Source organism: Pseudomonas sp. CFBP13508 (genome assembly GCF_005233515.1).
In the GTDB taxonomy this organism is placed as follows: Bacteria; Pseudomonadota; Gammaproteobacteria; order Pseudomonadales; family Pseudomonadaceae; genus Aquipseudomonas; species Aquipseudomonas mercuritolerans.
Genome location: NZ_QFZZ01000006.1, coordinates 337599 through 394626, shown reverse-complemented (window position 1 = coordinate 394626; position 57028 = coordinate 337599). Strand labels below are relative to the sequence as shown.

Genomic DNA, 57028 nt, shown 5'->3' with positions numbered 1-57028 from the left:
TCGGCACCGTCGTCGGCCTGTTGCCGGGGCTTGGTCCGATCAACGGCGTGGCGTTGCTGATTCCGATCGCGTTCGCCCTCGGTCTGCCGCCGGAGTCGGCGCTGATCCTGCTCGCAGCGGTGTATCTGGGCTGCGAATACGGCGGCCGGATCAGCTCGATCCTGCTGAACATTCCGGGCGAAGCCTCGACTGTAATGACCACCCTCGACGGCTACCCGATGGCCCGTAAAGGTATGGCCGGTGTCGCCCTGTCGCTGTCGGCGTGGAGTTCGTTCATCGGCGCGTTCATCGCCACCTGCGGCATGGTGCTGTTTGCGCCGCTGCTGGCGAAATGGGCGATTGCCTTCGGACCTGCGGAATACTTCGTGCTGATGGTGTTCGCAATTGTCTGTCTCGGCGGCATGGCCGGTGATCGACCGTTGAAGACCTTTATCGCGGCGCTGATCGGTCTGTTCCTTTCGACCGTCGGCATCGATGCCAACAGTGGCGTTTACCGTTTTACCGGCGACAACATTCACCTGACCGACGGCATCCAGTTCGTGGTGTTGGTGTTGGGTCTGTTCTCGATCAGCGAAATCCTTCTGCTGCTGGAAAAAACCCACCACGGCCAGGAAGCGGTGAAAGCCACCGGCCGGATGATGTTCAACTTCAAGGAAGCGGCGTCGGTGTTCGTCGTCAACGTGCGCTGCGGCGTGCTCGGTTTCATCATGGGCGTGCTGCCCGGTGCCGGCGCAACGCTCGCCAGTGCCGTGGCCTACATGACCGAGAAGCGCATCGCCGGCACCAGCGGCAAGTTCGGTGAAGGCGACCCCCGTGGTCTGGCCGCGCCGGAAACCGCTATCGGCGGCGCGGCGTGCGGCGCTCTCGTTCCGATGCTGACCCTCGGCGTTCCGGGTTCGGGCACCACCGCGGTGATGATCGGCGCGCTGTCGCTGTACAACATCACTCCAGGCCCGCTGCTGTTCCAACAGCAACCGGACATCGTCTGGGGCCTGATCGCTTCGTTGTTCATCGCCAACGTCATGCTGGTGATCCTCAACATTCCGATGATCCGCGTGTTCACCCGAATCCTCGCCGTGCCGAACTGGGCGCTGGTGCCGATCATCGCGATCATCACCGGGATCGGCGTTTACGCTGTGCACGCCACCACCTTCGATCTGTTCCTGATGATCGGTATCGGCATCTTCGGTTACATCCTGCGCAAGCTGGATTTCCCGCTGTCGCCGCTGCTGCTGGGCTTCATCCTCGGTGGCCTGATGGAGCAGAACCTGCGTCGCGCCCTGTCGATCTCCAATGGCGCGCTGGAGATTCTCTGGTCGAGTCCGATCACCTTCGGTTGCTGGATCCTCACCGCAATCATGCTGCTGATGCCGCTGATTCGCATCTGGCGTAAACGTTCGGCGGCACGGCGCGTCATTGCCGATGTTTGATCGCTTGTCCCTGAAAGCCTGGTGGGGCACCCCGCTGGTCGGTCTGCTTGGCGGTTTCATCGCCAGCCAGATCGGCTGGCCGCTGCCGTGGATGGTCGGCTCGTTGCTGGCGATCATCCTGGTGCGCTGCCTGACGCCGTGGCAACTGGCGGAAATTCCTGGCGGGCGCAAGTGCGGCCAGTGGATCGTCGGCATCGGTATCGGCCTGCACTTCACCCCGCTGGTGATGGAACAGGTGCTCAGTCATTTCGGTTTGATCTTCTTCGGTGCGCTGGTCACGAGCCTGTCGGCGGTGGTCGGCGTATGGCTGATGCGCCGCACCGGCGAGGATCGCGCCACGGCGTTTTTCTCAAGCATGCCCGGTGGTTCCGGGGAGATGGTCAACCTCGGCGCCCGTAACGGTGCACTGCTCAGCCATGTCGCGGCCGGGCAGAGTCTGCGGGTGTTGGTGGTGGTGTTGTGCGTGCCGGCGGCGTTCAAGTATCTGCTCGGTGACGGTACGCCGATTTCTCACGCCGGCAGCGTCGATTGGCGCTGGCTGGCGATTCTGTTTCCGGCGGGCGCCCTGCTCGCCTGGTTCTGGCAGCGTCTGCGCCAACCCAATCCATGGCTGTTCGGGCCGTTGCTGGTCAGTGCGGCGGTGAGCATTACGTGGGATTTGCACATCGGTTTGCCCAATGGCGGCAGTCAGATCGGCCAATGGCTGATTGGCAGCGGTCTGGGCTGTCACTTCAATCGGCAGTTCTTCCGCCGCGCGCCGTCGTTCATGGGCCGGACGTTGATCGGCACCGCGCTGACCATGTTGATCGCGTCGCTGGCGGCGTTGGGCTTGAGTGCGTTGACCCATCTGGATCTGCGTTCGCTGACCCTGGGCATGATGCCCGGCGGGATTGCCGAAATGAGCCTGACCGCGGAAACCCTGCAATTGTCGGTGCCGCTGGTGACGGCGATGCAGGTGATGCGGCTGTTGTTCGTGCTGTTTCTGGCGGAGCCGTTGTTCAGGTATTGGAACCGTCATCCCGCGTAAGACTGAAAACCGAGTTGCCCTTTTCGCGAGCAGGCTCGCTCCCACGGGGTTTTGTGGCTTGCACACAATTGCTGTGGGAGCGAGCCTGCTCGCGAAGGGGCCAACCCGATCGAGACATCAAATCGGTGGCAAGCGCCAGTCGATCGGCGTTTCGCCATTCTGTTCGAGAAACTTGTTGGTCCGGCTGAAATGCCCACAGCCCAAAAACCCGCGATATGCCGACAACGGCGACGGATGCACCGAGGTCAGCACCAGGTGCTTGGTCGCGTCGATCAGCTTCTGCTTGCTCTGCGCATGGGCGCCCCAAAGCATGAACACCAGATGCGGCTGCCGTTCGCTGACCACCTCAATAATGCGGTCGGTGAAGTGCTGCCAGCCCTTGTCCTTGTGCGCGTTGGCATTGGCGCGCTCAACCGTCATGGTGGTGTTGAGCAGCAGCACGCCCTGTTCGGCCCAGCTTTGCAGGTAGCCGTGGTTGGGAATGTCGATATTGAGGTCGCGCTTCAGCTCTTTATAGATGTTGACCAGCGACGGCGGCGCCGGCACGCCCGGTTGCACCGAGAAGCACAGACCGTGGGCCTGGCCCGGGCCGTGGTAAGGGTCCTGGCCGAGGATCACCACTTTCACCTTGTCCAGCGGCGTTGAGTTCAGCGCATTGAAAATCATCGGTCCCGGCGGATAGATCTCCTTGCCGGCCGCCCGCTCCTGCTGCAGAAAGCTGCGCAACTCTGCCATGTAAGGCTGGTCGAACTCAGCACGCAGTGCCTCCTTCCAGCTCGGTTCGAGTTTGATACGGTCGTCAGCAGTCATGGTCATTTCCGGCAAAAACAATGGGGCGAACCCTAGGAAAGCCGACCACGCTTGTCAATTGATCTGACGCAGATCCGGCACTTTCTCCCATAGCGATCATACTGTTCGCTCAAATTCCCGATCGAGGTCACGATGAATCTGCACTTCGAAGAACTTACCGGCACCGACGGCGCCCGCATCGGCATCGCCAGCCTGGATGCCGAAAAATCGTTGAACGCGCTGTCCCTGCCGATGATCAACGCGCTCAGCGACAAATTGAACGCCTGGGCCAATGACCCGCAAATCGTCTGCGTACTGCTGCGCGGTAACGGCGCCAAAGCCTTCTGCGCCGGTGGCGAAGTGCGCAGCCTGGTCGAAGCCTGCCGCGCTCACCCCGGCGAAGTCCCGCCGCTGGCCGCGCAGTTTTTCAGCGCGGAATATCGCCTCGATTACAACCTGCACACCTATCCGAAACCGCTGATCTGCTGGGGCCACGGTTACGTGCTTGGCGGCGGCATGGGCCTGTTGCAGGGCGCGAGCACGCGGATCGTCACGCCGAGCAGCCGTCTGGCGATGCCGGAAATCACCATTGGTCTGTATCCGGACGTTGGCGCCAGCTGGTTTCTTGCGCGGTTGCCGGGCAAGCTCGGCTTGTTTCTCGGCCTGACCGGCGCGCATATCAACGGCCGTGATGCGCTGGATCTGGTTCTGGCCGACCGCTTCCTGCTCGACGAACAGCAACCGCAATTGATCGAAGGCTTGCTGCAATTGAACTGGCAGGAACAGACCGCCATGCAGCTCAACAGCCTGCTCAAGGCTCTGCAGCAGGAGGCACTTGAGCAAATGCCCGAAGCGCAGTGGCTGCCGCGTCGTCAGCAGATCGACGAACTGCTCGATGTCAGCGACGTTGCCTGTGCGTGGAAAGCCATCAGCCTGCACCGCGACAGCAGCGATCTGTTGATTGCCCGCGCGGCGAAAACCATGACCGAGGGCTCGCCGCTGACCGCGCATCTGGTCTGGGAACAGATCAGCCGCGCGCGGCACATGTCGCTGGCCGAAGTATTCCAGATGGAATACACCCTGAGCCTCAATTGCTGCCGCCATCCGGAATTCAGCGAAGGCGTGCGCGCGCGGCTGATCGACAAGGATCAGAAACCGCACTGGCACTGGCCGGATATCAATAACGTGCCGGATGCGGTGGTCGAGGCGCACTTTCACAAGGTTTGGGAGGGGCGGCATCCGTTAGCGGATCTGACCCAGTATTGAGGTGACGCGAGGCCCGCGGTGGCGACTGGATTGCCATCGCGGGCCGGCTCAATCGGTCATCTTGTCAGACATTCAGCTCGTAGAACTCAATGATTTCCTTCATGGCCCGCTGCGCTTCATCGTCGCCCTTTATCAAAATATCCTCGACATCCCTTAATGGCGGGAGAGGATGCAGACGCTCGGCAATCTGCGTCGCGCTGTAGTCTTTCGCTGTTCCTTCGCTGACTCTTATGAAGCCAATAGCGCTTTCACCTACGGCAAAATGACTGGAAACCCGGATTTTCGGCGCCATGCCGTAATCCACCACGATCACCAGATCATCGCGCTCACGATGAAACTTGAGGTTGTCGATCGTCAGCCTGCGCTCGGAAAAATCGATCCCGTCCAGGCCGCCTCCGTTGTTGATGATCACGTCTCTGCCGAGGCCATCGTATCGGTAGATATCATTTCCAGCGCCGCCGGCCAGCGTGTCATTGCCCGGCCCACCCACCAGCAGATCATCACCGGGACTGCCCGTGAGCACGTCATCCCCGTGCATGCCTCGGATCTCTCCCGCGCCGCTTATGGTGTCGTTGCCGCGACCGCCCACGAGTGGCAGCGCTCGTCCGTCTCGCAGGGAGGTTGAACGGCTGGGATTGTTGACGATGACACCCGTATGAAAAGTCTCGGGCGCAGGTCCCAGCTGACTTGATTGCAGCAGTTGCTTCAAACTTGCGACCGCCCCATCGGCAAACTTTACTAGCTCAATACCGGCCCCCTCAAGTTCACCGTTGTGGGGCAAGACGATGCGGACTTTTTGCGTCCCGCCCCATTGGATATCGAGTGTCGGATGAAGCATTTTCGCTCTCGGCGGGTTGCGGTAAGCCGCGCGATCCGGGTTGGGCTCCAACTCGACATGGGTGGTCTCTATCAGCGCAGCACCCCAGCTCAATTGCAGTGCATCGCGCTGCGCGCCTGCTGGAAGAACGACCGTGTCCTGATCGATCAATCCGTACTCGTCTTTCCACCCCGCTACGCCAACTTCTGCTCGGTGGAAAACAGGGTTGAGCACGTCCGCAATTGTGGTGGTCGCTGCGGCGTGCGCTTGCACGATGTAGGTGTCGGCGCCGTCCTCGCCGTACAGCCAATCCTCCCCTGCACCGCTGAGCAGATAGTCGGCGCCTTCGGAACCGAGCAGGGTATCGTCACCTGCCCCGGCGGATAAAAACGCGCCCGGTGTTCTGTCGCCGACAGTGCCGTAGTCAAGTGGGGAGCCTGCATAAGCGACGATCAGATCGTCTCCCGCGCCGCCGTGGAAAACGTTTTCCACTTCGACGTTGATTCGCTCGCCGGCATCGTCGCCATGGACGACTTTGCGTTTGATCGTTTCAGTTGTGACATCCCAGCGAAACGCCTTGGGCACTGTTGCGCCCGAACTGAAGCTTGCTGCCGGATAGACGTACCAGCCTTCAAGCGCGCCGGACTCCTTTCGGTCTTCAACCAATACCTCGCCCGTATTGAATGAAAACCCGTTGGCCGAGCCGGATCGATAATAGCGAGGCGCCTGACTTGAGAAGGCTATTGCTCCCTCGGCTTTCACCGGTTTATGTTCGACACGGGTTGTGGTTTTCGACTGCCTTTCACTGACTACGGCTTGCCCGCCATCAGCCTTCATCCATGGCGGCGTTTCAGACAGTGTTCCTGCGTCGACGCTGTCCTCGCTCAGCTCGGTGTGAGTGGTGTAACCGGTGTCGCTGGTGGTGACATGACTGCGCACCCAAACGCCTTGCTCATTCAAGGTAAAACCTGTGGCGTGTTTGCGGGCGGAGCGTTTTGACTTGATTTGCGCGAGGAACTCATCGGTCCAGTTGACCGTTTGAACAGATGCCACCGGGCCTTGCGCCGCAGCGGTGACATCGTCTGGCTGAACCGGATCCTCAACTTTGCTTTCAGGGGTTGCCGGGGCGGTGACAGGTTCCGGTACGGGTGGCTCGGACATCTCTATCGGTGGCAGTGTTTTGCGCAGGACATCTGCGTAATCAAGTACCCCGCCGTCGCTGAAACTGAATGTGGAATCCTTCCACTTCTCGTGATTCTTGATGAGTATCGCGTCGCCCGTGCCATTGGCCAGTCGCAATACCGTGCCGACGGTAACTTCGATAATGTCGGCTTTCAGGCTCTGCGCGCAAAAGCCCGCGCCGAACCTGATGGTGTTGCGGCCGCCGGCATCGGTGACGATATCCAGGCCGTCACCAGCGCCGAAATAGTAGACGTCGGCGCCATCCATGCCATCCAGCACGTCAGCACCGGGACCGCCATCAAACACGTTGTCACCGGAATCGCCGCGAAGGTAGTCCGTCCCTTCCCCGCCCAGCAGGGTGTCGTTGCCACCGCCTCCGAGCAACGTGTCGTTACCTGGGCCACCGTGCAGATAATCGGCATTCTGCTCGGCCTCAGCGCTGTTCTCGTAATCGCCGGCAAGAATGTCGTCACCCGCACCGCCGTCCAGCGTGTCGGCACCGAAACCACCCTGTAACGTATCGTTTCCTTCGCCGCCCTGAAGCACGTCATTGTTGCTTCCGCCCGGCTGCAGGTCAGACACATCGCCATCGAGAAAATCCGCCCCTGCGCCACCCGTCAGCGTATCCGCGCCGCCCATGCCGCGCAGGGTGTCGTCCCCCGCACCGCCATCGAGAAAGTCGTTGTCGTGATAACGAACCGGATGCTCAGGACTATCGCCAATCAGATCATCATTGCCTTCGCCGCCGAAGAGCAAATCATCGCCACCGCCGCCCCAGAGCGTGTCATCGCCGGAGCCACCGTCCAGCAGATCATCGCCAAAAAAATGCGCGGCATCGCCTTCGACGCCGTCCAGTACGCCGTCATCACCCTGCAAAATGTCGTTGCCAGGGCCGCCATACAAAGCGTCGCTGCCACCGTTACCGCCGAGTGAATCATCACCACTGCCGCCGTCCAGCACATCGTTGCCATGGTGTCTGCTGGGCAGGCCACCGCCCCAATCGAGGTTGTCACCAAGCATCACGTCGTTGCCGCTGCCACCGGCCAGGGTGTCGTTACCTTGATCGCCCTTGAGAAAATCGTCGTCAGCTCCGCCGTCAAGCAGGTCCTCCCCCCAGCCGCCGTCGATAAAATCCCTGCCACCCTGCCCGTACAGCGCGTCGTCACCGCCCTCGGACGCACTGTTTATCGAGGCCTTTGAAAAGACCGTTCGGTGACTGGTGACACCACCAGCTATGGGGACGTCAGCGCGTTTGACCGCCCAACCTTGTTCCAGCGCACCGGTGGTTTCGTCTCCGGATAACACATCGTCGCCAGCACCGCCGATCAAAGTATCCCGGTCATTGCCACCGAGCAGAACGTCTCGGGATGCCGTACCGATAAGCAAATCGTCACCTTGCCCGCCGTCGAGCCAGTCTCCGCGGCTTGCCTTGCCCTTGGCGTCACCGTCGGCCATAGCTTTTTCGAGCGTCGTCTGCTTGTCGCCGAATAACCGATCGTCTCCAGCCTTGCCGAACAATCGATCAGAACCGCCCAGGCCGAGAATGACGTCGTCTGCCGCGGAACCGTAAAGTACGTCGGCCTTGTTGCGCTGTTTAACCTTGGGCAGCAGCACCACGTTGCCCAGCTCATCAAAGGACGGCTGATCGCCGGGGACAGTGGGATCGGCGTCTTTGGCTTTCCAGTCGCCCTGAAGCGTCAAATCCGCAGCAGTGAGCGGCTGCCCCTCATATTCAGGGAGGCGGATGCCAAGCATCCCGGGCTGAAAGTTCTTGATGACCACCAGATCGCTCTGGCCATATTTGATGTTGAGGGTGTGTTCAACAAGCGTCAGGGTGATGGACCGATCCTCGGTAGACCAGATATTGCTCAGAGGCGCGCAGCGTTTGAGTTGGGGAATCGGCGCGCCGTTGATCCACAGTTGCCCATCGGCGTTGGCATCAAGAATCTCGTCGATGCCATCGCCGCTGGCGAATTCATAACGGTCGTTGCCTTCGCCCCCGATCAAAGAATCGTTACCCTTTCCTCCGAGCAGAACATCGTCACCGGCCATCCCGTACAACTCATCATTGCCGTCACCTCCGGTTAGCGAGTCGTTACCGCGACCGCCTTCAATGACATCGTGACCGGCCATCCCATGGATCGAGTCATTGCCCACGCCGCCATACAGATGATCGGCATTTGCGCCACCAGCGAAAGATCGCCCACCGTCATCACCGAACAGGGCCAGCGGGTTCAGCACTCCGGTGGTCATCGGCGCCTGTTTGCTTGAGGCGAGATCGGAGTAGGAGAACTGCTGCAGCGAGTGTTCGCCAAACGAGCCCTGGGTTCGGGCAATCAAACGGGCGAGCATCTGCGCACGATCCGTCAGCCACTGCGCGGTGATAAAGCCTTCGCCAGTGTGCGGATCGTAAAGCTCGAGGTTGCGATCGGGATAACCGTCGGCTCGTTCTATGACGACTTCACTGAGTTGCTGCAAAGAGTTGCGCAACGCCAGACCGAGCGGCGTCGCCTCGCCTGCCAGTTTCGCCCATGCATTGGCATTGCCGAACTCGCTTATTGTCCGGGTGACGATGTTTTGCGACTGCTCCGGGGAGAATGCCGAGAAGAAGGCGTAAGCGTTGCTGGCGAAGGTGTCGTTGGTGGTGGCTGTGGCAGCAGAATCGCCGTCGTGAGTGCGCTTGAACATGTCGAGAAATTCGTTCTGGCCGTAGCGCAACATCAGCTCGACCACGGCGGCAACAGGCGTGCCTTTGACTACATGCTGAATCAGCGGATTCACACTGCCACTGGCCAGCGCGATATTGATTTGCTCCGGCACCACTGAAAGCAGACTTTGCAGTGGATTGATGCCGAAATTATTGATCGCCGCTCGCAGGCCGACGCTATAGGAATCGATGGCGAAGAGAATGTTTTTATAGTCGTCGAGCCGGTTGGGTTTTGCCTGAAGGGGTGGGCCGTCATCTTCCCCGTTCGAATCACCGGCGGAGATCAACCGCCAGGTTTCATAGGGAGGCTTACCGCCCAACAGGCTGAAACCGATCGTTCCAGACCAGCCGGCGTTACGCTTGACGGCGGTGTCGTCCTCCCCGCAAACCTCCTTGAACAGGGCCTCGCCAATCGCGCTGGCGTCGATTTCTGCGATCTGGCTGATTGACGGAACAGTCCAGGGTGCCAGTTGACCGGCAAGGGATCCGTTGATCAGGGTATTGATGAAGTTGACGGCAACCTGGTTGGATGAAAGCTGCATCAGGTCTTCACTGAAAATTGTATTCAGTCTCAGTTCACCTTGGCGGGAGGTGTAACCACGAATCAGGGCAGAGTAGGCACCGTTTCCACCGTTGGCATCAATGGCCACGGCAAGCCAGAGTCTGGCGCTTTTCAGCACGTCTCCAGCCTCTTTATCGGCAGCTGCAACGTCAGAAACTTTCTCACCAATAATATCGAACAGCTTTTGGTACAGGGGGGCGCAGCTTGTCCCTGCTAATTTCAGTGCATTGTACTGAAGTTGTTTTGAGCGCAGCCTCATTCCTTTGCAAATATTTGCCGCGTTGAAAATCTCGGATTTTTCCATATCGCTGAACACATAACTCATTGTTACTTCCTTGTAATAACAGAGCGTGAAAGATAGTCACTGAGATATTTGAGCATCTCAGGTGCTTCGCGTAATGACGCTAATCCGAGTCCTACGCTACCGTGCCCCCCGGCAAAGTCGAAGTTATCCAGATTGATATTGCAGAAGAAATTCAGTTTGCCGAAATCAAGATTTTCCAATTCAGTTCTGCTGAACCTTGCCAGTTTCTCGTCAGTCAGTTTTTCCTCCGCCGCCGGGCGTATCAAGCCGTCACAGTTGATCAACCGAGGGGTTCCATCTCGCCGCGGCCAGCCACTAATGACAAACGTTCTAACCGAGTCTTCATTCTTGAAATGCGGCGGAGGTGCATCCAGCCAAATCTCCAGCCCCGGATAATTCTTTAGTTTCACAATCAACTCATCCGGCCAGTTGACGTGCCGATAACCGCGCTCATGGGGTTCGGTGGTTTCTTTTCTGGTAAAAAGCCCGGCATTCAATTTATAAAGCCGCCAGCTTTCGGGGATCGGTTCCATGCGCTGATCCTGGTACCGGTGCAGCCCCGTCCCGGTCCACCAGAACAGCCCCTTCAGAGCAATCGCCAGACACGCTTTCTTGTTCACCATTTCAGGCATGCCAACGTAAAACTCAGGAATCAGCGTCTTATCTATATAGGCGCCGCCTAATATCGGCACTTGCTGCATGCTCGCCAGTTTGTTCTGGCAAGCTTTCTCGTTTGCCTGGTGAATAGCCGCCGACTCGGCCGATTGTTCTTTGCGAATATAAAATTCCGCTACGCAATAACAGACATAAAAGAACAATCCATACTTCAATAGCCTTTTAAACCACTTGATCGCCTGCTTACGCGACTTCCTGGACATTTCAAACCTCCCGCTCAAACCGCGGAACGGTTGGTATGTCGTTATGCCCGGATATCGCGCTTGCGAAAACCTCAAAATATTGGCTCACGCCTGATTTCACACTGAACCGACCTGCCGTCAACTTCGCAGCGCTGGCAAGACCATCGTACTCACCTGCCGACTTCAAAATCTTGCTTACACTTCTGGCAACTGCTTGATGGTCGAAGAAATCCACCAATATTCCATTAGCCCCATCGGCAATGACTTCCCTTACCGGAGCCGTATCCGACGCAACAACCACACAACCAGACGCCATCGCCTCCAGTAACGACCAGGACAAGACAAACGGATACGTCAAATAAACATGGACTTTGGAACATGCGAGAACCGCGCGGTAAGTCTGGTAAGGAAGTTTCCCTGTGAAATGCACTCTGGAGTGATCGAAACTGACCTCCGCCTCCATCCTGCTGCGCCAATCCGGGTACCCGACCGGCTTATTCCCATAACTGACACCATCACCGCCAACCACGATGATCTGCGCATCGGGGCACTCGGCCTGAACAAGCGGGATCGCTCGCATGAAACTGTGAAAGCCGCGATAAGGCTCAAGGTTTCTGGCGATATAGGTAACGATCGGCTGTCCGGCTTTGAGCTCGATTCCATTGGGCAATCTGACTGCCCCGACTTTCGCCAGGTCAGAACTTTGAACCACACCTTCATGGATGACCCGAATCGCCGACCGGTAAGCGGCCGGAAACAGGCTGCGCTGCCACTGGGTCGGCGCGATTGCGATATCACATTGTTGAAGATTCAACAGATGCAGCGAGTTGAGCACGCGCAGCCGTGACGACTCCCTTGCGGCTCGCCGGAATTCAGGGTCGAACCCGCAGTCGGCGCCCTGCGCTCGATAGTAATACTCGCAATAGTGAATCAGCGGCGTATCGGCATAGACGTCCTTGGCAAACAGCGTCTCTCCCCATCCGGGATGGGCAAGAATCACGTTTGGCTGATAGCCCGAACGTTTCAGCCTGCCCAGAATTTCAAAAACCTCCTGCCCGTCGATCACCGCTTGTTCGTAGCGGATCAGATACGGGTGAATATTGCCGGGCGCTCGGCTGGTCGCTCGATATCGATGGACTTGCACACCGGCGACGCCCGGTGCCGTGTCCCGACCTATCGCCACAACCTCATCACCGCGCTCCAGCGCTGCCAGCACCACATGACGGAACTGACCGGGAAAATTTTGATGAATAACCAGTAGCTTCATAGCGCTGAACGTCCATTTTTCGCCGCTATCGAGCTGAGGATTGCTCGCCTCGTTCGGCATCCACGAACGCTAACAAACACCACGAAATGAAACTGTAGGACGCTTCCGGGATTGCCTTGGGAGATGGCCCACGGACCCCTTTTTTGCCGGGCAAAAAAAAGCGGCGCTTGATGCGCCGCTTGTTCATTGCAGTGATTTACCAGCGGTTACCACGGCCGTTGTAGTCACGGCGACCGCTGTGACGATCATAGTTGCCGCGACCCCGGTGGTCATTGTCCCAACCGCCGCGACGGTGGCCGTCCCAGCGTCCGCGATCGTTGCCGTGCCAGCGACGGCTTTCGTAATAACGCGGGGCCGGTTGATAGTGCCTTGGCGCCTGGTAATAACGCGGTTGCTGGTAATATCGCGGCGCTGGCTGGTAGTAGCGCGGCTGGTTGTAATAGGTTCCGCCGCTGCGGTAATAGGAGCCGCCACCGCTGTAATAGGCCGGTGCGGGTGATGTGTAGACCTCTGACCTGTAGTAGCTGTCTCCGTATGAATAAGGGACGCATCCGCCAAGGGAAAAAAGCATCACGGCAAGCAATAGGATTCGGCGATACATGGCGGCCTCCTGGACCGCGGGTTGGCCACACCAGCGACGCTGGCAGGCGACCGTCAGCAATTGCGTGACTGTCGAAGAATCAGACAGCGATTTCGGAATCTGGTGCGTTCCTGCAACAAGTTGAAACAAGTGATTATGAAATCTTGTTTACCCGCAAAATCAGCGACCAATGAAGCGTAAACGCGCTGCATGACGGTGCAACCGCGCACCACCACGATGCGCTGTCGCTCGCCCCGCTCACTTCGACAATCCAGCAGATCCCCGCCGCAGAGGCCTCGGCGCGACTTGGCACGTCTCTCGCTTTAACAAACCCGTGCAGGAGTCATCACAGGTTCGCGGCACCACAATTTGCAATGGCTGACTAGGGTTCCGGCTCGCAAGCGCGAGTGGCTGGTCCGAGAGTTGGCGACCTCCAGTTGAGGTTACACGGCGGGACAAAAGCCCGGGAGACAAGCCACCGTTCGCGGTGCCGCGTTGCCTTCCTGTCCGCCCTCGATCAACTGGAGAATCCGCAATGATCCGACTACGTTTCCCCGCCCTGCTCGCCGCCGCTTTCGCCGCGCTCATCAGCACGCAGCCTTCCGCCGCCCAGAAAGACCACTTCAGCGTGTGCTGGACGATCTACGCCGGCTGGATGCCATGGGAATACGCCGGCAGCCAGGGCATCGTCGACAAATGGGCGAAGAAATACGGGATCAAGATCGACGTCGTGCAGCTCAACGACTACGTCGAATCAATCAACCAGTACACCGCCGGCCAGTTCGACGGCTGCACCATGACCAACATGGATGCACTGACCATTCCCGCTGCCGGTGGCGTCGACAGCACCGCGTTGATCGTCAGCGATTTCTCCAATGGCAACGACGGCATCGTGCTCAAAGGCGAAGGTAAAAAAGTCGCTGATCTGAAAGGCATGGACGTCAATCTGGTCGAGCTGTCGGTCTCGCATTACCTGCTGGCTCGCGCGCTGGACTCGGTGGACCTGACCGAGAAAGACCTGAAAGTGGTCAACACCTCCGACGCCGACATTGCCGCCGCGTTCAACACCGACGACGTCAACGCCGTGACCACCTGGAACCCGATGCTCTCGGATATCAAGGCCAAACCCGGCGTCACCGAAGTGTTCAATTCCAGCCAGATCCCCGGCGAGATCATGGACATGATGGTGGTCAACAGCGCCACCCTCAAAGACAACCCGGCACTGGGCAAAGCGCTGACCGGGGCGTGGTTCGAAGTGGTCGCTTTGATGAACGCGAAAAATGCCGCGAGCAAAGCTGCGCTGGAACACATGGCCAAGGCCTCGGGTACTGATCTCGCCGGCTTCCAGGCGCAACTGGACACCACAAAACTGTTCGCCACGCCGAGCGAAGCGCTGAATTTCGCCACCAGCAAACAACTGCCGGACACCATGCGCAAGGTCGCCGAATTCTCCTTCGAGCACGGCCTGCTCGGCGAAGGCGCGAAAGACCCGAGCGCGGTCGGCATGTCCTTCGCCAACGGCGTGACCAGCGGCGACACCGCCAATCTCAAGCTGCGTTTCGATCCGACCTACGTGCAGATGGCCGCCGACGCCAAGCTGTAAGCCACGGAGGATTTGGCCATGCGCCTGATCAATCGCCACCCTGATCGCCCGAGTCGCCTGTTGCTGGTGATCCTGCCGTTCGCGCTGGTGCTGTTCGCCTATTTCACAGGCTCGGCCGAGCGCCTGGCGGACAACCCCAACGACAAACTGCTGCCCAGCGCCGTGCAGATGAGCGACGCGGTAAAACGCCTGGCCTTCAACGCCGACAGCCGCACCGGTGAATACCTGCTGTGGCAAGACACTGCGTCCAGTCTGCGGCGTTTGGCCATCGGCCTCGGCATCGCGGCGCTGGCGGGTCTTTGCCTCGGTATTGCGGCGGGCACCCTGCCGCTGTTCGGCGCGCCGTTGTCGCCGTTGCTGACGGTGCTGTCGATGGTGCCGCCGCTGGCGATCCTGCCGATTCTGTTCATCGTCTTCGGGCTGGGCGAGTTGTCGAAAGTCATGCTGATCGTGATTGGCATCACCCCGGCGCTGGCACGGGATCTGGAACAGCGTGCCCGTGACATTCCGGTCGAACTGCTGATCAAGGCGCAGACCCTCGGCGCCTCGACCTGGACGCTGATGCTGCGCGTGGTCTTGCCGCAGCTGTTGCCGCGCTTGCTGATCTCGCTGCGCTTGATGCTCGGTTCGGCGTGGCTGTTCCTGATCGCCGCCGAAGCGATCGCCTCCACCGATGGCCTCGGCTACCGAATCTTTCTGGTGCGGCGCTACCTGGCGATGGATGTGATCCTGCCCTACGTGGTGTGGATCACCCTGCTCGCCTGGCTGATGGACTGGGGCCTGAAACAGCTGACCCAGCGCGCTTTCCCTTGGTACGAGGGAGCGGCGAAATGAGCTTCATCACAGTAAAAAACGTCTGGCAGCAATACGCCGATCAAGTGGTTCTGGAAGGCTTGAACCTGAGCGTCAACGAAGGCGAGTTCTGCACCTTGGTCGGCGCCTCCGGTTGCGGCAAATCGACCTTCCTGCGCCTGCTGCTCGGCCAGGAAAGCGCCAGTCGCGGGGAGATTCTGCTCGACGGCCAGCCCTTGGCCGGCGAACCGGATGCCAGCCGTGGCGTGGTGTTTCAACGCTACTCGGTGTTCCCGCATCTGTGCGTGCTCGACAACGTCGCCCTCGGTCTCGAATTGCCGCGTGCGCCCTTGCTTGGCCGGCTGTTCGGCAACGCCAAACGCGATGCTCGCGAGCAGGCTGCAGCCCTGCTGACAAAAGTCGGCCTCGGCCATGCGCTGGACAAGTACCCGGCACAGCTGTCCGGAGGCATGCAGCAACGATTGGCCATCGCCCAGGCGCTGATCATGAAGCCGCGTGTGTTGCTGCTCGACGAGCCCTTCGGCGCACTCGATCCGGGCATTCGCAAAGACATGCACGCGCTGCTGCTGGAGCTGTGGCGCGAGACGCAACTGACGGTGTTCATGGTCACCCACGACCTGTCCGAAGGCTTCAGCCTCGGCACGCGTCTGCTGGTGTTCGACAAGGTGCGCCTCGACCCGCACGCCCCCGGCGCCTATGGCGCTCGCATCACTTACGACATCCCGTTGAACAGCGACCGCCGCGCCCAGCGCGCCGCCGTCGAGGCCCTGCCGCTGCCGCTGGCGGGCACCCTTCGCACTGCTTGAGAGGACTGCTTTGATGACCACACCGATGACCGATTCAATCCAACTCTTCCCACCCTTCGCTGAAGAACTGCTGCCGGGCGGCGGCCACCGTTCGTTCGTGCTCAAGCGCGGCCAATTGCTGCGCCTGACCGACCTGCGCGGTGGCGCCAATGTCAGCCTGACCTTGCTCAATGCCCATGAAAAGACCGAGCGGCTGAACCTGCCCGACAGCCTCAAATGCCAACACACCGCCAAGCTCACCGCCGGCCACTGCCTGTACTCGGACATGGGCCGCGTGCTCGCCGCGATCACCGCCGACACCTGTGGCTGGAGCGACAGCCTCGGCGGCGTGCTCTGCGCGCAAGAAGTCGCCGAAAAATACGGCCAGGGCCGCTACCAGGAACTGCGCAACGGCTTCTTTCGCAACGGCACCGACAACCTGCTGGTGGAGCTCGGCAAGTGGGGCCTGGGCCTGTCCGACCTGCTGATGACCCTCAATCTGTTCAGCCGCGTGAACGTCGATGAGGCCGGGCGTTTCCACTTCGTCGAGGGCAATTCGAAGGCCGGCGACTACATCGAGTTGTATGCGCCGATGGACACCCTGGTGGTGCTCACCGCCCTGCAACATCCGATGGACCCGTCCCCCGAATACGCCCCGAAACCCTTGAAGCTGAGCTGGATGAACGCCGACGCCAGCGTCGCCGAACACTGCCGCACTTCGCGCCCGGAAAACGAGCGCGGCTTTATCAACACCGACCGTTTGTTCGCCTGAGGATCGCAGCCATGTCACTCGCAATCGCCACTTCCCACAAGCAAGCCGACAGCGCGATCTACCGCGCGACCATTCCCGCCGGCGAGCCTTGGCTGATGGAGGTCAAGGCCGGGCAGACCCTGCGCATCCTCGATCTGGAAGGCAATCAGGCAGTCGACACCTTGTTCTACAGCCTCGGCAACCCCAAGGAACGCTACGATGTACAACGCACCTTGCGCCGGCAGAACAGCGTCTACCTGAGCACCGGCAGCGTGCTGTATTCCAACCTCGGCCAGCCGATGCTGACCATCGTTGCCGACACTTGCGGGCGCCACGACACCCTCGGCGGCGCCTGCGCGCAAGAGAGCAACACCGTGCGCTACGCCCTGGAAAAACGCTACATGCACAGCTGCCGCGACAACTACCTGCGCGCCTGCGCCCACGACGGTCGTCTGGGCAAGAGCGACATCGGGCCGAACATCAATTTCTTCATGAACGTGCCAGTGACGGCGGATGGCGGGCTGACCTTCGAGGACGGTATTTCCGCGCCGGGCAAGTACGTTGATTTGCGCGCGGAGATGGACGTCATCGTGCTGATTTCCAACTGCCCGCAGCTGAACAATCCATGCAATGCCTACAACCCGACCCCGGCGGAGTTGCTGGTATGGAACTGACCATCAGCCGTTTACGCCGTTGGCTTTTTGCCCTGTGCCAGGCGCGTTCCGGGCAGTGCCTGAAATCCACCAGACAACCCTGAACCCTGTGGGAGCGAGCCTGCTCGCGAATGCGCAGTGTCATTCAGCATTGATGTGGCTGATCCACCGCCTTCGCGAGCAGGCTCGCTCCCACAGGGGGTTGTGGTGGGTTGGAGTGAAGTGTGTTTTTTCCATCCGGGACGGCCCGGATGTCTGTCGAAAAACAGCGGGACGGCCCGCTCCCCCTTCAGGGGTTATGCCATGTTCGAAAAAATCCTGATCGCCAACCGTGGCGCGATTGCCTGTCGCATCCTGCGCACGATCAACGTGCTGAAGGCCCAAGGCGTCGCCGTGTACTCCGAAGCCGACGCCGCCAGCCTGCATATTTCCCAGGCCGCTGAAGCGCACAGCCTCGGCGAAGGCGCGGCGTCCGCGACGTATCTGGCGGTCGACAAAATCCTCACGATCGCCAAACAAAGCGGCGCCACGGCGATTCATCCCGGCTACGGATTTCTCTCGGAGAACGCAGCGTTCGCCGAAGCCTGCGAAGCGCAGGGCATCGCCTTCATCGGGCCGACGCCGGAGCAATTGCGGGTATTCGGCCTCAAGCACACTGCTCGCGCGTTGGCCAAACAGCACGGCGTACCCATGCTCGAAGGCACCGACCTGCTCGACAGCCTCGATTGCGCGCTGAGTGCCGCCGAACAGGTCGGCTACCCGGTGATGCTGAAAAGCACCGCTGGCGGCGGTGGCATCGGCATGCGCGTATGCCGCAGCGCGAGCGAATTGAGCGAGTCGTTCGAAGCGGTGAAACGCCTCGGTCAGAACAACTTCAGCGACGCTGGGGTGTTCATCGAGAAGTACATCGAACGCGCGCGGCATCTGGAAGTGCAGGTGTTCGGCGACGGCTGCGGTGACGTCATCGCTCTCGGCGTGCGCGACTGTTCAGTGCAGCGGCGCAACCAGAAAGTCCTCGAAGAAACCCCGGCGCCGAACCTGCCAGAAGGCATGGCCGATGAGCTGTGCGCAGCGGCGATCAAACTGGCGCAAGCGGTGAATTACCGCAGCGCCGGCACCGTCGAATTCGTCTTCGACAGCGAGGCCCAGCGCTTCTATTTTCTCGAAGTGAACACACGCTTGCAGGTCGAGCACGGCGTCACCGAACAAGTGTGGGACGTGGATCTGGTGCGCTGGATGATCGAGCTGGCCGCCGGTGATCTGCCGCCGCTGAATGAGTTGTATCAGGGCCTGGAACCGCAGGGCCATGCGATTCAGGCACGTCTGTACGCGGAAGATCCGGGGCGTGATTTCCAGCCAAGCCCGGGCCTGCTGACCGCTGTGCAATTCCCGCCAGCCAACGGCGTTGAGTTGCGCATCGACACCTGGGTCGAGGCCGGCGTGGAAATCCCGCCGTATTTCGATCCGATGATCGCCAAGCTCATCGCGTGGGCGCCGAGTCGCGAACAGGCTCGCGCCGAACTCCATCAGGCATTGGGCGACAGCCTGCTGTATGGCGTGGAAACCAACCGCGATTACCTGCGCCAGATTCTGTTCGATACTCCATTCGCCAGCGGCCAGCCGTGGACCCGTTGCCTGGAAAATCTGCTGTATCACGCCAACACCTTCGAGGTGCTCAGCGCCGGCACGCAGACCAGCGTGCAGGACTATCCCGGACGCCTCGGCTATTGGGCCGTCGGCATGCCACCCTCGGGGCCGATGGACAGCCGAGCGCTGCGCCTGGGCAATCGTCTGCTCGGCAATGAACAAGGCGCCGCCGCACTGGAAATCACCATGAGCGGGCCGATCCTGCGCTTCAATTGTGTCGCGGTGGTCGCGGTGACCGGCGCGCCGATTGCCTTGACCCTTGACGCTGAACCGGTGCCGATGAACACCGCGCTGCTGATCCCGGCCGGCGCGACATTGCAACTGGGCAGCATCAGCGGCGCCGGCGCGCGCAGCTATCTGTGCCTGCGCGGCGGCGTGCAAGTGCCGGATTATCTGGGCAGCAAAAGTACCTTCACCCTCGGCCAGTTCGGCGGGCATGGCGGTCGCGCGTTGAGGGCCGGTGATGTCTTGCATGTGCCGGCATTGACCGAGCGCAGCGTCGGCCAGCAACTGGCCGAACAGCACATCACCGCACTGCCGAGCGTGCGCCAGATCCGGGTGATCTACGGCCCGCACGGCGCGCCGGAATACTTCAGCGAAAACTACATCGCCACATTCTTCGCGACCCAGTGGGAAGTGCATTTCAACTCCAGCCGCACCGGCGTGCGCCTGATCGGGCCGAAGCCTGAGTGGGTGCGTGAGGATGGCGGTGAAGCGGGTCTGCACCCGTCGAACATCCATGACAATCCGTATGCGATTGGTGCGGTGGATTTCACTGGCGACATGCCGGTGATCCTCGGCCCGGATGGCCCAAGTCTGGGTGGGTTTGTCTGCCCGGTGACGGTGATCGAGGCGGATCTGTGGCAGCTGGGGCAGCTCAAGGCGGGCGATAAAGTCCAGTTCATTCCGGTCGACCTCGGCACCGCCCGCGATCTCGCCCTGAAATGGGATGCACCCTGTGGGAGCGAGCCTGCTCGCGAAAGCGTCGGCCCAGACAAATCGATATTGACTGACACGGCCTCTTCGCGAGCAGGCTCGCTCCCACAGGGTTTAGTGTCGCCAGTGGTGTTGGCGTTGGGTCAAGGCGATCAGCGACTGGTTGCACGGGTTTCTGGCGACACTCATCTACTGCTGGAAATCGGCGCGCCGGAGCTCGATCTGGTCCTGCGCTTTCGCGCCCACGCGCTGATGCAGGCGCTGGAAAGCCAAGCGCTGCATGGGGTGATCGACCTCACCCCAGGCATTCGCTCGCTGCAAGTGCACTACCAGCCCGAGCAACTGCCGCTGGCCGATCTGCTCGGCATCATTGCCGGCGAATGGGACGCGGTGTGCGCTGCCAAGGACTTGCAAGTGCCGTCGCGCATCGTGCACTTGCCGCTGTCGTGGGACGACCCGGCCTGTCAGTTGGCGATCGATAAATACATGACCACCGTGCGCAAGGACGCGCCGTGGTGCCCGAGCAATCTGGAGTTCATCCGGCGCATCAACGACCTGCCGAATCTCGACGAAGTGCAGCGCACGGTGTTCGATGCGAGTTATCTGGTGATGGGCCTTGGCGACGTTTACCTCGGCGCGCCGGTGGCCACGCCGCTCGACCCGCGTCATCGTCTGGTGACCACCAAGTACAACCCGGCACGCACCTGGACCGCCGAGAATTCGGTGGGCATCGGCGGCGCCTACCTGTGCGTGTACGGCATGGAAGGCCCGGGCGGTTATCAGTTTGTCGGGCGCACTCTGCAGATGTGGAATCGCTATCGCGAAGTCGCCGCGTTCGATGGCAAACCGTGGCTGCTGCGCTTCTTCGATCAGATCCGCTTCTACCCGGTCAGCGCCGAAGAACTACTGCGCATCCGCCGCGATTTCCCCCTTGGGCGCTTTGATCTGAACATCGAACACAGCCAGCTCAACCTCGCCGACTATCAGGCATTTCTCAGTCAGGAAGCCGAGGGCATCAACGCTTTCCGTGCGCAGCAACAGTGCGCGTTCAAGGCTGAACGCGAGCGCTGGATCGCCAGCGGCCAGGCGCATTTCGACAGCGAAGAAGCCGTGCCTGACGCCAGCGAAGAAGCACCGCTGCAAAGCGGTGAACACAGCGTCGACAGCCACATCGCCGGCAATCTCTGGCAGGTGCAGGTCGAGGCCGGCCAGCGTGTCGCTGCGGGCGATGTGCTGGTGATTCTCGAGTCAATGAAGATGGAAATCCCTGTGCTCGCGCCGCTGGCCGGTGTGGTGCGAGAGATCCGCGTGCAACCCGGTTCGGCGGTGCGCGCCGGACAACGGGTGGTGGTGCTGGAACTCGACTGAAGCCATTTTTTATGAGGATCAACCGATGAATCTGCAACTCGATGCACTGCGCCAGGCCTATCGCAATGGCGACACCACACCGCGCCAACTGCTGCTGCAATTGCGCGAAAAAGCCGCTGCCCTGAATCCCGACTATCACCTGTTCATTCACTTGCTCAGCGTCGATGAACTGGAGCCGTATCTGGCCGCCCTCGACGGTCGTGACCTCGACAGTCTGCCGCTGTATGGCGTGCCGTTCGCGATCAAGGACAACATCGATCTGGCCGGCATTCCCACCACAGCCGCGTGCCCGGCGTTTGCCTATGTGCCGCAGCAGTCGGCGACCATCGTCGAGCAGCTGTTGGCGCTGGGGGCGATTCCGCTGGGCAAGACCAATCTTGATCAGTTCGCCACCGGCCTCAATGGCAGCCGCTCACCTTATGGTGCGTGCCCGAATAGCGTTTTGCCCGAATATCCGTCTGGCGGCTCCAGCGCCGGCTCGTCGCTGGCGGTAGCGTTGGGTGTGGCGAGTTTTGCCTTGGGCACTGACACCGCCGGTTCCGGGCGAGTGCCGGCGGCGCTGAATAATCTGGTGGGATTGAAGGCGAGCAAAGGCCTGATCTCCACCGCCGGCGTGCTGCCGGCGTGCCGCACGCTGGACTGCGTAACCACCTTCACCGCCACTGCTCGCGAGGCCAGTCAGTTGCTGGCGTTGACCGCCAAACACGATCCTCGCGATGAGTACAGCCGAGGCAACCCGGCATGGAACGACGGCTCGGCGTTCGGCGCGCCACGGCCGTTTCGCTTCGGCGTGCCACGGGCGCAGGACCTTGAATTTTTCGGCTGCAACGAAGGGCCGCAACTGTTCGCAGCGGCCATCGAACGGCTCAAGGCCTTGGGTGGCGAACCCGTCGAGCTGGACCTGTCACCGTTTCTGGAAGCAGCGCGTTTGCTCTACGACGGGCCGTGGGTCGCCGAGCGTTACAGCGTCGCCGGTGAGCTGCTGGAGCAGAACCCCGAAGCCGTGCTGCCAGTGATCCGAGCGGTGCTGGCCAAGGCTCCGGCAGTGACCGGCGTGCAGACCTTTCGCGCGCAATATCGATTGCAGGCGCTGAAGGCACTCTGCGACGAGGCCCTGGAAAATCTCGACTGCGTGCTGACGCCGACCATCGGCCGCCCGGTGACCCTGGCCGAGCTTGAGGCCGAGCCGGTGCTGCGCAATTCCGAACTTGGTTATTACACCAACTTCATGAACCTGCTCGACTACGCCGCCGTCGCCGTGCCGACCGCGTTCATGAACAACGGTTTGCCTTGGGGCGTGACGCTGTTCGGGCGGGTGTTTACCGACCAGTATCTGTTGAGCGTGGCCGATGCCTTGCAGCGCTACCAGGACAGCGCCCTGCCAGCTCCGGCGAACGCTGCGCGCAATGACCGCGCTCGATTGGTGGTGTGTGGCGCGCATCTGCAAGGGCTGGCGTTGAACTGGCAACTGACCCAGCGTGGCGGGCGCTTGCTGGAAACCACCCTCAGTTCGCCGGACTATCGACTGCACGCCCTCGCCGGCGGCCCGCCATTGCGGCCGGGGATGGTACGGGTCAAGGACGGCGGCGTGGCGATTGCCGTGGAGGTTTGGGAGTTGCCGAGCAGTGAGCTGGGCTCGTTTCTCACCGGGATTCCGGCGCCGCTGGGACTGGGCAAGGTGCAACTGGCGGATGGGCGCTGGGAGAGCGGGTTTATCTGTGAGCCGTATGGCCTGGAGGATGCGGTGGATATCAGTCATTTGGGGGGATGGCGGGCATACCTCAAAACCCTGGCCTGAATCTGTCGCCCTGTGGGAGCGAGCCTGCTCGCGAATGCGGTATGTCATTCAACATGGATGTGGCTGACCCACCGCTTTCGCGAGCAGGCTCGCTCCCACAGGTTCTGGCGCACCACCCCCGAATAAAGGAACGACCATTCACGCCGCACAGGGAGCAGTTATTTGCGCGCAGTGCCACTAGAATGCATCCCATCGGGCCACTGCCAACGGATCTGCCATGCCGCTTCGTTCTCCCTTGTACTCGCAACGTTCACTGGTGCTCACCCTGGTCGCCCTGCTCGGCGCCGGCTTTCTCGCTACGTCACTGTTGAGCTATTTCGCCTCCCGCGCGTCGATCCGCGACAACATCGTCAACACCGAACTGCCGCTGACCTCCGACACGGTCTATTCGGAAATCCAGAAAGACCTGGTCCGGCCGATCCTGATTTCCTCGATGATGTCCCGCGATACATTCATGCGCGACTGGGTGGTCAATGGCGAACAGAATCCCGAGCAGATGACCCGCTATCTCGACGAGGTCATGACCCATTACGGCGCCTACACGGCGTTCTTCGTTTCCAATGCCACGCTCACCTACTACCACGCCAAAGGCGTGCTCAAACAGGTCAAAGTCGATGAGCCGCGCGACACCTGGTACTTCCGCGTGCGCGACATGCAGGACCCGTACGAGATCAACGTCGACCCGGATCTGGCCAACAGGGACAACCTGACGTTCTTCATCAACTACAAGGTCTACGACTACCACAACCGCTTCATCGGGGCGGCGGGCGTGGGCCTGACGGTGGACGCGGTGATCAAGCTGATCGACAAGTATCAACAGCGCTATCAACGCAGCGTGTACTTCGTCGACACCTTCGGCCGCCTCGTATTGACCGGTGCCGAGGGTGGCCCGGAAGGTGCGCACATCGGCCAGAGTCTTGGCGAACTGGAGAGCATGAAAAGTCTGGTCAGCCAGTTGCCCAAGCCGCACAGCGGCAGCTACGAATATTCCACCCACGGCCAGGGGCATTTTCTCAACGTGCGGTTTATCCCCGAGTTGAACTGGTACCTGTTCGTCGATAAACGCGAGGACGGCGCGCTGAGCGAGATCCGCCAGTCGCTGTACCTCAATCTGCTGATCTGCCTGCTGGTGACGTTGATCGTGCTGGCGCTGCTCAATCGGGTGATCAAGCGCTTCCAGGCGAAGATTCAGGCGCACGCCACCCTCGACAGTCTCACTGAACTGCCGAACCGACGCGGCTTCGACATCCTCGCCGCGCAAGCGCTGCACGAGGCCCAACGGGAAACCAAGCCGCTGACCGCGTTGCTGCTCGACCTCGACCACTTCAAAGCCTTGAACGACACCTATGGCCACATGGCTGGCGATCAGGTGTTGATCGGTTTCGCCCGCGACCTGCAAAGTTGCCTGCGCCACGCCGACATCGTCTGCCGCTGGGGCGGTGAAGAGTTCATCGTTCTGTTGAAAGACACCGACGGCGAGACCGGGCAGAAAATCGCCGAGAAGATCCGCCAGCACGTGGAACTACACGAATATGCCTACGATGGCCACAGCCTGCATCTGACCGTGAGCATCGGCGCCACCACCGTGCAACGCGATGACACCTTGCACACTCTGCTGTCGCGGGCCGATCATGCGATGTACCGCGCCAAGCAAACCGGGCGCAACCGCACCTGCATGGAAATGCCGCACTCGACCTATGCCTGATAACGACGTCAAACCCGACCACTGCCCGGCCTGCGGCGCCCGCAACGATTGCAGCCTCGCCGACCCGCGCACCGCCGACCGCGAATGCTGGTGCTATGGCGTGACCATCGAGCCGGCGGTGCTCGACGCGCTGCCGGCCGCGCTGCGCAATCAAGCCTGCCTGTGCCCGCGCTGCGCACAGGTCGAAGCGCAACTGCAAGCAGGTCGGCGGCCGATCCCGTAAGATGCGCGGCCCTTTGTCCGTTGAATCCTGACCATGCGCGTCGACCGTTTCCTCAGCAATCTGCCCCGCTACAACCGTCAGCAGGTTCGCCTGTTGCTGGTGGAAAAGCGCGTGCGGATTGACGGAAAAGTCGTCAGCGACCCGCACAGTGAGGTGCTGGAATTCAGTCGGGTCGAAGTCGACGATGAGGTACTGCAGAGCGGCAAACCGGCGCGCTATTTCATGCTGCACAAACCGCCGGGCTGCGTCAGTGCCACCCGCGATCCGCAGCATGCGACCGTGCTCGACCTGCTCGATGAACCGCACAAGGACGATCTGCACATCGCCGGACGTCTGGATTTCAACACCACCGGGCTGATGCTGATCACCAATGACGGCGCGTGGTCGCGGCGCCTGACGCAGCCGCAAACCAAACTGGCGAAGGTCTATTACGTCGAAACCGAACAGGACATCGACCCGAGCTACGCGCTGAAATTTGCCGAGGGCATCTACTTCGCCTTCGAAGATCTGACCACGCAACCGGCGCAGCTTGAGCTGCTCGGCCCACGCTCGGCGCGGCTGAGCATCGTTGAGGGCCGCTACCATCAGGTCAAGCGCATGTTTGGTTTCTTCAACAACAAAGTCCTGCGCCTGCACCGCGAATCCATCGGCGAACTGACCCTCGATCACGCGCTAAAACCGGGCGAATACCGCGCTTTGCGCACCGAAGAGATTCATTTGTTCTAAGCCGGCGACCGCTCAGCCGAAGTTGTCGAACAATTCGCCGACGGCACTTGCGTGATCCTGAGTCCCCTGCTTGAATCAGGACGTCGGCCGAAATGTGACCAATGAGTCACCACATACTTCCAAGAAACTTTTTGTCGGTCGTCTGCCCTCAAGGGCTGCGCCTCAGCCGGCAATCTGCCCGCCAATAACAACACCCGTCGACCTGCCTTACCGGATCGACATGGGCCAGCAAATTTCAGGCGTATGCCTACCTGTCACAAAGCTCGTGCAATCTCGATTGCGCGCATACCCGCTTGCTTGCCAGGAGTCTTATGACATGAGGCCAGAAATCGCTGTGCTGGATATACAGGGTCAGTATCGGGTTTACACGGAGTTCTATCGCGCAGACGCCGCAGAAAAGACCATCATTCTGGTCAACGGCTCGATGGCCACGACTGCGTCGTTTGCACAGACCGTGAAAAACCTGCACCCGCAATTCAACGTGGTCTGCTACGACCAGCCCTACGCGGGCCGCTCAAAAGCCCACAACCGGCATGAGAAACATCTGACGAAGGAAGTCGAAGGGCAGATTCTGCTGGAGCTGATCGATCACTTCGCCGCCGAACACGTGCTGTCGTTCTCCTGGGGCGGCGCCGCCACCCTGGTCGCCCTCGCCCAGCAACCGCGGCGCATTGAAAAAGCCGTGATCAGCTCGTTCTCACCGGTGATCAATGCGCACATGCTCGATTACCTCGAGCGCGGCGTCGATTACCTCGGCAGCCGCGACGGCGACCGGGTCGGCCATCTGGTCAACAACACCATCGGCAAACACCTGTCGTCGCTGTTCAAGCGCTTCAACTATCGCCACGTCAGCAGCCTCGCCGAGCATGAATACGGACAGATGCACTTTCACATCAACGACGTGCTGCACAGCGACCGGCAGTGCTATGTGAATGCGGCGAAAAAAATCAACGTGCCGGTGCTGTTTCTCAACGGCGAATGGGACGAATACACTGCCGCCGAGGACGCGCGCCTGTTCGGCAATCACGTCGCGCACAGCAGCTTCACCACCCTGCAAGCCACCGGGCACTTTCTCGACATGGAGCACAAAGCCGCCTGCCGCGACAGCCAGAACGCCCTGCTCGGCTTTCTGAAACCTGCGCCGCAAGCCAGCCGAACGCGCTACTCGTTTGTGCAGGATCAACATGCACTGGCCATTTGAAACAGCGTCATCGCGGGCAAGGCTGCAAGCTTGAAGTGCCTGTTGCACCGGCGCAGCCCTTGCTCGCGATCGACCGATTTCTGCGCGGCAAAGCCCTCGCAGAGAAAAGAAAACTTCAAATCCGTGGCCGAGTCTGGTACAAAGTCAGCCGCTCTGAGCGGGTATAGTTTAGTGGTAGAACGAAAGCTTCCCAAGCTTTAGATGAGGGTTCGATTCCCTCTACCCGCTCCACCGAATATTGATCTCGCGTTGTGTTGTCCGACGAGGGATGCAGGAATAGAAAAGACCGGCATTGATGGCCGGTTTTTTTGTGTCTGGAAGTTGGTGAAAGACAATTTCCAAGGAAAAGCCTTCAGCTCCAAAAAGAACCCCAGCGACTCTGAAAATCATCCAGAGAAGGATCGCTACCAACGTCGCCCTCCTTCGTTGAAACGACGGGTAAGCTCGCTCTATCAGTCGCAATGACTGGCTGAGCGATCTGCTTTCATTTTGCGGCGTAAATGTCACCGCAAAACACTGCAACACAACCATCGTTCCTCCAAACACGCGCGGCCTAGACTGGGTTGACCACCTCGCCGGACGCCACGATGGCTGAACGGTAGCAAGTCTATTGATCTGTAGAATTCAGTAGGTATAGTAACCACCAAGCACACCACAGGGAGGTGTTGTGAACAGCCGTTTTTTAATCGGACAACTCGTCGCGGACGGTTGGTTTCTGGTACGTATTCGGGGCAGTCATCATCACTTCAAACATCCAACCAAACCAGGATTGGTAACAGTGCCGCATCCAAAAAAGGATCTGCTCAAAAAAACGGCCATCAGTATTTTGCAACAGGCCATGCTCTGAATCCGTTCTCAGCGTTGCCTTGGAGGATCACGAACATGCTTTACCCGATTGCGATTTCAATAGGCGACGAGGAACACGCTTGGGGAGTTGAAGTGCCGGACATTCCTGGCTGCTTTTCTGCCGGCGACGACCTTGATGACGCTGTCGCCATGGCGCGCGAGGCGATCGAAGGTCATTTCGAAATTCTGGCAGACGACGGTGCGCCGATTCCATCGGCCAGCAAATTGAGCCTGCATGTCGCCAATCCGCAGTACGCCGGATGTGCGTGGGCGGTAGTGGATATCGACGTGGTCAAATACCTGGGCAAAGCACAGAAGCTCAACATCACTCTGCCGGGGCACTTGCTCAATCGCATTGATGAGTACGTGTTACATCATCCTGAGGAGAAAAGCCGATCGGGGTTTCTGGCTTCGGCGGCGTTGAAAGTCTTGCAGCAGGGTTAAAAAATTCTTACTGCCCAACCGGCTCTCAGTCGCCGGTTTTTTCATGTCTGACGTTTGGGGAAATTCTCGCTCTGCTGATTGAAAAGTATGAGGAGCAGCATTTTCCGATGCCGCCCTCTGATCCCATTGAAGCCATCAAATTCCGTATGGATCAGCAAGGCTTGACGCCGCGGGATCTCGAGTCCTTTATTGGCACCAGTGGCCATGTTTCGGAAGTATTGAACCGCAAGCGCAAGCTGAGTCTGGCAATGATCAAACGTCTGCACGATGGCTTGCGTATTCCTTAGCAGACCGGTAGGAAGTCCAAAACCCGGCGCACCCGAGGGTGCCATGCGCACAGCCACCATCAAGTGCAGGCGAAGCCTGACTGGAAGGTACATGTGCAACCGTTGGTCAATCCTGGCCGGGCTGCTAAACCCGATCACTGGAAATCAGTGACGCGAACCAAGTTACCGCCCGCCCGCCAGGCGCACAAGCAGGCGGATTCTGGCGTACCGGTAGGCAGCGGCGCAAGGATTTGTAGGCATCGGGACGTAACGCGATTCGACTTTAAACAGCCATGGCGCACCACGTGTAAAAGCTTGGAAAACAGAAGGACATTTCCGACGAGTTCAGCGTGAACGAGTTGAAAGGATGCCAGAGGACGGTGATGGTGGCGGTGCGGCGGTGATCGGGGTTCTGCGCCAAGAAGCCCCTCACCCTAACCCTCTCCCGAGGGAGAGGGGACCGATCGGGTTGTTCTTGCGAGTTACGCCGACCTGAACCAATGCGTCGAACTCACGATAAAAAACGAGCTAGACGAATGAATATTTTCAACGGGTCGCAACAATAAACAAACGTGGAAACGGCAACAGCACCGAGCCGTCAGCCAAGGCCGGATAAGCTTTGGCAACCTCCGCCAGATACCGTTGCAGATACTGCGCCCGCTCCTCCTCGGTCAATGGGCTCAGGAATGGAATCAACCCGCTACCCTTGAACCACTCCACCACCCCCGCCGCACCATCGCGAAGTTGGTGATGATAGGTGGTGCGCCACACATCGACCCGCGCGCAGTGCGGGCGCAGCATTGAAAAATACTCACTGGCACTGGCCATGTCGGTACGCTGCCCGGCAGCGTCTGCGAGCTTGCTCGCCCACGGCCCATTGGCGGCGACCTCACGCATCAAGCGGTGGGACGGTTCGTTGAGGTTGTCCGGCATCTGGATCGCCAGGCTGCCACCGTCTGAAAGCTTGCTCGCCAGGGCTGGCAGCAGCGAGGCGTGATCCGGCACCCATTGCAACACCGCATTGGCGAAGATCATATCGAACGGGCCTTCATCGGCCCACTTGTCGATCTCGGCCACCTCGAACTGCACATTGGGCAAGCGCTTGCGCGCGGCGGCGATCATGTCCGCCGAACTGTCCAGGCCACTGACCCTGGCCTCGGGAAAACGCTGCACCAGCAACTCGGTGGAATTGCCCGGCCCGCAACCGATATCCACCACCGCCCGGGCGTGCGCCGTGGGTATCGCCGCCAACAGATCACGGGCCGGACGGGTGCGTTCATCTTCGAAAGCGACGTATTGCTGGGCAGACCAACTCATTGCGTTCTCCTGTTGAGGTTTTCTGTCGACTGCCGACACGATACCGCGATCTGCGCGGTACGCCTTCCCTACCAAAGTCCTGCACCGAAACTTGTAAACAGAATTTTCAGCGCAACGCCGATGTCTGAATTTCAAGTTCCCAAAACAAGGACCTGCATCATGAAATTCGCAAAGATTGCCCAAAAACTCGCCCTGTGGGCCGGTAGCCCGAAGACGTTCATGGGGGCGTTGATTCTGATCGGGTTGTGGGGTTTGAGCGGGCCGATTTTTGGTTACAACGACACTTGGCAACTGATCATCAATACTTCGACGACGATCATCACGTTCCTGATGGTGTTCCTGATTCAGAACACGCAGAACCGCGATACCGACATTCTGCACTTGAAACTCGATGAGCTGCTGCGGGTGAACAAGGAAGCGCAGAACGCGATGCTCGGGCTGGAGGCGCTGGATCTGAAGCAGCTAGAGGCACTGCGCCGGCATTACCGCGCGCTGGGTGAGAACCAAGTGTTTGATCTTGAGGGGCTTGGCGAAAAGAGCAAGCCAAAGCAGGATTTGAACGAGTGCTGAGCAAGTAAACACACCCTGTGGGAGCGAGCCTGCTCTCGAAGACGGAGGGTCAGTCAAAACATCATTGACTGACAGACCGCTTTCGCGAGCAGGCTCGCTCCCACAGGGGAAGCATCGCTTTTCAACTCAAGATTTCGTTCGCGCTGAACAATACGGCGAAGTTAGCGACTGGCCTGCAACGCGCGGGCCTTCTCCAGATGGCTTTGCAGCTTCGGCAAGGTCTCATCGGCAAACGCTTTGATTTCCGGCACGTCGGTAGTCTGTGCCTGTTGCTCGATCTGGGTGATGGCCTCTTCGGTCGCCTTGACCTGACTGGCAGCGTAAGCCTGATCGAAGGTCGCGCCATCCTTTACTTCTGGCATCAACTCTTTGGCCTTGTCGGCGAGTTCTTCGCGAGGTGCGACCGGCAGGTCGAGCTTCTTGGCGATTTTCGCCAAATGCTGGTTGGCCGTGGTGCGGTCGTTGATGACGACAATGGTGTAATCCTTGACCTCTTTGGATTCGGTCTTGCCGTGGGCCAGACGGCTGGCTTCGATGTCGGCCATGCCTTTGGCGGAGGCATCGTTGATGAATTCGGCAGGCGACTGGGCGAACGCAGTGCTGGCGCACAGGCCCAGCAGAGTCGCAAAACTGGCATTACGTAAACGGGTGGCCATCCGGCTCATGGTCGCGCCCTCCTTCGTTGAAAATTCAAGCGGGCCGTGATTCGCCCGCTGCTCAAATAGTCGCGGCGGACAATTGTCCGCCTCAGTTAAGAAGGCTTTGGCGTTCAAAGGTTTAGAAAATCTGCCGAGGCCGCGACGAACGGCGCTCCCGCTTCAGATGCCCAGCGCCCGATGATTCAGGCGTTTGGCCGCATACATCGCTTGATCGGCATGCCGGAACAGTTGCTGTTCTTCTTCACCGTGTTCAGGAAAGCGCGCCACGCCGATGCTCGATTCGATCCGCAAGTCATGCCCGTCGAGGCGCATGGGCTGCGCCAGCACCTGACGGATTTTTCCGGCGACGCTGTCGGCATCTTCGGCGGCATGCACGCTATGCAACAGCACGACAAATTCATCGCCACCGATACGCGCCACGGTGTCGGTTTCACGCACGCAGCCTTTCAGCCGATTGGCCACGGTTTGCAGGAGCATGTCACCGACGGCATGGCCATGGGTGTCGTTGACCTGTTTGAAGCGATCCAGATCGACATACAGCAGCGCCATGTGTCCGTGCACGGCTCGCGCATGGGCCAGCGCAGCCCTGAGCCGGTCACGCAGCAGTTCGCGGTTGGGCAGTTGCGTCAGTTGATCGTATTGCGCCATGCGCTTGAGCCGCGCATGCAGTTGCTGTCGTTCGATGGCCGTGGCGACTTGTGCGCAGACGTATTGCAGCAGTTCCTTGTCCTGCTCGGTGTAGCGTTCGCCGCCAGCGAGGCTTTTGACGATCAAGGCGCCGATGGTGCCGTTTTTTGAGCTCAGCGGTACGCCGAGCCAGCAAGGCGCGTTCTGCTCCGCCACCAGCGCAGCGAAGTCGGGCGTGGCATCGGCGCTGTCCGGGGTCAGCAACATTGGCTGGCCGCTGCGGATCACTTGCGCGCAAAGCCGTCCGATGACGGTGCCGGGCTGCTCGGGCTGCAATTCGTGATCGTCGACGTGATAGGGAAAACTCAGCTGCGCGCAGTGTTCGTCATACAGCGCCACGGAAAAATTCAGCGCCGGCAGCCATTCGCCAATGAGCAAATGGACCCTTTTGAACAGCGCCAGCAAATCTTCCGCCGCATGCGCCGCCTCGGAAATTGCGTACAACGCCGCTTGCCGCGACTCGGCCTGCTTGCGCTCGGTGATATCGCGGGCGACGGCGATGCGCAGTTGGTCGACCTCCGACCAGCGCGCCGACCAGGAAATATGCGCGACGCTGCCGTCCTTGCGCAGGTAGCGGTTCTCGAAATTGTGCTTCGGGTCGCCGCCCATGATTTCGCCTGCGGCCGCGAGGGTGCGCTGGCGATCGGCCGGGTGCACCAGCTCGATCATCGAGCGGCCGATCAGCTCGTCAGGCGTGTAGCCGAAAATCCGCTCGCAGGCAGCGCTGACAAAAACGAAACGGCCCTGTTTGTCGACCGCGCAAACGGCGTCCAGCAACAGGTCCATGTAGCTCGCCAGCGGCGCAGGGTTAGGGCTTTCCATGGTTCTACGGGATGTCCGCACAGTGCAGCGATTTCAATCGTCCGTGATCGTGGTTGCGCGTCCCTGCCATTTCATCAAGTCTTGTTCGGCAGCAGCCCCGGCAGCGCGTGCATCAACGCATTGATGGCGAAGCCAATAAACATCACGCCGCATAAACGGGTGATGAGCAGTTCATGACGCTGATACACCGTGCGCACCCGCTGCGCGCCGACCACGCCGATGAGGATAGCGTAAGCCAGCGCACCGCCGATAAAGCTCAGGGCGATCAGCGCCGGCAGCATCGACCAATTGAGCAGTTCGGCGCGGCTCGACAGCAGCGCCGTGAAGGTCGCCACCGCCACCGGGTAGGCCTTGGGATTGGTCAGGCCGAAGACGATGCCGTGCCAGAACGGCTGTCGCGCCGCCCCTTGCGCCTCGTCGCCGCTGCGGCGTTGGGCACGCACCGCACGCCAGCCGAGCCAGAACAGGTACACCGCGCTGAGCACGCCGAGTACATCGAACGCGGTGCTACCGATCTCACGGGCGCCGACGATTGCCACCAGCGCGGTACTGCACCAGATCACGTCGCCGAGCAGATGCCCACACAGAAACCCCGCCCCGGCCCGCCGCCCATGGGCCGCGCCAATGCCGAACACCGCCAGCACGCCCGGCCCGGGGGTGATCCCGTAGATGAAACCCGAAGCCAGAACGGCCAACAGCAATGATGGAGTCATGGAAAACCTGCGAGCGCCAGAACACGTGGCGGCCAGTCTATATCAGCCGACTGCGCCCGATCACTGCGCGTCGTTAAAACGCATGCCGGGGTACGGTTTCTGCCGACACGCAGCCAGCCGCGATTGCAAATCGCCGACATGGGCTTCCAGCTTGTGCCCGTCGGGGTCGAGAAAGTAGAACGACGCGCCCTCGCTACGGTTGTCTCGCCACTGCGGCACCTGAGCCGATTTCAACGTCTCAACCAGTGAAGTGAAGTCTGCCGCGCTCACGCTCAAAGCGTAATGGGTATAGTCCGCGCCCGGCTCCCCACTGCGCTGAGGATCTTCTGACAAGCACAACCACAGTCCGGGCAGTGACAAATAGGCGCCGTTATCCCACGTCGCTTCGACGTTCAATTGCAGCACATCGCGATAAAACGCCAGACTGCGCTGCAGATCGCGGACGGCCAGGGTCAGGTGGTTAAGACCAGTAAGCATCGAATCAGTAACCTCTGAAGTCTTCGGGAAGGACATATTGCTGGCCGTCGTAGATCAGGGTGACCTGGGTGTTCTTCAGGTTGGTGGTTTTCGAAGCGCATTGTTTGCCTGAAGTGAAAGACTCCATCAACGAACCGCTGGAACTGACGATCAGATCCGCAAACCCGTTGTGGCTGGATGAGCCAATTTCGACAGTCCTGCGAATGCGTGTGTCTCGCGTATCGCACTCCCCGGTACCCTCACCGAAATCCTTGCGCACCACCAGGCCTTCCAGCACTGGGCGTAAGCGATTGCCTTCACGAACATACAAAGCCAGGTCGGTTTTGGAGTACGGATTCGCTCTGGAACCGTGGCTCATGAACGTCGATCGCAGCCCGAACGCACGGACATCCGCCGCCAAACGGTAACGCGCCGTATCGATGATCAGATCATCGAAGCTGATCGCATCGGAGTCGTAAGCGCCGGGTTTGGCATAACTGGCGAATGTGCTGCCCGTCGTGGCGTTGATTACTGACAGGGCCAGATCGAACACGCCGTCCTGAGCACCCGCAGAATCGGGAACGAAGGTGGCCTTCACTGCAATTGATTGAGTGTTGAACGCAGGCCAGACTTTGCAGCGCGAGAGAGTATGGCCGTCGAATTTTTTTACTTCGCAAGCCGCATGGACCTGAGCCGTAAGCGCGAACAAGCCGAGTGCGATATAGATTCGGAGATGAAGATTCATGATTCTTCCCTGAAGTATTCGTATCAGTGACATTAGTCACATGCCCTTGAAACCTTGCGGCAAAACGTAGGTTTTGCCGTCATAGCGCAACGTGGTCAGCACCGGCTTTTCGTGGGTAGTTTTCGATTCGCAGGTGTCAGCCGGTCCCTCACCGACCAGGCCCATGGTGACCGAGCGGACAATGATATCGGCGTAACCATGGGAACTGGTTTTACCCATCTCAAGCGTGCGCACCGTCTCCGATCGCTCCCCGGCGCAATTGCCGTCCCATTCGCCACTGAAGCTGTAGACGACCAAGCGATCCAGCACCGGGCGCAGTTTGTCGCCTTCTTTCACGTAAAGCGACAGCAGGGTCTCATCCAGCGGATTGACGCGCGACGAGCCTTTGAAATGGGCGCGTACGCCGAATGCGCGAAGGTCGGGCGTGAGTTTATAACGCGCCGTGTCGAGTTCCAGACTCTCCAGCGCGATCGCATCGGAGAGAAACGTCGACGGCTGATGATAGGTCGCCAGCGGGTTGGAGCTGCCGGCCGCGATGACGGCCAGATCCAGATCGTATGAACCCACCCTGCCCTCCTGGCCATAGACGGGATCGGGCACGAACGTCGATAGCGCGATAATCGTCAGCGACGGATAAGCCGGCCATTCCTTGCACAAAGAAAAGTCCGCTTCGCCACTGACCGCAGGCGGCGTGCAATCGGCCCACGCCTGCCCAGCCATCAACCATCCGCAGAGCGCGGCAGCGCTGATCCATATGGACTTCATTGTCAATTCCCTCTCCTTGATGACATTGCAGCCGCGCACTATCCCCTTCTGAATCGGACGATTCAACCGCACCAGGCCAGATTGCCAGTACAGAGGCAGGCAAGCGTACATAGCCCCATGTCATTTGGTGCTGTAAGGTGATTTTCTTGAATCCACTTGCACCGAGATTACAGATGTCTCCCTCCTCTCCGCTTTTCCCCGACGTAGGCAACGAAACGCTCACAAGGGTCGATATATCGACGGGCCGGAACGAGGCTGAATTGGCATCAGATACTTCCCGCGACTACCCAGCAGAACAATGGCAAATCCGGGAAGTCCAGCGAGCAGCGCAGGAAGCCGACGACGGTGATTTTGCTTCTGCAGACGACGTCAGGACTATTGCGCAAAAGTGGGAAGGAACGTTGTAGCTGCCGGGTGATTCTGAAGGTTCATCAGTGCTTATGAACCGGCCTTCGCGAGCTGGCTCGCTCCCACAGGAAAGCCGCATTGCAAATGTGGGAGCGAGCCTGCTCGCGAAGGCGTCATCACAGACGCCGCAAATCTCAATACTTGTCCAGCGTACGCAATTTCTGCGGCAAGCCCCACAGCAGCAACGCTGCGGCGATCAGCGCGGCGACGCCGATGACGTACAGCGCCGGGGTGGTGCTGCCGGTGAGGTCCTTGATGCGCCCGACCATGACCGGGCTGACGATCCCGCCGAACTGCCCCAGGGTATTGATCACTGCGATCCCGCCTGCCGCGCCGGCACCGGCGCCCGCCAGCAGCTTCGGTGGCAGTGTCCAAAAGCTCGGAATCGAAGCGATGATACCGGCGCCGAGCAGGCCGAGAGCGACGATCAGGAAGGTCGTGTGGCTGGCGAAGATTCCCGCGCTGAAAAAGCCGATCGCGCCGACGATCACCAGCCCGGCGACAAACTTGCGCCGTTCTCCGGTGGCGTCGGACAAGCGTCCGATCACCACCATGCTGATCGCCCCGCAGATGTACGGAATGGCGGTCAGCAGGCCGATCATCACCGGGCTTTCGGTGCCGGCACTGCGGATCAATTGCGGTGCCCAGAAATTCAACCCGTAGGACGCGACCTGAATCAGGAAGTAGATCAAACCCAACGTCAGGAACCCGGGGATTTTCAGCGCCGCGAGCAATGAGCCGCCGCTTTTGTGTGGCTCGTGATGGGCGATGCGGCTGGCGAGCAACTTCTTCTCGTCAGCGGTCAGCCAGTGCGCATCCTCGATGCGGTCCTTGAGCTGGGTCAGCACCAGGAAACCGAGCGCGATACACGGCACGCCTCCGAGCAGGAACAACCAGTGCCAGCCGCGCATCTGCAACACGCCATCGAGGTGTTGCAACACCAGCCCCGAGAATGGCGCGCCGACCAGCCCGGCAAACGCCGAGGCAAGGAACAGCATCGAGGTGATGCGGCCACGGAAGTGCTGCGGAAACCACAGGGTCAGGTAATACAGCACGCCCGGAGCAAACCCGGCTTCCATCGCGCCGATGACGAAGCGCAGCGCATAGAACTGCCATTCGCTGTTGACGAAGACCATCGCCGCCGTCGCCACGCCCCAGGACATCATGATCCGCGCAATCCAGCGCCGTGCGCCGACCTTGTACAGCATCATGTTGCTCGGCACTTCGAACAGCACGTAACCGACCACGAACAGCCCGGCGCCGAGGCCGTACGCGGTGTCGCTCAGGCTCAGGTCGGTCTGCAGCTGGAATTTGGCGAAGCTGATGTTGATGCGATCGAAAAAGGCAAACAGGTAGCAGACCATGATCAGCGGCATCAGGCGCCAGGCGACTTTGCTGACCAGGGCTTTTTCGGCATCGTGATCGACGGACGGATTCACGCCCGCCTCCATTACATTGAGGCTCATGGATTTTTCTCCAGACGGACTGCCGATGGGCGTCCGATTGTTTTTGTTGTCTGGTGGTACTGCTGAATGCTTTTGAACTGTGGGAGCGAGCCTGCTCGCGAATGCGCCAGATCAGTCGATACCGATGTTGAATGACACACCGCGTTCGCGAGCAGGCTCGCTCCCACAAGGGTTTTGTATCTTCAGGTCGGCATCGGATGCAGATCGCAGTTGCGCCCGGCCTTGGCCAGTTGACCGGGAACTTCGTGGCCCAACAGATCGGGCAAGCCGCGCGAAAGCTTCAGCAGCAGCGGCAAATCGATCCCCGTGGGAATGCCGACTTCAGCGCACAGGTTCACCAGGTCTTCGGTGCAGATGTTGCCCGACGCCCCCGGGGCAAACGGGCAGCCACCGAGGCCACCGAGCGCCGCATCGAAACGCCGCGCGCCGGCCTCGTAAGCGGCCAGCACATTGCACAAACCAAGGCCGCGAGTGTTGTGGAAATGCAGGGTCAGGTCGGCCGGCGAAACCCGCTGCAAAACGCGCCGCACCAGGCGATCGACCTGACGTGGATTGGCCATGCCGGTGGTGTCGGCGAGGCTGATGCCCTGAATGCCGAGCTCTTGATAAGCGTCGACAATTTGCAGCACGCGATCCTCATCGATCCGGCCTTCGAACGGACAACCGAACGTGGTGGCGATGCTGCCGTTGAGGCGCACACCTGAGCCGCTGACAAACGCAACAATGTCAGCGAACGCGGCCAGCGACTCCTCGCAACGCATGCGCATATTGGCGAGGTTGTGGGTCTGGCTGGCGGACATCACCAGATTCAACTCATCGGCATTGGCCGCCAGTGCGCGTTGTGCGCCTTTGAGATTGGGGATCAACGCCACGTAAATCACCCCTGGCTGACGCTGGATGCCGTTGAATACCTGCTCGCCGTCACGCAGGGCCGGAATGGCTTTGGGCGAGACGAAAGAGCCGGCCTCGATGCGGCTGAACCCGGCCTGCGAGAGTTGATTGATCAGGGTGATCTTGTCAGCGGTTTCCACCCAGGTCGGCTCGATCTGCAAGCCATCGCGGGGCGAGACTTCCTGGACGATCAGGATTTGCGAATAGTCAGTGATCATTGCACCACCCCCTGGCCTTTCAGACGTTCGATATCGAGTTCAGTCAGGCCAAGATTGGCGAGAATATCGTCGGTGTGCTGGCCCAATTTCGGCCCGGACCAGTTTACACCGCCGGGGGTCTCCGAGAGTTTGGGGACGATGCCGGGCATTTTCACCGTTGCGCCGCCGGGCAAGTCGGCATCGAGCAACATGTCCCGCGCCTGATAGTGCGGATCGGCGACGATGTCAGCCACCGAGTAGATGCGCCCGGCCGGCACTTCAGCGGCTTCGAGGGCGGCCAGTACCTCGTCAATCGGCAGGCTGCTGGTCCAGTGCGTGATGGCCGCATCGAGCAAACCGCTCTGCGCCGCACGACCGTCGTTGTGGGCAAATTCTTCTGCCTCGGCCAGGTCGGCGCGGCCGATGGTGTGCATCAGGCGCTTGTAGATCGGGTCGCTGTTGCCGGCAATCACCACGTAGGCGCCGTCGGCCGTGAGGTAGGTATTGGAGGGCGCGATGCCCGGCAAGGCGCCGCCGCTGCGTTCGCGGACATGGCCAAGCATGTCGTATTCCGGCACCAGACTTTCCATGACGTTGAACACGCTTTCGGCCAGCGACACATCGACGACCTGCCCACCGCCCTGCCCGGTCTTGACCCGCAACAGCGACATCAGCGCGCCGATCACCGCGTGCAGCGAGGCCAGCGAATCGCCGAGGCTGACGCCGACTCGCGCCGGTGGCGAATCGGGATTGCCGGTGGTGTAGCGGATGCCGCCCATGGCCTCGCCAATCGCACCGAAACCGGGCCGGTCACGGTAAGGGCCGGTCTGGCCGTAGCCGGAGATACGCACCAGGGTCAGGTTCGGATTCAGCGCATGTAGCACGTCCCAACCCAGACCGAGTTTTTCCAGCGCACCGGGGCGCAGGTTTTCAATGATCACGTCGGCGTCGCCGGCCAGTTGCTTGACCAGTTCGATGCCTTCAGCGGATTTCAGATTGAGCGCCAGGGATTTCTTGTTGCGCGATTGCAGGTACCACCACAGCGATGTGCCTTCGTGCAGCTTGCGCCATTTGCGCAGCGGGTCGCCCTGACCCATGGCTTCGATCTTGATCACCTCGGCGCCGAACTCGGCAAGCATGCGCGCGGCAAACGGCGCGGCGATCAGGGTGCCGATCTCGATCACTTTGATTGCACTCAAAGGGGCATTCATCGCGGGTACCTCTTGTTCTTGGAATATGTCGCCAAGGCTAGAGGAACGATGATTGACGAATCCAGCCGTCTCTCGGCAATGAGCGTTCGCGAAATGCGAATGCTCCGCAGTGATTGCGTGGTGAATTCAGGGCCGCCTTCGCGAGCAGGCTCGCTCCCACAAGGATCTGTAGTGGTTTCAGATTCTGTGTTCACACAAGTTCAATGTGGGAGCGAGCCTGCTCGCGAAGGGGCCATCAGCCGCAATGAAGATCTACCGCCCGCGCAAATGCTCAAACAACATCCGGCTCACCGGCGACAACCCCGCCTCATCGCGCACCACCACAATCAGCGCGCGATCAGCCCAGGCATCGGTCAGCGGCACCGCGCGCAAGCCCAGTGCCTGACCAAACAACTCATAGGCTCGCTGCGGCAGAATGCCGATGCCCATGTTCGCCTGGACCATCCGGCATACCGCATCGAATCCCGGCACATGAATGCGGATGCGCAGGACTTTGCCGGCCTGCCGCGCCGCCGCATGGGTACGCATGTTGATCGAACTGGCTGCGTGCAAGCCGACGTAGTCGCTGTCGAGGGTTTCACTGAAAGTCACCGATTCGCGGGTAGCCAACGGATGCTCCGGCAGCATCACCACCACCAGTTTGTCCTGACGGTACAACACGCTGTGCAGGCCTTTGGTGTCGCTGTCCTCAGAGCAAATGCCGAGGTCGGCGACGCCATCGAGCACACCCTGAATCACCCCGGCGCTGGGGCGTTCTTCAAGGTCGGTCTTGACCTGCGGATGCTGCGCCGAGAAGTCACGCAAGTCTTCAGGCAGGAACTGAATGATCGCCGACAGATTGGCCAGCATGCGCACGTAACCGCGCACACCGTGGCTGTGCTCACCCAGCTCCAGGCCCATTTTTTCCACGTTGAAGAGCATCTGCCGCGCATGGTGCAGCAGGGTTTCACCGGCCGGCGTGAGGATCATGCCTTTGGCCTGGCGCACGAACAAAGCGATGCCCAGCGCCTCCTCCAACTCCATCAGACGCTTGCTCGCCGCCGACACCGCGATGGCTTCGCGCGCAGCCGCACGGGTCAACGTGCCTTCCTCGTGGACGGCGACGAACAGTTGCAGAGTGATCAGGTCGAGACGGCGGATCAGGCTTTTTTGCAGCATGGGAAGCTCGAGTACTGAGTGATTTGAATCGGCAGGATAGCCCGGTTTTCGTTTTAGTCAGACATGTGAACAGTCCGCAGACTTTCATGGTTTCGCCCTACAAACTAAACTGCGCCGCCTCTCAGGAATGACGGAAACCGCCGATTTATTCCGGACTTTTTGCTTTGTAAAGTCTTTGCACCAGCGGTGGATCCGTAATGCAGGGCAACAAGCGACTGAAACAGGGATGAGCCATGAACGCCCGCGTCACCCTTCTGATCACCTGCAGCACGGTTTTCCTCGCCCAACTGGGCATGAGTATTTATCTGCCGGCGCTGCCGGAGATTGCCCGTTATCTGCGCGCCGAACCTGCGCAGGTGGCGTGGGGGTTGTCGCTGTACCTTACCGGTATGGCGCTGCCGATGTTGTTCTGGGGCAGTCTGGCGCAGCGCATCGGACGCAAACCGGTGTTGCTGGCAGCGCTGGTTATTTATGGGTTGAGCAATCTGGCGTTACCGACGGGTTCGACGCTTGAATCGTTTTTGCTGCTGCGATTGTTGCAAGGCGTGGGTGCCAGCGGTATTTCGGTGATGGCGCGGGTGCTGATCCGCGACAGTTTTCGCGGCGATCTCCTCGCCAAGGCGCTGTCGTGGATTTCGATATCGTTCGTGGTGGCGCTGGGTATCGGCCAATATCTGGGCTCGCTCATCGAGGTGACGCTGGGCTGGCAGGCGATCTTCTACTTGCTCGGTGTGACGTGCCTGTTGATGGCGGTGATTGTCTCGCGAGTGACTTTCCCTTCGATGACTGACGAACCCGTCAGCACCTCATCCTGGTCCGCTTATCGACGGATTGCGTTGCACCGGACGTTTCTTCTTCCGGCTCTCGCGGGTGGTTTGGGCTACGGCGTGATCATCGCTTTCAACACTGCCGCACCGCTGATTCTGCAGGGGCCGTTCGCGTGGTCGACGGTGGATTACGGACTGCTCGGCTGGCCGATCAGCGCGGCGTATTTTCTCGGCGCACTGGCTGTCAACCGCTTCGTCGTGCGTACCGGTCAGGCGCGGTTGATGACCATTGGCGTGGGTTTGGTCTTGGCGGGCAGTGGCGTGATGTTGCTGGGAAGCTTGACGGCCAGCTCCATCGCCATTCTGTTTTGGCTGCCCTATTGCGTGGCAGTGTTTGGCCAATCCTTGAACTACCCGATCAGCCTGTCTCGCGCCAACGATGGCGCACCGATCGCCGGGGCTTATGCGATGGCGTTGAGCGGCTTTATCCATCAGTTGATGGCGGCGATCATTGGCGCGATGGCCAGCCTGATCGCCAGCCCCCAAGCCTGGCCGTTGTCGCTGCTGTGCGTGTTACTGGCAGTGGGCGCGATGCTGTGCGTGCGGTTCACGCCGAGGGGAGACATCCGTTAGAACGCGTTGCGAGCTTTACCTTGAATCGATTATCGGCGACGGCGTTGTGCGGGTTTTGTGATGGCCGCGGTCAGCAAGCGAACCAACTGCGCGCTGTCGTCTTTGCGGCCCAAAACCAGGATGGATGAGCCTTGCAAGCAGGCATCGATGGCAGGCCACGAAATGTCCTTCGCGCCTTCGATATCAAAAGAATCATCCACCGCGCCGTCGACCTCAAAACCTCCCGTCAGCAAGCCTCGTGAATTGCCCGAGGTTTGCCCGACCGCGACGACCCGTCCGTCGTCGATATCATTCAGCGCAAAGCCTGCCTTCCAACTCCTGAGATCGAGTGTCTGTATTGCGGGGGTGATCACAGGATTCTCGAACGCTGTATCCATCTGACCGGCGTCGGTGATACCGCTGATCACACCATGCTGGAGCTTCATACCTTGCGTTGATTCGACCGCCGAACCGAGCAGCAGCAGGCGCTCTGCCGTTTGCGCAACGATGTTCTCCACGTGGCTTTCGAGCGGTTTGCCATCCCTTTGGATGTTCAGCACCAATACTCCCTTGTCGCCAAACTGTTCTGCGACGTTTCCGCTGCTGTCGAATGCCATGACCAATCCCTGATTGGTAACTTCGATTTTGCCATGCACCAGAATCAGCCCGTTGGCGAGCTGAATGATCCCCGACAATGAAATGGCTACCTTAGGCAGCGTCAGGACCAGCCAGCCTTTGTCAGCGAACGATGGATCATTCGCGCCACCGCGAAGCAACCGCGTCAACAAACCACTACCGTTTTGAGACGTCACGAAAAGCAGCCCGTCCGCCCCTTCAACCTGCGGGGTAGATTTCGTCAGAATAAATCGCCCATGCGTGGCACCGGACAACAAAGGGATACGCGTAGGCACAATCTGGTAGCCGCTCCTGTCGTCGCCGAACGCGATGTCCGGCGAGCCGTCGGGCAAGAACCGGGCGATGACCTGGTGGAGTTTAATGACCTCGTCCTCGATGATGCCAATCACCCCACACATCCAGATCAGCCCATCGTCCGCATCCACTAGCAAGTGTCCGCCTTGCGAGAGCAGAGGTGTACCAAAGTGGCCAGACAGATAGCCGGCGTCACCGAAGCTCGAGTCCGGACTCCCGTTGGCATCCAGACGAGCAAGGCCGTAGTACGAATGACCTGATCGCTCAACGGTTGCGCTGACCATGATCTTCCCTGAAGGAGTGATCGCCACGCCTTTGCTGATGGTTTTGCTCGCCCCGGGAAATTTCAGGGTTCGCAAACCAAAAAGCTCATCCAGCTCTCCGGCTGACTGTGCTTTGGGTGCCTTTGGCGCGGGGGATTTCGACATGTTCGTATTCTCTTCAAGAGATCGACGTCGACCCCCTTGTTCAGAGCATTCGACCCGAAGAAGCCATGTTGAACAACTGACATAAATGACAGTTTTTTAGAACTTAAGGCTATTGACGTCCAACCAACCAAGTCTAAAAAACTGGTAGTTCTTACAGGTCCAAAACCGGTTCAAATCTGTAAACCTGTTCATTCATCATTTCTGAATGAGCAAACCGGTCATGAGTAGCGGACATCCAACGGACGCCCAGCCGGGGCTTCCGACGATCGTATTTCCTTTTGAGGGCGGTAAAACCGCACGCCGTCCCGTACTGTTCGGAACGGGGCCGGCGGGTGGTTTGATCGAGATATGGGATGCCGGGGAAAACTTCCATTACGCTTCAGGCCCCATCGGAAGCGACGAACGCTGGACAGTTGATGTTTTCGAAGAAATCGCTCCGGGACTTCATCAGATCCGTGCTCGCGTGATAGCGGGCGCCGCCTCGGAGTGGTCCGCCCCTCGCTCATTCAGAGCCAACGCAACAGATGATGCCCCTGTCATCAATTTGCCTGGGGAAAGCGAGCAGGTCAGCGATGTCGTGACATTCCAGGGAACAGTGCCTCGCGCAGGCGGTTACGTCGACATTGTCGATCTGAACGACGGTCACCACCTCGCTCAGGTAAGGGTTGAGCCTGACATGACCTGGTTCACACAGCTGACCGGTCTCGGTGCGCGAGTACACAGAGTTTCCGTCAATCATCGATTGGGCGGCGTCGCGTCGAACTGGGCGGGCGTACGCACCTTTACGGTGGTCGCAGAAGCGAGCGAAGGACTGTTCGACTTCGCTCGCCTGCGCGCCTTCATTCAAAACGCGTTACGGAAAATCTCCTCAATCTGGCGCTGATCCGCTGACCGGGGATTGGTCAGTCCGCAGGCGTCCTTCAAGGCGTTGGCGGCGAGCACCGGGATGTCGCTGAGTTTCGCGCCCAGCTCACGCAGTCCGCCGGGAATCTCGACGTCTTTGGCAAGGTTGCGAATGGTATTGATGGCCGCCTGCGCGCCCTCTTCTGCGCTGAAACCGCGAATATCCGCGCCCATGGCGTGGGCGACATCCCTGAGTCGGTCAGCGCAGACCAGCGCATTGAAGCTCTGCACATGCGGCAACAGCACGGCATTGCAGACGCCGTGGGGCAAGTCGTAGTAGCCGCCGAGCTGATGCGCCATGGCGTGGACAAATCCGAGCGAGGCGTTGTTGAACGCCATGCCGGCGAGGAACTGCGCGTAAGCCATGTTCTCCCGCGCCGCCAGGTCGCTGCCGTCGCGCACAGCCAGGCGCAGGTTGCCGCTGATCAGGCTCATCGCTTTCAACGCGCAAGCATCGGTGATGGGGTTGGCGGCGGTCGAGACGTAGGCTTCGACAGCGTGGGTCAGTGCATCCATGCCAGTGGCGGCGGTCAGGCCTTTGGGCATCGCGACCATCAGTTCCGGATCGTTGACTGACAGCAGTGGCGTGACGTTGCGGTCGACGATGGCCATTTTCACGTGGCGCGATTCGTCGGTGATGATGCAGAAGCGGGTCATTTCGCTGGCAGTACCGGCGGTGGTGTTGATGGCGATCAGCGGCAATTGCGGCTTGCTCGAGCGATCGACGCCTTCGTAATCGCCGATCTGCCCGCCATTGGTTGCGCAGAGGGCGATGCCCTTGGCGCAATCGTGTGGCGAGCCGCCACCCAGCGACACGACAAAATCGCAACGGCTTTCCTTCAACAGCCCCAGCCCCGATTCGACATTGGCCGTGGTCGGGTTCGGTCTGGCGCCATCGAAGATCACCGAATCGATGTCCTGCATCGCCAGTTTCTCGGCGATCATCGCCGCCACGCCGGCCTTGGCCAGCCCGCTGTCGGTGACAATCAGCGCCTTGCGAAAGCCATAATTGCGAATCGCGACCATGGCTTCGTCGAGGCAGCCGCTGCCCATGATGTTGACCGCCGGAATGAAGAAGGTGCTGCTCATCGTGTGTCTCCTGACTGGAGCCGGATCGACTGCCTCGATTCGGCGGGTGCACACAGGATCGACCGATCGGTCACGAGCAATGTTGATCTGGCTCAATGTCCGCTCGTGATAAAGTCGCCGTCCATCTGCCCTTTGTTTTGAGACCGCCCACGCAATGACCGATTTTCTCGATGTCGACGCCACCCTCGAAGACTGGAACGCCCTGCGCGCCGCGAACGATTTCCAGGGTTTGCTGGTGGGCAATGGCGCCAGCCGCGCGGTGTGGGATGACTTCGGCTACGACTCGCTGTTCGAAAACGCCCGTACGGTCGAAGAGAAACCGCTGAGCCCATCGGAACTGGCGGTATTCGACGCGCTGCAAACCCGCAGCTTCGAGCAAGTGCTGGGCGCCCTGAAAACCACCAGCCGGGTCAACAAGGCGCTGGCGGTCAGTTCAGCGGCGCCGCGCAATCGCTATTACGCGATCAAGGAAGCGCTGATCAACACCGTACACGCAGTGCACATCCCGTGGCGGCTGGTGCAGCCTTCGACACTGACGGTGCTCAATGCAGAACTGGCGCGCTATCGCACGGTGTTCACCACCAACTACGACCTGCTCAATTACTGGGCGCTGCAACACCCGGGCGAGGCCATTGACGACCTGTTCAACGGCGCTGACGCGAGTTTCGATCTGAGCCAGAGCGCCACCGAAAAACCGCGCCTGCTGTACCTGCACGGCGGGCTGCATCTGGTGCGCAATCAGGACGGCACCGCACGCAAACTGACCTCGACCGAGGGCACCCTGCTCGGCAGTTTCGCCATCAACAACACGATCAAAACCCTGGACGACGTGCCCCTGTTCGTCACCGAAGGGCCGAGCGCCGATAAGCTAAAGACCATCCGCAGCTCGGATTATCTGTCGTTCTGCTACGAGCAGTTACTGGCCCATGGCGACAGCCTGTGCATCTTTGGCCACGCGCTGGGCGAGCAGGATGCACACTTGGTGCGGGCATTGCGCCTGGCCAGACCCGCGACCGTGGCGATCTCGATTTACCCGCGCAGTGCCGCGTTCATTCAGCATCAGAAGCGTCACTACGCCAAGGTGTTTGAAGGTACCGGAGTTGAGTTGCGGTTCTTTGATGCCAAGAGTCATGCGCTGGGCAGTCCGAAATTGGCGGTACCGGTTGAGGTTTGATATTGGCCGGGCTGACGCCTTCGCGAGCAGGCTCGCTCCCACAATGGAATGCGGTCACCTGTGGGAGCGAGCCTGCTCGCGAAGACGGCCTGGCAGCCAATCCAAAAGGTGACTGGAACACCGCTTTCGCGAGCAGGCTCGCTCCCACAGGTTGATGTCGGATTTCAGAGGACAGGCAGGGTCTTGTCCTTGATGGTTTTCGTCGACCCGTTGGCCTTCACGCTGGCAATGCCCTTGTCGCACGCGCCATCCGATGAATACGACTCGCTGCTGCCGATGATCTGGTGATTGGCCGCCTTGAGGTTGAAGTACGGGTGGCCGTCCTTGGTCGATTTTTTCTCGTAGCGCTCGTCATGCGGGCTGTTGGCCTGCACCGAGGCGATGCCGCCGTCGGCGCCGGCGCGGGTGCTGTAGAGCTCGCTGGTCAGAATCGTTTCGGCGTTCGCTGCTTTCAACACGAACCTGAATTGGCCGTTGCTGCTTTTGCTCACTTCGTACCATCCGGACATGTCTGTTTCTCCTGGGGGCGGTTGAGAGATTTCGCGCTTCAGAGTAAAGACCAGCGTCTGCGATCTGTCGCCTGCCCCGACTACAAGCTGATTTTCGTACCGAGCAGACCGAGGAAACCGGCCAGCCATTTAGGATGCGCCGGCCACGCCGGAGCGGTGGCGAAATTTCCCTGAACATGGCCGTCGGTCACCGCAATGTCGATGTAGGTGCCGCCCGCCAGACGTACTTCCGGGGCGCAGGCCGGATACGCGCTGCACTCACGCCCCTCGAGCACACCTGCCGCAGCGAGCAATTGCGCGCCATGGCACACCGCTGCGATGGGCTTGCCGGCGTTGTCGAACGCGCGCACCAGTTCGAGGACTTTGTCGTTCAGCCGCAGGTATTCCGGCGCACGACCGCCGGGAATCAGCAGCGCGTCGTAATCGGCTTCGCTGGCCTTGGCGAAATCGAAATTGAGCGCGAACAAGTGACCGGGTTTTTCGCTGTAAGTCTGATCACCTTCAAAATCATGAATCGCCGTGCGCACGGTGCTGCCGGCGGGCTTGTCCGGGCACACGGCGTGGACCGTGTGGCCGAGCATCTGCAGGGCCTGGAACGGCACCATCACTTCGTAGTCTTCGACGTAATCGCCGACCAGCATCAGGATCTTTTTCGCGGCCATGGGAAAACTCCTCGGGGAAAGGTCTGGGGAGTATTCAAGGTAGACCCAAATTGAGCTGCAAGCTTCAAGCTTCAAGCTTCAAGAAAAAACAGGATCACCCATATCAGGCACACCAGCGTCATGCTGCAACTTGCAGCTTGCAGCTTGCCGCTTGAAGCTTGCAGCTGCCTGTTAAGGCATATAGCCGTCAGCGCGCAGCAGTGTTTCCAGGCAGTGTTCGCTGATGTGGTAGAACGCCTTGAGCTCTGCGATCTTCGCCAACAACTGCGTCGGATCGACCGGTTCGGCGCGTTTCACCGCGAGAATCATCTTGTTCTTGTTGGTGTGTTCCAGCGAGATGAACTCGAACACCTTGGTCTCGTAACCACAGGCTTCGAGGAACAACGCGCGCAAGCTGTCGGTGACCATTTCCGCTTGTTGGCCGAGGTGCAAGCCGTATTGCAGCATCGGTTTGAGCAGCGCCGGGCTCTGGATCTGCAGGCGGATCTGTTTATGGCAGCACGGCGAGCACATGATGATCGACGCGCCCGAGCGGATGCCGGTGTGAATCGCGTAATCAGTGGCGATGTCGCACGCATGCAGGGCGATCATCACGTCCAGCTCACTTGGCGCCACTGTGCGCACGTCACCGCACTTGAATACCAGCCCCGGATGCTCGAGCTTGGCCGCTGCGGCGTTGCACAGGTTGACCATTTCTTCGCGCAGCTCGACGCCGGTGACTTCGCCCTCGGCCTTCAGCGTATTGCGCAGGTAGTCGTGAATGGCGAACGTCAGGTAGCCTTTGCCCGACCCGAAATCGGCGACCCGCACCGGTTTGTCCAGCGCCAGCGGCGACGAGGTCAGGGCATGGCTGAACACTTCGATGAACTTGTTGATCTGCTTCCACTTGCGCGACATCGCCGGGATCAGCTCGTGCTGCGCATTGGTCACGCCCAGATCCTTGAGGAACGGGCGACTTAATTCGAGGAAGCGGTTTTTCTCGCGGTTGTGCTCGGCGGACGGCGCTTCACGCAATTGCTGAGGCTTGCTCTTGAACAGCGAACTCTTGCCCTTTTTGCTGTATTCCAGCTGCGCTTCGTCGGTCAACGCCAGTAAATGAGCATTTTTGAACGAGGTCGGCAGCAGACCGGCAATCAGCGCCACGCCTTCGCTCAGCGGCAGGTTCTTGGTGATGTCGCGGGTCTTGTAGCGATAAACGAATGACAGGCACGGCTGCGCCTTGACCGTCACCGGTTTGATGATGACCCGTTGCAGATCCGCCTCTTCACCGACGTATTTGGCCAATACCAGTTTGATGAAACCGCTGTCGTCGAGGCTGGTTTGCAGCAGCTCGATGAACTGGGCGTGGTGATCGGCGGCCGGTTTGGCGGACGGCGCGGAAGAAGCGGAAACGGACATGGACAAGCGGCCTCGGACGGGCGGAATCAGGAATGGCGGGTATTTTAGGGGGGATGGGGGTTGGGGACACCCTCTTATTTACCCAACGGTTCAGAAGCCCCTCACCCCAGCCCTCTCCCGGAGGGAGAGGGGGCCGATCGCGCTGTTCTCCAGAACTACGCCGACCTGAAAAAACGAGCCGAACTCAGGTTCTCAATCCATAGTCGACTCGGACGTTCAGGTCGGTTTCGAGCAAAAGGCACCTCGGTCGGCTCCCTCTCCCTCCGGGAGAGGGCTGGGGTGAGGGTCTGGGGCTCAAGTGAAAAGCCATATCAGCCCAACACCACCAACCGATTCGGCAACTCGTTCCTCACCTGCGTCACCGGCACATGCACCTTCAACAACTCACCACACGCCTCCACGCACGTGACAAACCCTTCAAGCGTGCGGCCTTCGCGGACCTGTTCGGTAAACGCCGCGACAATCGCGTCCCAGTTGCTGTTATCCAGCCGTTTGGAAATCCCCTCGTCCACCAGAATCTCCACATAGCGCTCAGCCTCGCAGACAAAAATCAGCATGCCGGTGCTGCCCACGGTGTGGTGCAGGTTCTGTTCGAGAAACTGCCGCCGCGCCAGGTTGGAGGCGCGCCAGTGACGCACGCGGCGCGGCACCAGATGGGTGGTGATTTTCGGCAGACGAAACAGCAGGCAGAGGACAATGAACATGCCCCATTGCACCAGCAGCAGGCTGCGCAGGGTCAGCCAGCCGGTGAGGTAGTGGACGATGCCCGGCAACACCAGCGCCAGCAGACTGGCCCAGAGCAGCGGGATGTACGCGTAATCGTCGGCGCGGGCAGCGAGCACCGTGACCAGTTCGGCGTCGGTGTCGCGTTCGACCCGGGCGATGGCCTCGGCGACTTTGCGTTGTTCGTGTTCAGTCAGTAATGCCATGTCGAAAAGTGCCTGCTCATTATTCTTTTGATCTCACCAGCCGCCGGACGAACCGCCGCCGCCGAAACTGCCCCCGCAACCGCTGAAGCCGCCACCGCCACCGCCACCGCCGCCAAATCCGCCGCCTCCGCCAAAGCCGCCCCCTCCTCCGGAGCCGCCCCGGCCGGCAGGCAGGATACCGAGCATCTGGCAGACAAACACCGTCAGGATGAACAACATCACCAGAAACATGAACAGCGCCGGGTGCCGCGAGATGAAATCATCCGCCGGGTCGCCGCTGGATTCGTATACGGTCGACGGTTCGTCCAGCGGATTGCCACCGAGCACCACCAGCATCGCCGCAACGCCGTCGCTGATGCCTTTGCTGAAATTGCCGGCCTTGAACGCCGGCGTGATGACCTGATGAATGATCACCGACGACTGCGCATCGGTCAGGCGATCCTCCAGGCCATAACCGACTTCGATGCGCAGTTTGCGCTCGTCACGGGCGACGATCAGCAAGGCGCCGTTGTTCTTGTCCTTCTGGCCGATGCCCCAGTGCCGACCGAGCTGAACGCCGAAATCCTCGATGGTGGTGCCCTGCAGATCCGGCAGCGTGACCACCACCAATTGCTCGCCGGTGGCCTGCTCGTGCGCCTGCAATTGCTGGCTCAGTTGCGCGCGAATCGATGGCTCGAGCATCTGCGCCTGATCGACCACGCGCCCGCTCAGCGGCGGAAACGTCAATTCGGCCCGGGCGCTGACGGCGAACAGCCACAGCATCAGCACCAGGCCCAGTTTCAACAAACGCATGGGCAACCTCGAGTCAGAATTTCACTTCCGGGGCCTTCTCCGCGCCGGGCGTGGTGGCTTCGAAGGTTTCGCGCATCGGCAGATCGCTGTACATCACGCTGTGCCACAGGCGACCGGGGAAAGTGCGGATCTCGGTGTTGTACTTCTGCACCGCCAGAATGAAATCGCGACGGGCCACGGCAATGCGGTTTTCCGTACCTTCGAGTTGCGATTGCAGGGCGAGGAAGTTCTGGTTGGCCTTCAGATCCGGGTAGCGCTCGGAGACCACCATCAAACGGCTCAACGCGCCGGTCAGTTGATCCTGTGCCTGCTGGAACTGCTTGAGCTTCTCGGGATTGTCGAGGGTGCTGGCATCGACCTGAATCGAGGTGGCCTTGGCTCGCGCTTCAATGACTGCGGTCAGGGTTTCCTGTTCGTGGGCCGCGTAGCCCTTCACGGTTTCCACCAGATTGGGGATCAGGTCGGCACGGCGCTGGTACTGGTTCTGCACCTGGCCCCAGGCGGCTTTGGCCTGTTCGTCGAGCGTCGGGATATTGTTGATGCCGCACGCGGTCAACAGCGTGGCGAACACCAGCAACGTGGCGATCTGTAGCCGTGAACGGGAGGTTGAGCTGATATTCATTGCAGTGATGCTCCATGACACATTTGATTTAAAAACCGAACGCTGGGCATTCCCGGCCAGCGGTTGGGGCATAATCGGCGCCGCCACTGGCATGCGACGGGCTAATCGGCTAAAAAGTGCCCTTCGCGTTCACGTTGCCGCTGTCGGCTGCGGTTTTCCGGCTCAGGATTTTGCGCCGGTATCCGAACAACAATAGTCGCTCCCTACATTTTGGCTGGCCGGTGTTGCATCACCGTTTGGGCTCTAGAGAAAAAATTCATGAAGAAGCTGTGTTTGCTGGGTCTGTTCGTCAGCCTGGCCAGTCATCAGGTACTGGCCGCCACGACCCCGGTACCTTTGGAGAACAAGGACGCTTTCATCAGCAACCTGATGAAACAAATGACCCTCGACGAGAAGATCGGCCAGTTGCGCCTGATCAGCATCGGCCCGGAAATGCCCCGCGAGCTGATCCGCAAGGAAATCGCCGGCGGCAATATCGGCGGCACGTTCAACTCGATCACCCGCGCGGAAAACCGTCCGATGCAGGACGCGGCCATGCGCAGTCGCCTGAAGATTCCGATGTTTTTCGCGTACGACGTGATCCACGGTCACCGTACGATTTTCCCGATTCCGCTGGCCCTCGCATCGAGCTGGGACATGGACGCCATCGGCCAGTCCGGTCGCGTTGCGGCTAAAGAAGCCGCTGCCGACAGCCTCGACATCACCTTCGCGCCGATGGTGGATATCTCCCGCGATCCGCGCTGGGGCCGCAGTTCCGAAGGTTTCGGCGAAGACACCTACCTGACCTCGCGCATCGCCAAAGTCATGGTCAAGGCCTATCAGGGCGAGACCCCGAGCGCCGCCGACAGCATCATGGCCAGCGTCAAGCACTTCGCCCTGTACGGCGCGGTCGAGGGCGGTCGCGACTACAACACCGTCGACATGAGCCCGGTGAAGATGTACCAGGATTACCTGCCACCGTACCGCGCCGCGATCGATGCCGGTGCTGGCGGTGTGATGGTGGCGTTGAACTCGATCAACGGCATCCCGGCCACGGCCAACACCTGGTTGATGAACGACCTGCTGCGCAAGGACTGGGGCTTCAAAGGCCTGGCAGTCAGCGATCACGGCGCGATTTTCGAACTGATCAAGCACGGTGTCGCTCGCGACGGTCGCGAAGCGGCGAAGCTGGCGATCAAGGCCGGCATCGACATGAGCATGAACGACACCCTCTACGGTAAAGAACTGCCGGGATTGCTCAAGTCTGGTGAGATCGAACAGAAAGACATCGATAACGCCGTGCGCGAAGTGCTCGCTGCCAAGTACGACATGGGCCTGTTCAAGGACCCGTACCTGCGCATCGGCAAGGCCGAGGATGATCCGGCCGACACCTACGCCGAGAGCCGCCTGCACCGCGCCGAGGCCCGCGAAGTGGCACGTCGCAGTCTGGTGCTGCTGAAGAACCACAACGAAACCCTGCCGCTGAAGAAAGACGCGAAAATCGCGCTGGTCGGTCCATTGGCGAAAGCGCCGATCGACATGATGGGCAGCTGGGCCGCCGCCGGGCGCCCGGCACAATCGGTCACTTTGTTCGACGGCATGAGTTCGGTGATCGGCGACAAGGCCAACCTGATCTACGCCCGTGGCGCCAACATCACGGGCGACAAGAAGGTCCTCGACTACCTGAACTTCCTCAACTTCGATGCCCCGGAAGTGGTCGATGACCCGCGCCCGGCCAACGTGCTGATCGACGAAGCGGTGAAAGCAGCGAAGGATGCTGACGTAATCGTCGCGGCAGTCGGCGAGTCCCGTGGCATGTCCCATGAATCCTCGAGTCGCACTGACCTGAACATCCCGCAAACCCAGCGCGAATTGATCCGTGCGCTGAAAGCCACTGGCAAACCGCTGGTACTGGTGCTGATGAACGGCCGTCCGCTGACGATTCTCGAAGAGAACCAGTCCGCCGATGCGATCCTGGAAACCTGGTTCAGCGGCACCGAGGGCGGCAACGCCATCGCCGACGTGCTGTTCGGCGACTACAACCCGTCGGGCAAACTGCCGGTGACTTTCCCGCGTTCCGTGGGCCAGATCCCGACCTACTACAACCACCTGAGCATCGGCCGGCCGTTCACTCCGGGCAAACCGGGCAACTACACCTCGCAGTATTTCGATGACACCACCGGCCCGCTGTTTCCGTTCGGTTATGGCCTGAGCTACACCACCTTCGCCCTGAGCGATATGGCGCTGTCATCGACCACCCTCAACGCCAGCGGCAAGCTCGACGCCAGCGTCATGGTCAAGAACACCGGCAAACGTGACGGCGAAACCGTGGTGCAGTTGTACATCCAGGACGTCACCGGTTCGATGATCCGGCCGGTGAAAGAACTGAAGAACTTCCAGAAGATCATGCTCAAGGCCGGCGAACAGAAAGTCGTGCACTTCACCATCACCGAGGACGACCTGAAGTTCTACAACGCCCAGCTCAAATACGCGGCCGAGCCCGGCAAGTTCAACGTGCAGATCGGCCTGGATTCGCAGGCGGTGACGCAGCAGAGCTTTGAACTGCTGTAACAGCAGCAACACTGCAAAACACTGTGGGAGCGAGCCTGCTCGCGAAAGCGATCATTCAGACAAAAAATTGCTGAATGACACACCGCTTTCGCGAGCAGGCTCGCTCCCACATTGGATTCAGGGTGTATTCAAAATCGTGGTTATCCGCGTCTATCGAGAATATTCACCACCAACCGATCCACCCAGCCCCACACCCGCTGCTTGACCCGCCGCCACAACGGTCGGCGCTGCCATTCCTCCAGGCTCACCAGCTGACTCAAGCCGAAGTCCTTCACGAAGCTCGACTCCACCGCTGCCGTCAACGCCGGGTCCAGTGCTTCCAGATTTGCCTCCAGATTGAAACGCAGATTCCAGTGATCGAAGTTGCACGAACCGATGCTTACCCATTCGTCGACCAGAACCATTTTCAGGTGCAGGAAACACGGCTGGTACTCGAAGATCTGCACCCCGGCCTTGAGCAGGCGCGGGTAATAGCGATGCCCGGCGTAGCGCACTGACGGGTGATCGGTGCGCGGCCCGGTCAGCAACAGCCGCACATCGACCCCGCGTGCAGCGGCTTTGCGCAGCGAGCGACGGATTTTCCAGGTAGGCAGAAAGTACGGCGTGGCCATCCAGATGCGTTTTTGCCCGCTGTTCAGCGCGCGAAACAGCGATTGCAGAATGTCGCGGTGCTGGCGGGCGTCGGCATACGCCACACGGCCCATGCCCTCGCCCTTGTCCGGCACGCGCGGCAAACGTGGCAGACCAAAATGCGCGGCCGGACGCCAGGCGCGGCGGTAACGGTTGGCGATCCACTGGCGATCAAACAGCAATTGCCAGTCGATCACCAACGGGCCGCTGATCTCGACCATCACCTCGTGCCACTCGCTGACATCATGGCCCGGCGTCCAGAATTCATCGGTCACGCCGGTGCCGCCGACCACTGCCAGGCATTGGTCGACCAGTAGCAATTTGCGGTGGTCACGATAGAAGTTGCCGACCCAGCGCCGCCAGCTCAGGCGATTGTAGAAACGCAGCTCGACTCCGGCCTGAGTCAGGCGCTGGCGCAGGTGCAGCGTGAACGCGAGGCTGCCGTAATCATCGAACAGGCAACGCACGCGCACGCCGCGCTCGGCCGCCGCGACCAGCGCCTGGACGATGGCTTCGGCGCAGGCGCCGGCCTCGACCAGATAGAGCTCCAGTTCGATCTGCTCTGTAGCTCCAGCGATATGCTCGAGCATGCGCGGAAAGAACTGCGGGCCGTCGATCAACAGTTCGAAACGGTTGCCGTCACGCCAGGGGAACACCGCACCGCGCATGTCAGCGCGCCGTGAAGATCAGCACCGCACCCACCGGCACCGACAGACTGATCGCCGACAGATCGGCGAGTTTGCGCAGGTTTTCCAGGCCCGGCGCCAGATCGAAATCCTCGGCGTTGATCACCAGCGGCTCCAGTGTCACCACCTGAAAGCGCCGATCATCCAGACGCGTGGCGAGCAACTCGGCCGGGTATTCGTGCTGCTTGCCGTGCAGGCTGACGGTCAGCGGCAGGCGCAATTCCAACTGCGCGCCGGGCGCCAAATCGTTAATCGGGCGCAGATCGATCTGCGTGGTGATAGTGGCTGCAGGAAATTGCTCGATCTGGAACAGCTCCTTGCGCATGCGCTCATCACGCAGCGGAATGCCGCTGTTGATCGATTCGAGCTCGACTTCGACCTCGGCGCGACCGTTTGGATCGACCTTGCCGTGCAGCACCAGAAAACGCTGCACTTCCGACACGCTGGCATTTTTGGTGCTGACGAACGACAGCCGCGACGACTCGCCGTCCAGGTACCAATTGGCCTGGGCCGGCAGTGCAGCGGCGGTCAACAACAGACTGGCGAAGGTTGTATAGAGGGAGCGGTTGAACATTGAACACTCGTGGGGGCGATAAACCTGCACGAACCTTAACCGCCCGCCAAGTTATTGCAAGCCCTGTGGGAGCGAGCCTGCTCGCGAATGCAATGCTCGCCGCACAGCATGTATTGCGGCTTGCGACGATTTCGCGAGCAGGCTCGCTCCCACAGGGGAGACCAGATAATTCAAGGATTCAGGCGACAGCCCTGGCGTTCGCTCAGCCACTGCGCGCTGTTGCTGCGGCCCATGCCGCTGACGGTGATGGTTTTGCTCGAAGCGTCATCGGTAAAACCGCTGGTTGGCAGCCATTGCTTCACATAACCACGGCAATACCCGGCGTCGTTGTTCATCACATAACGACACGAGCAATATTCCTTGGCGGTGTAGGCGCTGATGATGTCCGGGAAAGCCCAGAGGTTTTCCCGTTCATACCAACCCCAACCGAGCAGCACGACCAACAGCAATAATAAAAAGCGCTTCATGGCCGCACCGCCTGCAACACGCGTTTGAGCAATTCGTTGTGCTGGTAGCTGCCATCACGGTCATCGCCGTAACGCACGATCACCAGTTTCTCGCTGGGCATCACGTACAGCGCCTGGCCCCAGTGGCCGAGGGCGGCGAAGGTGTCGGGTGGCGCGTCGGGCCACGGCGACGTCGCACCATCGACAGGCCGATTGAGCCACCAGTGGCCGCCGGGTACGGCTTCGTCCTGATGCGCCTTGTAGCCGGCAAAGGGCTTGAGATTGAATGCCACCCAATCCTCGGGCAGCAACTGCCGATCGTTCCAGCGCCCGCCGCGCGCCATCAATAGACCGACCCGCGCCAGATCCCGCGCGGTGAGATAGGCGTAGGACGAGGCGATAAAGGTGCCGCTGACATCGCTTTCCCACACGGCGTGGCGAATGCCCAAGGGCTCGAACAACGCTGTCCATGGATAATCGGCATAACGCTCTGGACCGACCATGGTTTTCAGGGCGGCGGCGAGCAGATTGCTGTCACCGCTGGAATAACGGAAAGCCTGACCCGGTGCGGCGTAGGCGTCGTGGCCCGCCGTGAACGCGGCCATGTCGCGATGGCCGCGGGTGTAGAGCATCGCCACCACCGAAGATTTCAGCGGCGCGTATTCGTAGTCCTCCTGCCAATCGAGACCGGAAGCCCAGTTCAGCAGAT

The 57028-nt window shown here is 60.2% G+C and carries 49 protein-coding genes, 1 tRNA gene, 1 pseudogene and 1 riboswitch (2 of these 52 only partly in view); of the genes and pseudogenes, 23 read left to right on the top strand and 28 right to left on the bottom strand.

Annotated elements, in window-relative coordinates:
• Nucleotides 1–1430: the 3' portion of a tripartite tricarboxylate transporter permease gene (locus PspCFBP13508_RS19135; RefSeq protein WP_016771277.1), read on the top strand. The gene continues 85 nt to the left of window position 1, outside the view; 1430 of the gene's 1515 nt are visible here — the last part of the coding sequence; its start codon lies beyond the left edge, outside the window; its stop codon occupies nucleotides 1428–1430.
• The gene (locus tag PspCFBP13508_RS19130) at nucleotides 1423–2457 is read left to right on the top strand and encodes an AbrB family transcriptional regulator (RefSeq protein WP_137215409.1); all 1035 of its coding nucleotides are present in this window, start codon (nucleotides 1423–1425) and stop codon (nucleotides 2455–2457) included. Before PspCFBP13508_RS19135 ends, PspCFBP13508_RS19130 begins: the two co-directional genes overlap by 8 nt.
• Nucleotides 2458–2574: 117 nt before the next feature.
• Here the strand turns inward: PspCFBP13508_RS19130 and ung are convergent, their stop codons facing one another.
• Nucleotides 2575–3267, bottom strand: a complete 693-nt coding sequence (ung, locus tag PspCFBP13508_RS19125; RefSeq protein WP_024011989.1) for a uracil-DNA glycosylase — start codon at nucleotides 3265–3267, stop codon at nucleotides 2575–2577.
• A 132-nt stretch (nucleotides 3268–3399) separates the two neighbouring features.
• Between ung and PspCFBP13508_RS19120 the strand changes: the two genes are divergently transcribed.
• A complete protein-coding gene (locus PspCFBP13508_RS19120) occupies nucleotides 3400–4512 on the top strand; it encodes an enoyl-CoA hydratase/isomerase family protein (protein WP_137215408.1) in 1113 nt (370 codons plus the stop codon).
• 64 nt (nucleotides 4513–4576) lie between these two features.
• On the opposite strand, the gene PspCFBP13508_RS27770 is transcribed toward PspCFBP13508_RS19120, so the two are convergent.
• The 4 genes from PspCFBP13508_RS27770 to PspCFBP13508_RS19100 form a co-directional block, all read right to left on the bottom strand.
• Nucleotides 4577–10105 carry a calcium-binding protein gene (locus tag PspCFBP13508_RS27770; protein WP_137215407.1) on the bottom strand — a complete coding sequence of 1843 codons (5529 nt, stop codon included), beginning with the start codon at nucleotides 10103–10105 and terminating at the stop codon, nucleotides 4577–4579.
• A gap of 2 nt (nucleotides 10106–10107) precedes the next feature.
• A complete protein-coding gene (locus PspCFBP13508_RS19110; RefSeq protein WP_137215406.1) occupies nucleotides 10108–10962 on the bottom strand; it encodes a hypothetical protein in 855 nt (284 codons plus the stop codon).
• A gap of 1 nt (nucleotide 10963) precedes the next feature.
• Complete coding sequence (locus PspCFBP13508_RS19105) at nucleotides 10964–12208, bottom strand: glycosyltransferase family 4 protein (RefSeq protein WP_137215405.1); 1245 nt, start codon at nucleotides 12206–12208, stop codon at nucleotides 10964–10966.
• A 196-nt stretch (nucleotides 12209–12404) separates the two neighbouring features.
• Nucleotides 12405–12809: a hypothetical protein gene (locus PspCFBP13508_RS19100; protein WP_137215404.1), complete on the bottom strand. Its 405-nt coding sequence runs from the start codon at nucleotides 12807–12809 to the stop codon at nucleotides 12405–12407.
• A gap of 350 nt (nucleotides 12810–13159) precedes the next feature.
• A riboswitch (guanidine-I (ykkC/yxkD leader) is annotated at nucleotides 13160–13260 on the top strand.
• A 63-nt stretch (nucleotides 13261–13323) separates the two neighbouring features.
• On the opposite strand from PspCFBP13508_RS19100, the gene PspCFBP13508_RS19090 reads away from it, so the two are divergent.
• The 15 genes and pseudogenes from PspCFBP13508_RS19090 to PspCFBP13508_RS19020 all read left to right on the top strand — a co-directional run.
• On the top strand, nucleotides 13324–14391 hold the full coding sequence (locus tag PspCFBP13508_RS19090) for a putative urea ABC transporter substrate-binding protein (protein WP_130910878.1): 1068 nt from the start codon (nucleotides 13324–13326) through the stop codon (nucleotides 14389–14391).
• An 18-nt stretch (nucleotides 14392–14409) separates the two neighbouring features.
• Entirely contained in the window at nucleotides 14410–15225 is an 816-nt protein-coding gene (locus PspCFBP13508_RS19085) for an ABC transporter permease (protein WP_024011982.1), read from the top strand.
• Complete coding sequence (locus PspCFBP13508_RS19080; RefSeq protein ID WP_137215403.1) at nucleotides 15222–16010, top strand: ABC transporter ATP-binding protein; 789 nt, start codon at nucleotides 15222–15224, stop codon at nucleotides 16008–16010. Before PspCFBP13508_RS19085 ends, PspCFBP13508_RS19080 begins: the two co-directional genes overlap by 4 nt.
• A gap of 25 nt (nucleotides 16011–16035) precedes the next feature.
• Nucleotides 16036–16761 carry an urea amidolyase associated protein UAAP1 gene (locus tag PspCFBP13508_RS19075; RefSeq protein WP_056783496.1) on the top strand — a complete coding sequence of 242 codons (726 nt, stop codon included), beginning with the start codon at nucleotides 16036–16038 and terminating at the stop codon, nucleotides 16759–16761.
• 11 nt (nucleotides 16762–16772) lie between these two features.
• Nucleotides 16773–17414 carry an urea amidolyase associated protein UAAP2 gene (locus PspCFBP13508_RS19070; RefSeq protein ID WP_137215402.1) on the top strand — a complete coding sequence of 214 codons (642 nt, stop codon included), beginning with the start codon at nucleotides 16773–16775 and terminating at the stop codon, nucleotides 17412–17414.
• A 282-nt stretch (nucleotides 17415–17696) separates the two neighbouring features.
• Nucleotides 17697–21344 carry an urea carboxylase gene (gene uca / locus PspCFBP13508_RS19065; RefSeq protein WP_137215401.1) on the top strand — a complete coding sequence of 1216 codons (3648 nt, stop codon included), beginning with the start codon at nucleotides 17697–17699 and terminating at the stop codon, nucleotides 21342–21344.
• Between the two features lie 25 nt (nucleotides 21345–21369).
• Nucleotides 21370–23142 carry an allophanate hydrolase gene (gene atzF, locus PspCFBP13508_RS19060; protein ID WP_137215400.1) on the top strand — a complete coding sequence of 591 codons (1773 nt, stop codon included), beginning with the start codon at nucleotides 21370–21372 and terminating at the stop codon, nucleotides 23140–23142.
• Nucleotides 23143–23359: 217 nt separating this feature from the next.
• Nucleotides 23360–24847: a sensor domain-containing diguanylate cyclase gene (locus tag PspCFBP13508_RS19055; protein ID WP_137215399.1), complete on the top strand. Its 1488-nt coding sequence runs from the start codon at nucleotides 23360–23362 to the stop codon at nucleotides 24845–24847.
• On the top strand, nucleotides 24840–25070 hold the full coding sequence (locus PspCFBP13508_RS19050) for a cysteine-rich CWC family protein (protein ID WP_073473113.1): 231 nt from the start codon (nucleotides 24840–24842) through the stop codon (nucleotides 25068–25070). Before PspCFBP13508_RS19055 ends, PspCFBP13508_RS19050 begins: the two co-directional genes overlap by 8 nt.
• 33 nt (nucleotides 25071–25103) lie before the next feature.
• A complete protein-coding gene (locus tag PspCFBP13508_RS19045; protein ID WP_137215398.1) occupies nucleotides 25104–25796 on the top strand; it encodes a pseudouridine synthase in 693 nt (230 codons plus the stop codon).
• A 316-nt stretch (nucleotides 25797–26112) separates the two neighbouring features.
• Complete coding sequence (locus PspCFBP13508_RS19040; protein WP_137215397.1) at nucleotides 26113–26997, top strand: alpha/beta hydrolase; 885 nt, start codon at nucleotides 26113–26115, stop codon at nucleotides 26995–26997.
• Between the two features lie 157 nt (nucleotides 26998–27154).
• Nucleotides 27155–27228 (top strand) — tRNA-Gly (locus PspCFBP13508_RS19035).
• Nucleotides 27229–27664: 436 nt separating this feature from the next.
• Nucleotides 27665–27844, top strand: coding sequence for a type II toxin-antitoxin system HicA family toxin (locus PspCFBP13508_RS19030; protein ID WP_016771297.1), 180 nt, complete (start codon nucleotides 27665–27667; stop codon nucleotides 27842–27844).
• Between the two features lie 35 nt (nucleotides 27845–27879).
• On the top strand, nucleotides 27880–28287 hold the full coding sequence (locus PspCFBP13508_RS19025; protein WP_024011974.1) for a type II toxin-antitoxin system HicB family antitoxin: 408 nt from the start codon (nucleotides 27880–27882) through the stop codon (nucleotides 28285–28287).
• A 59-nt stretch (nucleotides 28288–28346) separates the two neighbouring features.
• Nucleotides 28347–28574, top strand: a pseudogene (locus PspCFBP13508_RS19020) (transcriptional regulator); the annotation flags it as partial.
• Between the two features lie 525 nt (nucleotides 28575–29099).
• On the opposite strand, the gene tam reads toward PspCFBP13508_RS19020, so the two are convergent.
• Nucleotides 29100–29870 carry a trans-aconitate 2-methyltransferase gene (tam, locus tag PspCFBP13508_RS19015; RefSeq protein ID WP_130910870.1) on the bottom strand — a complete coding sequence of 257 codons (771 nt, stop codon included), beginning with the start codon at nucleotides 29868–29870 and terminating at the stop codon, nucleotides 29100–29102.
• A gap of 159 nt (nucleotides 29871–30029) precedes the next feature.
• Between tam and PspCFBP13508_RS19010 the strand changes: the two genes are divergently transcribed.
• Entirely contained in the window at nucleotides 30030–30440 is a 411-nt protein-coding gene (locus tag PspCFBP13508_RS19010) for a low affinity iron permease family protein (protein ID WP_130910869.1), read from the top strand.
• Between the two features lie 161 nt (nucleotides 30441–30601).
• Here PspCFBP13508_RS19010 and PspCFBP13508_RS19005 read toward each other — a convergent pair whose 3' ends face one another.
• The 10 genes from PspCFBP13508_RS19005 to PspCFBP13508_RS18950 all read right to left on the bottom strand — a co-directional run bounded on the left by PspCFBP13508_RS19005 (nucleotide 30602) and on the right by PspCFBP13508_RS18950 (nucleotide 40618).
• Nucleotides 30602–31105 carry a DUF4142 domain-containing protein gene (locus PspCFBP13508_RS19005; protein ID WP_122691681.1) on the bottom strand — a complete coding sequence of 168 codons (504 nt, stop codon included), beginning with the start codon at nucleotides 31103–31105 and terminating at the stop codon, nucleotides 30602–30604.
• A gap of 153 nt (nucleotides 31106–31258) precedes the next feature.
• Nucleotides 31259–32608 carry a diguanylate cyclase gene (locus PspCFBP13508_RS19000; RefSeq protein ID WP_130910868.1) on the bottom strand — a complete coding sequence of 450 codons (1350 nt, stop codon included), beginning with the start codon at nucleotides 32606–32608 and terminating at the stop codon, nucleotides 31259–31261.
• Between the two features lie 74 nt (nucleotides 32609–32682).
• Complete coding sequence (locus PspCFBP13508_RS18995; protein ID WP_016771303.1) at nucleotides 32683–33321, bottom strand: LysE family translocator; 639 nt, start codon at nucleotides 33319–33321, stop codon at nucleotides 32683–32685.
• Nucleotides 33322–33381: 60 nt separating this feature from the next.
• Entirely contained in the window at nucleotides 33382–33798 is a 417-nt protein-coding gene (gene fos / locus PspCFBP13508_RS18990) for a fosfomycin resistance glutathione transferase (RefSeq protein WP_137215396.1), read from the bottom strand.
• Between the two features lie 4 nt (nucleotides 33799–33802).
• Nucleotides 33803–34522, bottom strand: coding sequence for a hypothetical protein (locus tag PspCFBP13508_RS18985; RefSeq protein ID WP_137215395.1), 720 nt, complete (start codon nucleotides 34520–34522; stop codon nucleotides 33803–33805).
• A gap of 36 nt (nucleotides 34523–34558) precedes the next feature.
• Nucleotides 34559–35293: a hypothetical protein gene (locus tag PspCFBP13508_RS18980; protein WP_137215428.1), complete on the bottom strand. Its 735-nt coding sequence runs from the start codon at nucleotides 35291–35293 to the stop codon at nucleotides 34559–34561.
• A gap of 536 nt (nucleotides 35294–35829) precedes the next feature.
• A complete protein-coding gene (locus tag PspCFBP13508_RS18970; protein WP_137215394.1) occupies nucleotides 35830–37161 on the bottom strand; it encodes an MFS transporter in 1332 nt (443 codons plus the stop codon).
• A 182-nt stretch (nucleotides 37162–37343) separates the two neighbouring features.
• Complete coding sequence (locus PspCFBP13508_RS18960; protein WP_137215393.1) at nucleotides 37344–38270, bottom strand: hydroxymethylglutaryl-CoA lyase; 927 nt, start codon at nucleotides 38268–38270, stop codon at nucleotides 37344–37346.
• A complete protein-coding gene (locus tag PspCFBP13508_RS18955) occupies nucleotides 38267–39460 on the bottom strand; it encodes a CaiB/BaiF CoA-transferase family protein (protein ID WP_137215392.1) in 1194 nt (397 codons plus the stop codon). Before PspCFBP13508_RS18955 ends, PspCFBP13508_RS18960 begins: the two co-directional genes overlap by 4 nt.
• Before the next feature lie 252 nt (nucleotides 39461–39712).
• Nucleotides 39713–40618 carry a LysR family transcriptional regulator gene (locus PspCFBP13508_RS18950; RefSeq protein ID WP_130910864.1) on the bottom strand — a complete coding sequence of 302 codons (906 nt, stop codon included), beginning with the start codon at nucleotides 40616–40618 and terminating at the stop codon, nucleotides 39713–39715.
• Nucleotides 40619–40851: 233 nt separating this feature from the next.
• On the opposite strand from PspCFBP13508_RS18950, the gene PspCFBP13508_RS18945 reads away from it, so the two are divergent.
• Complete coding sequence (locus PspCFBP13508_RS18945; RefSeq protein ID WP_130909879.1) at nucleotides 40852–42018, top strand: MFS transporter; 1167 nt, start codon at nucleotides 40852–40854, stop codon at nucleotides 42016–42018.
• Nucleotides 42019–42047: 29 nt separating this feature from the next.
• Here PspCFBP13508_RS18945 and PspCFBP13508_RS18940 read toward each other — a convergent pair whose 3' ends face one another.
• The gene (locus PspCFBP13508_RS18940) at nucleotides 42048–43355 is read right to left on the bottom strand and encodes a delta-60 repeat domain-containing protein (protein ID WP_137215391.1); all 1308 of its coding nucleotides are present in this window, start codon (nucleotides 43353–43355) and stop codon (nucleotides 42048–42050) included.
• A 205-nt stretch (nucleotides 43356–43560) separates the two neighbouring features.
• Between PspCFBP13508_RS18940 and PspCFBP13508_RS18935 the strand changes: the two genes are divergently transcribed.
• Nucleotides 43561–44238: a hypothetical protein gene (locus PspCFBP13508_RS18935; RefSeq protein WP_137215390.1), complete on the top strand. Its 678-nt coding sequence runs from the start codon at nucleotides 43561–43563 to the stop codon at nucleotides 44236–44238.
• Here PspCFBP13508_RS18935 and yiaY read toward each other — a convergent pair.
• On the bottom strand, nucleotides 44199–45347 hold the full coding sequence (gene yiaY / locus PspCFBP13508_RS18930) for an L-threonine dehydrogenase (protein WP_137215389.1): 1149 nt from the start codon (nucleotides 45345–45347) through the stop codon (nucleotides 44199–44201). The two genes, PspCFBP13508_RS18935 and yiaY, sit on opposite strands and share 40 nt — an antisense overlap.
• A gap of 154 nt (nucleotides 45348–45501) precedes the next feature.
• Here yiaY and PspCFBP13508_RS18925 point away from each other — a divergent pair, with 154 nt between their 5' ends.
• Entirely contained in the window at nucleotides 45502–46521 is a 1020-nt protein-coding gene (locus PspCFBP13508_RS18925; RefSeq protein WP_137215388.1) for a DUF4917 family protein, read from the top strand.
• Nucleotides 46522–46685: 164 nt separating this feature from the next.
• Here PspCFBP13508_RS18925 and PspCFBP13508_RS18915 read toward each other — a convergent pair whose 3' ends face one another.
• The 6 genes from PspCFBP13508_RS18915 to PspCFBP13508_RS18890 all read right to left on the bottom strand — a co-directional run bounded on the left by PspCFBP13508_RS18915 (nucleotide 46686) and on the right by PspCFBP13508_RS18890 (nucleotide 51433).
• The gene (locus tag PspCFBP13508_RS18915; protein ID WP_137215387.1) at nucleotides 46686–47030 is read right to left on the bottom strand and encodes a YegP family protein; all 345 of its coding nucleotides are present in this window, start codon (nucleotides 47028–47030) and stop codon (nucleotides 46686–46688) included.
• Nucleotides 47031–47110: 80 nt separating this feature from the next.
• Entirely contained in the window at nucleotides 47111–47692 is a 582-nt protein-coding gene (locus PspCFBP13508_RS18910; RefSeq protein WP_137215386.1) for a DJ-1/PfpI family protein, read from the bottom strand.
• Between the two features lie 171 nt (nucleotides 47693–47863).
• Nucleotides 47864–49090: an SAM-dependent methyltransferase gene (locus PspCFBP13508_RS18905; protein WP_137215385.1), complete on the bottom strand. Its 1227-nt coding sequence runs from the start codon at nucleotides 49088–49090 to the stop codon at nucleotides 47864–47866.
• Nucleotides 49091–49401: 311 nt separating this feature from the next.
• Nucleotides 49402–50019: a TPM domain-containing protein gene (locus tag PspCFBP13508_RS18900; protein ID WP_056783438.1), complete on the bottom strand. Its 618-nt coding sequence runs from the start codon at nucleotides 50017–50019 to the stop codon at nucleotides 49402–49404.
• A gap of 33 nt (nucleotides 50020–50052) precedes the next feature.
• Nucleotides 50053–50811: a TPM domain-containing protein gene (locus tag PspCFBP13508_RS18895; RefSeq protein ID WP_137215384.1), complete on the bottom strand. Its 759-nt coding sequence runs from the start codon at nucleotides 50809–50811 to the stop codon at nucleotides 50053–50055.
• A gap of 13 nt (nucleotides 50812–50824) precedes the next feature.
• On the bottom strand, nucleotides 50825–51433 hold the full coding sequence (locus tag PspCFBP13508_RS18890) for a LemA family protein (protein WP_024011957.1): 609 nt from the start codon (nucleotides 51431–51433) through the stop codon (nucleotides 50825–50827).
• A gap of 258 nt (nucleotides 51434–51691) precedes the next feature.
• On the opposite strand from PspCFBP13508_RS18890, the gene bglX reads away from it, so the two are divergent.
• Nucleotides 51692–53983 (top strand): beta-glucosidase BglX, encoded by a 2292-nt coding sequence (bglX, locus tag PspCFBP13508_RS18885; RefSeq protein WP_130912668.1) that lies wholly within the window; start codon nucleotides 51692–51694, stop codon nucleotides 53981–53983.
• 140 nt (nucleotides 53984–54123) lie between these two features.
• Here bglX and PspCFBP13508_RS18880 read toward each other — a convergent pair whose 3' ends face one another.
• From PspCFBP13508_RS18880 to PspCFBP13508_RS18865, 4 genes are all read right to left on the bottom strand, one after another.
• Nucleotides 54124–55281, bottom strand: a complete 1158-nt coding sequence (locus PspCFBP13508_RS18880; RefSeq protein ID WP_137215383.1) for a phosphatidylserine/phosphatidylglycerophosphate/cardiolipin synthase family protein — start codon at nucleotides 55279–55281, stop codon at nucleotides 54124–54126.
• 1 nt (nucleotide 55282) lies between these two features.
• A complete protein-coding gene (locus tag PspCFBP13508_RS18875) occupies nucleotides 55283–55873 on the bottom strand; it encodes a YceI family protein (protein WP_039762684.1) in 591 nt (196 codons plus the stop codon).
• A 170-nt stretch (nucleotides 55874–56043) separates the two neighbouring features.
• On the bottom strand, nucleotides 56044–56340 hold the full coding sequence (locus tag PspCFBP13508_RS18870) for a hypothetical protein (RefSeq protein ID WP_056783423.1): 297 nt from the start codon (nucleotides 56338–56340) through the stop codon (nucleotides 56044–56046).
• On the bottom strand, nucleotides 56337–57028 hold the 3' portion of the coding sequence (locus PspCFBP13508_RS18865) for a serine hydrolase (protein WP_137215382.1). 388 nt of this gene lie beyond the right edge of the window; only the last 692 of its 1080 coding nucleotides appear in the window; the start codon falls outside the window, past its right edge — the gene reads right to left on this strand; it ends in the stop codon at nucleotides 56337–56339. The genes PspCFBP13508_RS18870 and PspCFBP13508_RS18865 overlap by 4 nt, the downstream gene beginning before the upstream one ends.

What these genes read in the sequence shown, in the direction of transcription:
- PspCFBP13508_RS19085 (WP_024011982.1), top strand. Translation starts at nt 14,410, where the DNA reads ATGCGCCTGATCAATCGCCACCCTGATCGCCCGAGTCGCCTGTTGCTG.
- PspCFBP13508_RS18895 (WP_137215384.1), bottom strand. Translation starts at nt 50,811, where the DNA reads ATGCGTTTGTTGAAACTGGGCCTGGTGCTGATGCTGTGGCTGTTCGCC.
- PspCFBP13508_RS18875 (WP_039762684.1), bottom strand. Translation starts at nt 55,873, where the DNA reads ATGTTCAACCGCTCCCTCTATACAACCTTCGCCAGTCTGTTGTTGACC.
- tam (WP_130910870.1), bottom strand. Translation starts at nt 29,870, where the DNA reads ATGAGTTGGTCTGCCCAGCAATACGTCGCTTTCGAAGATGAACGCACC.
- PspCFBP13508_RS18935 (WP_137215390.1), top strand. Translation starts at nt 43,561, where the DNA reads ATGAGCAAACCGGTCATGAGTAGCGGACATCCAACGGACGCCCAGCCG.
- PspCFBP13508_RS18960 (WP_137215393.1), bottom strand. Translation starts at nt 38,270, where the DNA reads ATGATCACTGACTATTCGCAAATCCTGATCGTCCAGGAAGTCTCGCCC.
- PspCFBP13508_RS18925 (WP_137215388.1), top strand. Translation starts at nt 45,502, where the DNA reads ATGACCGATTTTCTCGATGTCGACGCCACCCTCGAAGACTGGAACGCC.
- PspCFBP13508_RS18970 (WP_137215394.1), bottom strand. Translation starts at nt 37,161, where the DNA reads ATGAGCCTCAATGTAATGGAGGCGGGCGTGAATCCGTCCGTCGATCAC.
- PspCFBP13508_RS19025 (WP_024011974.1), top strand. Translation starts at nt 27,880, where the DNA reads ATGCTTTACCCGATTGCGATTTCAATAGGCGACGAGGAACACGCTTGG.
- PspCFBP13508_RS19000 (WP_130910868.1), bottom strand. Translation starts at nt 32,608, where the DNA reads ATGGAAAGCCCTAACCCTGCGCCGCTGGCGAGCTACATGGACCTGTTG.
- PspCFBP13508_RS19005 (WP_122691681.1), bottom strand. Translation starts at nt 31,105, where the DNA reads ATGAGCCGGATGGCCACCCGTTTACGTAATGCCAGTTTTGCGACTCTG.
- PspCFBP13508_RS19010 (WP_130910869.1), top strand. Translation starts at nt 30,030, where the DNA reads ATGAAATTCGCAAAGATTGCCCAAAAACTCGCCCTGTGGGCCGGTAGC.
- bglX (WP_130912668.1), top strand. Translation starts at nt 51,692, where the DNA reads ATGAAGAAGCTGTGTTTGCTGGGTCTGTTCGTCAGCCTGGCCAGTCAT.
- PspCFBP13508_RS19100 (WP_137215404.1), bottom strand. Translation starts at nt 12,809, where the DNA reads ATGTATCGCCGAATCCTATTGCTTGCCGTGATGCTTTTTTCCCTTGGC.
- PspCFBP13508_RS19090 (WP_130910878.1), top strand. Translation starts at nt 13,324, where the DNA reads ATGATCCGACTACGTTTCCCCGCCCTGCTCGCCGCCGCTTTCGCCGCG.
- uca (WP_137215401.1), top strand. Translation starts at nt 17,697, where the DNA reads ATGTTCGAAAAAATCCTGATCGCCAACCGTGGCGCGATTGCCTGTCGC.
- PspCFBP13508_RS27770 (WP_137215407.1), bottom strand. Translation starts at nt 10,105, where the DNA reads ATGAGTTATGTGTTCAGCGATATGGAAAAATCCGAGATTTTCAACGCG.
- PspCFBP13508_RS18945 (WP_130909879.1), top strand. Translation starts at nt 40,852, where the DNA reads ATGAACGCCCGCGTCACCCTTCTGATCACCTGCAGCACGGTTTTCCTC.
- PspCFBP13508_RS18905 (WP_137215385.1), bottom strand. Translation starts at nt 49,090, where the DNA reads ATGTCCGTTTCCGCTTCTTCCGCGCCGTCCGCCAAACCGGCCGCCGAT.
- PspCFBP13508_RS19110 (WP_137215406.1), bottom strand. Translation starts at nt 10,962, where the DNA reads ATGTCCAGGAAGTCGCGTAAGCAGGCGATCAAGTGGTTTAAAAGGCTA.
- PspCFBP13508_RS18995 (WP_016771303.1), bottom strand. Translation starts at nt 33,321, where the DNA reads ATGACTCCATCATTGCTGTTGGCCGTTCTGGCTTCGGGTTTCATCTAC.
- PspCFBP13508_RS18950 (WP_130910864.1), bottom strand. Translation starts at nt 40,618, where the DNA reads ATGCTGCAAAAAAGCCTGATCCGCCGTCTCGACCTGATCACTCTGCAA.
- PspCFBP13508_RS19080 (WP_137215403.1), top strand. Translation starts at nt 15,222, where the DNA reads ATGAGCTTCATCACAGTAAAAAACGTCTGGCAGCAATACGCCGATCAA.
- ung (WP_024011989.1), bottom strand. Translation starts at nt 3,267, where the DNA reads ATGACTGCTGACGACCGTATCAAACTCGAACCGAGCTGGAAGGAGGCA.
- PspCFBP13508_RS19130 (WP_137215409.1), top strand. Translation starts at nt 1,423, where the DNA reads ATGTTTGATCGCTTGTCCCTGAAAGCCTGGTGGGGCACCCCGCTGGTC.
- PspCFBP13508_RS18910 (WP_137215386.1), bottom strand. Translation starts at nt 47,692, where the DNA reads ATGGCCGCGAAAAAGATCCTGATGCTGGTCGGCGATTACGTCGAAGAC.
- PspCFBP13508_RS18940 (WP_137215391.1), bottom strand. Translation starts at nt 43,355, where the DNA reads ATGTCGAAATCCCCCGCGCCAAAGGCACCCAAAGCACAGTCAGCCGGA.
- PspCFBP13508_RS18985 (WP_137215395.1), bottom strand. Translation starts at nt 34,522, where the DNA reads ATGAATCTTCATCTCCGAATCTATATCGCACTCGGCTTGTTCGCGCTT.
- PspCFBP13508_RS19070 (WP_137215402.1), top strand. Translation starts at nt 16,773, where the DNA reads ATGTCACTCGCAATCGCCACTTCCCACAAGCAAGCCGACAGCGCGATC.
- PspCFBP13508_RS18955 (WP_137215392.1), bottom strand. Translation starts at nt 39,460, where the DNA reads ATGAATGCCCCTTTGAGTGCAATCAAAGTGATCGAGATCGGCACCCTG.
- atzF (WP_137215400.1), top strand. Translation starts at nt 21,370, where the DNA reads ATGAATCTGCAACTCGATGCACTGCGCCAGGCCTATCGCAATGGCGAC.
- PspCFBP13508_RS19075 (WP_056783496.1), top strand. Translation starts at nt 16,036, where the DNA reads ATGACCGATTCAATCCAACTCTTCCCACCCTTCGCTGAAGAACTGCTG.
- PspCFBP13508_RS18900 (WP_056783438.1), bottom strand. Translation starts at nt 50,019, where the DNA reads ATGGCATTACTGACTGAACACGAACAACGCAAAGTCGCCGAGGCCATC.
- PspCFBP13508_RS19055 (WP_137215399.1), top strand. Translation starts at nt 23,360, where the DNA reads ATGCCGCTTCGTTCTCCCTTGTACTCGCAACGTTCACTGGTGCTCACC.
- PspCFBP13508_RS18880 (WP_137215383.1), bottom strand. Translation starts at nt 55,281, where the DNA reads ATGCGCGGTGCGGTGTTCCCCTGGCGTGACGGCAACCGTTTCGAACTG.
- fos (WP_137215396.1), bottom strand. Translation starts at nt 33,798, where the DNA reads ATGCTTACTGGTCTTAACCACCTGACCCTGGCCGTCCGCGATCTGCAG.
- PspCFBP13508_RS18890 (WP_024011957.1), bottom strand. Translation starts at nt 51,433, where the DNA reads ATGAATATCAGCTCAACCTCCCGTTCACGGCTACAGATCGCCACGTTG.
- PspCFBP13508_RS18870 (WP_056783423.1), bottom strand. Translation starts at nt 56,340, where the DNA reads ATGAAGCGCTTTTTATTATTGCTGTTGGTCGTGCTGCTCGGTTGGGGT.
- PspCFBP13508_RS19040 (WP_137215397.1), top strand. Translation starts at nt 26,113, where the DNA reads ATGAGGCCAGAAATCGCTGTGCTGGATATACAGGGTCAGTATCGGGTT.
- PspCFBP13508_RS19045 (WP_137215398.1), top strand. Translation starts at nt 25,104, where the DNA reads ATGCGCGTCGACCGTTTCCTCAGCAATCTGCCCCGCTACAACCGTCAG.
- PspCFBP13508_RS19050 (WP_073473113.1), top strand. Translation starts at nt 24,840, where the DNA reads ATGCCTGATAACGACGTCAAACCCGACCACTGCCCGGCCTGCGGCGCC.
- PspCFBP13508_RS19105 (WP_137215405.1), bottom strand. Translation starts at nt 12,208, where the DNA reads ATGAAGCTACTGGTTATTCATCAAAATTTTCCCGGTCAGTTCCGTCAT.
- PspCFBP13508_RS18915 (WP_137215387.1), bottom strand. Translation starts at nt 47,030, where the DNA reads ATGTCCGGATGGTACGAAGTGAGCAAAAGCAGCAACGGCCAATTCAGG.
- PspCFBP13508_RS19120 (WP_137215408.1), top strand. Translation starts at nt 3,400, where the DNA reads ATGAATCTGCACTTCGAAGAACTTACCGGCACCGACGGCGCCCGCATC.
- yiaY (WP_137215389.1), bottom strand. Translation starts at nt 45,347, where the DNA reads ATGAGCAGCACCTTCTTCATTCCGGCGGTCAACATCATGGGCAGCGGC.